The organism is Desulfitobacterium sp. PCE1 (assembly GCF_000384015.1).
Taxonomy (GTDB): Bacteria; Bacillota; Desulfitobacteriia; order Desulfitobacteriales; family Desulfitobacteriaceae; genus Desulfitobacterium; species Desulfitobacterium dehalogenans.
Genome location: NZ_KB913023.1, coordinates 2,799,348 through 2,857,018, shown reverse-complemented (window position 1 = coordinate 2,857,018; position 57,671 = coordinate 2,799,348). Strand labels below are relative to the sequence as shown.

The following is a 57,671-nucleotide window of genomic DNA, read 5'->3' as shown; positions in this document are numbered from 1 at the left end:
TCAAAGGAATCCCTTAAGGGAAAGGAATGAATAGAATGGTTGCAGAAAGTAAGAAAATTGCTATGGCGGCATTGCGCATGGCCATGGCCGAAAGCCGTGAAGAAGAAGCACACTTGAAGGATGGTTTTGGTCGCCACGGAATTCGTACTGTGGCTGTGGATTATGGCGGTGAGTATCTTACAGCTATTAAAAAAATCGTGGAAAGGGCCATAGTTGCCGCCAAGCGGGAAGGGGTCATTAAGGAAACCCATGGAGATGAAGGGGCTGTTGCCGGAGCCACCCGGGAAGCATTGAGTCAGATTATGCCAAAGGCTATGGGATTAAATATCGGTGGGAAAATCGGTATTGCCAGGAGAGATGAACATTTGTCGGTGGCGGTTTTCTTTGGAGTGGGCTTATTGCATCTGGATGAGGTGGCTGTGGGCCTGGGACATAGGGCGTCTCCGAAAGAAAATATGGATTAAAAGGGAGATGAAGTAATGTGACGAGGGTTCGTGGTATACGTGGCGCCATTACGATTCAAGAAAATGATGTAGAACAAATCCGTCAAGCGACACAGGAACTCTTGCAGGAGATGATGATGCGTAATTCCTTAGCGACGGAAGATATTATCAGTGCCATCTTCACCCTGACCAAGGATATCGATGTTGCATTTCCTGCCACTTTCGCACGTCAACTGGGTTGGGATAGGGTGCCTATGATCTGCCTGAATGAAATTCCTGTTTCAGGCTCGCTGCCACTATGTATTCGAGTGCTGCTTCATGTAGAGTCTTCTTTAACTCAAGAAGAAATCCACCCGGTGTACCTAAGAGATGCGGTTAACTTACGCAGAGATCTTGTGGAGTAGAGTTGTATTATGGTAGATTTTGCTCACGCTGCAAGTGAGTAATATAAACAAAAAAGTAGGATGGTAGTTAAGGAGTGGAAAATTATGATTATCGTATTAAAGCGTGGAGCCGGTGAGACAGAAGTTCAGGAAATCAATGAGCGTTTGAGCCAGGAGGGATTTAAGATTCATCTATCCCAAGGGGTAGAAAAGATTATCATTGGTGCCGTAGGAGATCGTTCGCGACTGAAGGCTCTGGACCTGGAAGCCCTGCCTTGGGTAGAAAAAGTGGTTCCCATTCTGGCACCCTATAAGCTTGTAAGTCGTGAGTTTCAGAGTGAGAATACCATCGTTAAGATAGGGGACTATGAGATTGGCGGGGACGAAATTCACGTAATGGCGGGACCCTGCAGCGTTGAAAGCCGGTCCCAGATTTTAGAGACTGCGCACGCTGTTAAAGAAGCAGGGGCTACCTTTTTGAGAGGAGGAGCTTTCAAACCCCGTACTTCTCCCTATGCTTTTCAGGGCTTGGAAGAGGATGGATTAAAACTTCTCGCCGAAGCCAGAGAAGAGACGGGGCTCCTGGTCGTAACTGAAGTAGTGGATGTGCGGGATGTGGAGCTTGTAGCCCATTATACGGATATCCTGCAAATCGGGGCCCGCAATATGCAGAACTTCTTCCTCCTTAAAGAAGTAGCCAAAACCAATAAACCCATCCTCTTGAAGCGGGGACCCTCGGCAACCCTTGAAGAATGGATGATGGCTGCAGAGTACATTATGGATGGAGGCAACTACCAAGTCATGTTCTGTGAGCGGGGGATTCGTACCTTTGAAAGCTACACCAGAAATACTCTGGATTTAAGTATGGTTCCCGCTCTTCAGTCCCTTTCCCATCTTCCGGTTATTGTTGACCCCAGTCACGGAACCGGACGTTGGAATCTGGTGCCTGCCATGACGAAAGCCGCAGTAGCGGCCGGGGCGGATGGTATCCTTGTTGAGGTGCATCCTCAGCCGGAAAAGGCCGTATCTGACGGCAAGCAATCCTTAACCCTGGCTAATTTCGCCGCCATGATGGAGGAATTGGCTGTTCTGTCGCAAGCACTGGGCAGACCGGTGAAAGGGGCTCGTCGGTAATGGAAAAAGGTCGGGAAACTGTTTTGTCCGGAGGATGGACAGGGCAAAGGCAGCCCCGTGCTTGTGTCATCGGCCTCGGCCTGATTGGAGGGTCCTGGGCAGGTGCCTTAGCAGGGCAGGGCTGGACTGTCTGCGCTGTAGAATGCAATGAAGAAAGTCTGAAAGAAGCAGAAGCCCGGGGATGGATCAAAGAGGGCTGGCAGGATATACCGGAGATCCTTGACGTGGATATGGTTATCCTGGCGACACCAATTTCCCTGCTGGCAGAAAGTTTTGCCCAGGTCGTCGGTTGTGTGCCCGCCGGCAGCCTCATCACAGATGTAGGAAGTGTAAAAATAGACATATGCCGAGCAGCCAATCAGATGAATTCGGTCTATTTTATTGGGGGTCACCCGATGACAGGATCAGAGCAGCAGGGGTTTCAAGCGGCTAAACCGAATTTATTCCAGAGTTACCCTTATGTGATTACCCCTCCCCCATCTTGTCCTCAGGAGATGGTGGAAAAGTTTTCCCAATTGGTCCAGGGACTTGGGGCAAGAATCGTCTTGCGGGAAGCTGAGGATCACGATGATGAAGTGGCCTTGATCAGCCACCTGCCTCATGTGCTGTCCCTTGCGCTGGCCTTAACTGCATCAGAAGGGAATTTAAGAGGGAAACCCCTCGAAATAGCCGGTCGGAGCTTCAGAGAAATTACGCGGCTGGTGGATAGTTCACCGGAAATGTGGAGGGATATATTGTTTTCCAACGCCTCGGCAATTCTCCGCTCCCTGGATATCTGGGAAGAAAAGGTTAAGGAGATTCGGGAGATCATTGCAGGCGCTGATGGCGAAGAGATGTTTAAAGTGTTTGAGAGGGCTCAAAGGGCCAGGAGTCAAATGCTGAACCGGAGGGAATCAGATGCAAATAAATAATGAGTCTAAAGGAATACGAATTAATCCTATTCGGCGAATTCAAGGTGAAATAGAGGTCCCTGGAGATAAGTCCATATCCCATCGGGCTGCTTTGTTCGGCGGGATGGCTCAGGGTGAAACCCATATTACGAATTTTTTGCTGGGACAGGATTGCCTAAGTACGCTGGAATGCCTGAAGACACTGGGAGTAGAATGGGAACGGCGGGATGCGGAAGTCTGGATCAGAGGCCGGGGCTTTGAGAATTGGCATGAACCCCAGGATATTTTGGATGTGGGGAATTCCGGAACCACGATGAGGATCATGTTAGGCGTCTTAGCAGGCTGCCCCTTCAGCGCGACCTTGACCGGGGATTCTTCAATCAGGTCACGACCAATGGGCCGGGTTACCCTTCCTTTGCAGGAAATGGGAGCTCGTATTCTCGGTAGGCAAGAAGGAAAATATGCCCCTTTGACCATTCAAGGCGGCCTCTTGCATGGGATTCAATTCAATTCGCCTGTTCCCTCCGCTCAGATAAAGTCCGCCATTCTTCTGGCCGGGCTGAGAGCAGAAGGAGAGACCAGGGTCACAGAACCCTTCCTTTCACGAGATCATACGGAACGAATGCTGAGGGGATTTGGAGTTGATCTAAAGAGCGAGGGCTGCACCGCAAGGGTAAAGGGTGGTGCGATCCTATCCGGACGAGAAGTAGCGGTGCCGGGGGATATTTCCTCTGCTGCATTTTTCCTGGTCCTAGGGACCGTCATTCCCCAGGGAGAGCTCCTTCTCAAGAATGTGGGGATAAATCCAACTCGAACAGGGATTTTGGATGCCCTTTGGCAAATGGGTGCAGATATCCAAGTAGAAGGGGAATGGGAAGAATGCAGTGAACCACGAGCCAATCTTCGCGTACGACCGGCCCAGCTCCATGGCATAGAGATTCAAGGCGAAATGATACCCAAGCTTATCGATGAAATTCCTGTCCTTGCAGTTGCGGCAAGTCTTGCCCAAGGTGAAACGATTATTCGTGATGCCGCTGAGCTTCGGGTCAAAGAGACGGACCGAATCCAGACGGTCGTCCAGGGTCTGCAGGATCTGGGTGCGACCATACAAGAGCTTCCCGATGGGTTGCGGATTCAAGGGGTTAAAAGCTTACGAGGGGGTTCTGCTCAGAGTCATGGAGATCATCGCCTGGCTATGGCTTGGGTGGTGGCAGGTCTGCTTTCTGAAGAAGGGGTAAGTCTGGAAGGTATAGAAGCAGCAGAGGTTTCCTTTCCTAATTTCTTGGACTTGATCCATGAGATAGCTCAATAGTGAGATTCTTAACTTAAGAATGGAATACTCCTAATAGAGTAAGAAGGACCGTTTATCCAACGAACGGTCCTTCTTTTTTTGCATCTTAGGATTATATGGATTTAGGAAACCGAATATTTTGATAATAAGTAAAATAATTAATAATTTAAAAAACTTGCACAAGTAAGAAGGATTTGACAATATAACGTCGAATTCTATCGCTCAGTGTTTTAAAATTATTTTTGGTCTAGTGGTCAGTTCGGCAGATGATATGCGTATTATTATTAAAACTTATGACTACCAGAATAGAATTAATTATTAAAATTTTTAGAAATTATTAATTTCACGAAGAAGGGAAATACACCGGTCCGTCGAATAAAGAAATTAAACAAACGTAATTTTCTGATTATTGGAAGTAGTTGGATACTTCGGAACTTGAAAGGGGGGGTGCTATAGAAAGATTTTAAAGCATAGCATTTTTATATTTATCCTAATCCAAGAACTTTATCCTAATGGACTCTAATCCTGTCCTAATCCTAATTATTCATCGAATGTCCCTTTATATAGCAATAACTTAAAGAGGGGATTAACAAAAGGAGGCGTCAACAAACAATGGCGGAGTATTTTCAAAATTATAACCCCACGGGTAATGTGTGGCTATCGACGTTCTTAGCAGCGCTGCCTATTATTGTATTACTCTATTTGCTCGCTTTACATCCGCACAAGGATAAACAAGGTAATAAGCAGCTTGGAATCTTTGCTCCCTATGCAGCTATTACTGCGGCCATAGTAGCTATTTTAGTGGCTATCTTTATGATGAAGATGCCTGTTCCAACCACTTTAGCTGCCTTTGGTTATGGTGCGTTAAGTGGCCTGTTCCCAATCGGATGGATTATCTTTGCTGCTATTTTCCTTTATAATACTACTTTAATCACAGGTAAATTTGAAATTCTCAAAAACTCTGTAGCATCTCTTTCACCTGACCGTCGTTTGCAAGCATTGCTGATTGCTTTCAGCTTTGGTGCTTTCATTGAAGGTGCTTCCGGTTTCGGTACTCCGGTTGCTGTGTCCGGTGCTATCATGGTGGGCTTGGGCTTCCGTCCGATGACAGCTGCGGTAATCTGCTTGATCGCTAATACTGCTCCTGTTGCTTGGGGAGCTATCGGTACACCAATTCTTACCTTGGGTCAAGTTACAGGAATTCCAGCTGAGCTGATCAGTATGCAAGCTGGACGTCAACTTCCTTTCTTCTCCGTTATCGTTCCTTTCTGGCTCGTTGCTACCCTCGTCTTCATGGATAAAGGATCCTGGAAAGATGTCTGGGAAGTATGGCCCGCAACCTTAGTTTCCGGCCTTTCCTTCGCTATCACCCAGTTCGCTATGTCCCAAGCTGGAAACGTTATGCTTGTCGATATCGGTTCCGGTATCGTAAGTATGGTTGTAACCGCACTCTTCTTAAAAGTATGGTCTCCCAAGAATATCATGGGTCACGAAGATGCCCATGAGAACAAAGGTGCTGCTACCCAGCTGAATAAGAAGAAGCTGGAGGTTCCCAAGCACAGCATGAAGGAACTCATCACCGCTTGGATGCCTTGGGCTTTCCTTGCTATCGCAGTATTCTTCTGGGGTATGGGTGATGTTAAGACCTTCTTGAATGGGATCTTTAATCCAAAATTCCCTGTGCCTTTCCTTGATGGAATGGTTCACCATACCGCACCGGTCGGTTCACCTGATACACCGATGGCTGCAGTCTACAGCTGGAATATCCTAACCATGGCTGGTACAGGAATTATGTTGGCTGCAATTCTTTCCAATATTTTTGTCCTGAGACTCTCTGCAGCTCAATGGGCTCAAGCCTTCAATATGACAGCTAAACGGATGGTTGTTCCCATCACCGTTATCTGCTCCGTATTAGGATTAGGTTACCTGACACGTTATGCAGGAACCGATGCTATCCTCGGTTTGGCCTTTACTAAGACAGGATCAGCCTATCCCTTCTTTGCTTCCATGCTCGGTTGGCTAGGGGTGTTCCTGACGGGTAGTGATACATCCTCCAACGCTATGTTCGGTGGACTCCAAAAAATTACTGCTGAACAGCTTGGCTTGAACCCTGTCCTCATCGTTACCGCAAACAGTACCGGTGGTGTTATGGGTAAAATGATCGATGCTCAAAGTATCGTGGTTGCTACCGTTGCTTGCTATGAGAACCATCAAGAAGGTATGGCTGCCGTTGGACCAATCTTCCGTGCAGTTATCTGGCATAGTATTGCACTAGCCGTTCTGCTCAGCGGACTGGTCTGGGCTCAAGCTTATATCTTCCCATGGATGCAGGTTACTATGTAATCTATCATGATTCATACAGGAGCATTGAGCTTCTAAAATAAAGGGGCTGTTGCATTACGAAAATAATTCGTATGCAGCAGCCCCTTTGATTATAGCAACGCTTGAGATGAGTTCTCTGCAACAGTACCCGAAAGCGGATTCTCCTGGATTTTGCTTATTCTACAGAAGAGAGCGAATTGCACGGAAGAACGGCAAGGCGGGCGATGTTTTCGCAGCGATAGCGGAGCCACTGGTTCACATCAGGTATTACCAGGAGGTTTGGCGCAGCTGCTGCGGAAACCAGGCCGCCAGCTCTGGAGCGCCTGAGCGGCGCGGATGTAGGATAAAGCTACCCGACCCGGACAACGTTTTTCATCCTCTGTTGGCACCCGAGTCTATTGGAAATTCAAAGGGGACTCTGTGGGGTAACGGATGGCTGCATCAAGATAAACATAGTCGGAATCATGTTCTTGCCGGACCATTCCAATGATGCCAGAATCTTCGATTTCATCTAAATAACCCTGAACAAAAAACTGATAAGCTTTTTCATCCCAAGGATCTGTAAATTCCCCTACCTTATTGAGATAAACAGAAAGAGGAATTCTCAATCGCTTATGAAAAACTTGAAGTGTGGTAACAGGGGCAGTATCTACAACAATTGAATCTAGAATACTCATGCTTTGACCTCCTGAGGACTTTGTTTTACAATAAGAATAGTATTGCCGTAAACCCAATTAATTAGAGGTGAGAGGAATCGAAAATCAAGAGCATGAACGGGAACAGGAGTCCCTTTTAACGAAAGAGGATGGAACTGAGATTCTACCTAGGCGCTTGACCTGGGTCGACTTATTTTATGCCCTTCTGGGAATCGTCGTCCTTTATCTTGGAGTAGGCTATGTGATGGCTTGGTTCGCCAGTTGGTGGGAATATGAGCGTATCCTGCTTTACGTCAATGGATTTATAACTCAGGGTATGTTTTTAGTCGTTATTTTAGCCATCATGAGAGTTCGCAAATGGACATGGAGTGACTTGGGATGGAAGGACGTAAAGGGCAGATATGCGGGAAATGTACTGGCTTTTTATGCCCTGACTTGGATTATTAATATTTTTTATGCAGCTTATTTATTCCAAAAAGGTTTTACACCTCCCGAAACGGATATTTATTCTAAATTATTGGGCAATGCCACGGTGGTGACCTTTTGTCTCAATCTTATCCTGGCAGGGGTCCTTGCCCCGATTATTGAAGAGACCATGTTTCGCGGGATTATCTTTGGCAGCTTGCAGACCTATATGGGCAAGTGGACTGCCGCCGGGGTAAGTGCAGCAATTTTTTCAGGTTTACATTTACAGTCTTACGGCTTTATACCGCGTTTTGTCTTGGGGATGGTCCTTGCTTATCTTGTCATGAAGCATAAGTCCATTAAGCCTGCCGTAGCTTTACATGCCGTCAATAATATTGTGGCCTTACTTTTGGTTGCCCTTTCAGAGGGATTGTTGTGATGAAACGATAAGGTACGGATTGTTGGTCAAGGGCCATTATGGTATAATAAAATGTCTTTTTAAAGTTGCCAAATTGAGGGTGTTACTATGAAAAAAAATCTTCAGATAGCTATTGATGGCCCTGCAGGTGCGGGTAAAAGTACAATTGCCAAGGCAATCGCCAAGCGCTTAGAGCTTTTTTATGTTGACACAGGGGCAATGTACAGAGCCATAGCTTACAAGGCTCTGAACCTAAATATACCGTTGAAACAGGAAGAGGACATTACAAGAATGGCCCGGCAAACGGATATCACTCTGGAGCACTCAGAGGCAAGAAGGGTGTTTTGTGATGGCTTGGATGTTACTGAAGCCATACGCAGCCCTGAAGTATCCCGTTCAGTTTCTGTGATTGCTGCCTACCCTGAAGTCAGAGAACGATTAGTAGAACTTCAACGTCAGGAAGCCGGGCGCGGAGGGGTGGTTATGGACGGCAGAGACGTCGGAACCTATGTCTTGCCTGATGCCGACCTCAAAGTATTTTTGACCGCTTCTTCTGAAGAAAGGGCCAAACGGCGCTGGCTGGAACTTCAGCAATCCGGGAAAAGACTGTCCTTAGATGAGGTGCAAAAGGACATGGAAGCCCGGGATCACCATGATCAACAGCGGGCAGTCTCTCCTTTAGTTCCGGCTTCTGATGCGATCATACTGGATACAACCGGTTTGCAGGTCGAGGAGATTGTTGAACGTATTCTTAACTTAATTAAGAATAAACCGGAGATAGGATAAAGTAAGGAGATAGGACCAATGAGCCTCTATCAGTTTTTTAGAAGATTATTTCGCCTTCAGTTTCGAGTGATGGGCTGGAAGGTTCATGGTATTGAGAATTTCCCCAAGAGCGGTCCGGTGATCATGGTCAGCAATCATGTCAGCAACTGGGATCCTGTGGTAGCGGCCTGTAGTGTTGCCCGTGATGTTTCTTTTATGGCTAAGGAGGAATTATTCGCCAACCCACTTTTGGGAGGGGTTTTCCATAGACTAGGGGCATTTCCTGTCAAACGGGGACAAGGAGATACCAGTGCCATTCGTAACTCCTTGAAGGTTCTTAAAGAAGGGAAAGTCCTTGGGCTTTTTCCCGAAGGAACCCGCTCTAAAACCGGTGAAATGCAAAAGGGTTTTCCCGGAATGATTTTATTAATGGAAAAAAGCCAAGCTCCCATAGTGCCTGTACGAGTCAATGGAACCCAAAACCTCCTTACGCGGGGATGGGGACATCTGGAAGTGATTATCGGAAAGCCCATCACTCCTGAACAACTCAAGGCGCCTGAAGGAGTTGAAAACCGCAGGGAGTGGGCCGCCGAACAAATTATGAAGGCTATTGAGGAATTAAAGGTATAATGATTTGTCCGCAAACGGACAATGAATTTTTTTTCTCGGAGAGGGCAATTTAATTCTGATGAAGGAATTTTGGGAATTATATCGAATTTTAAGCGTAATGCGAGTTAAGGAGGGGCAAACTTGAAAATCATCCGGGCGGAAAAAGCCGGATTTTGCTTTGGTGTTAAACGAGCCTTAGATATGGCAGAGCGAACTGTTCAATCTTCAAGCACCGCGTCTTTAGGACCCTTAATTCATAACAAGCAGGTTGTGGAGAAGATGGAGAGGCAAGGGGTTCGTGTGGTAGGGGAAGTGAAGGAGACTCAAGCGGGTGACACCTTGATTATTCGCTCCCACGGGGTGCCTCCGGATATCTATGATGAAGCCCAACGCTGTCAAGTCAAGGTAGTGGATGCCACTTGTCCATTTGTGCAAAAGGCTCAGCAGCTGGCTGCAGAATCCTCTCAATCCAGTCAAGTGGTAGTAGTGGGGGATCGGCAGCACCCTGAAGTCCAAGGAATCTTAGGCTGGGCCGGTGGGAGTGCCATTGCCATTGAGACCTTTGAGGAAGCCATGGAACTCCCCTTTTATGAGAAGCTTTCCGTACTTGCTCAAACAACACAACCGGCAGCTAATTTCCATGGAATTGTGGATGAGTTAAAAAAACATACCCATGAGCTCAAGGTACATAATACGATTTGCAATGCCACCGAAGAGCGACAGACCGTAGCCCGTGAATTGGCGGGTAATGTTGAGGTGATGATTGTGGTCGGAGGCAAAAACAGCGCCAACACCAGAAAATTGGCGGGGATTTGCTCAGAACGAACCCGGACCTATCTCATCGAAACAGCTGACGAATTGGAAAATAACTGGTTTACAGGGGTCGAAACCGTAGGATTAACGGCGGGGGCCTCGACACCAGATTGGATTATTGAGGAGGTTTATAAGAAGATGTCGACAATGGAAAATAACGAAACCCATGAAATGATGAATATGGAGGACTGGGCTGAAGAAATGCAAAATTTGCATCGGGGAGCCTTAGTCACAGGAACCGTAGTGAAAATCAATCACGATGAAGTATTTGTTGACTTAGGTTGGAAATCGGAAGGAGTTATCTCCTTGAAGGAACTCACCGTAGCTTCTGGCCTTCAACCCAGCGATATCGTATCCATCGGCGATAAAATCAGTGCTGTCGTCCTGCGTGTGGAGAATGAAGAAGGAAACCCTGTTCTCTCTAAACGCCGGGCTGATGAAATGGCTGCTGTGGACAAGCTGAAAGAATTGGCGGAGAGTAAAGAAGAGATTCAAGGAAAAGTGGCTGATGTGGTCAAAGGTGGTCTTATTGTTGACGTAGGTATGCGAGGCTTTGTCCCTGCCTCCCAAATTCAGCCAGGTTATGTAGAGGATTTAAATCAATTTAAAGGCCAGACTCTGCGTCTCCGGGTGATTGAGTTTGATCCGGCTAAGCGGCGTGTTGTCCTTTCCCAGAAAGAAATTCTGCAAGAAGAGCAAGCTGCTAAGAAAGAGCACCTCCTTGGGACCCTTCAGGAAGGGGATGTGGTCAGTGGCGTCGTGAAGAGACTGGCTCAGTTCGGTGCGTTTGTGGATATCGGTGGAGTTGACGGATTGCTTCATGTTTCCGATATAGCTTATACCCGGGTTAAGCATCCTTCTGAATATGTTAATGTGGGGGATGAAGTAGAAGTCCAAATCCTCAAAGTGGATAAAGATCAGGGCAAAATTTCCCTGGGTCTAAAACAATTAAAACCCAGCCCATGGGAAAGCGCTCCTGAAAAGTATGCCTTAGGCTCTTTGGTTACAGGAAAAGTGGTGCGCATAGCTCCCTTTGGAGCCTTTGTCCAATTGGAGGATGGCATTGATGCGCTGATTCATATCTCCCAGCTTTCTGAAAAACGGGTCAACAAAGTTGAAGATATAGTGAAAGTCGGTGACATGGTTCAAGCAAAGGTCATTGAATGCAAGCCGGAAGAAAAACGGATTAGCTTAAGTATCCGTGAAGCTACTGCTGAAGCACAGGCTACGGAAGATGCAGAACTTTTAGCCAGTCAGTCAGAAGCGCCTCAGGTTACTATCGGTGATATAATTCAATCTGAATCAGAATCCTAAAGGATAAAACTTGATCATTTGGCATGTATGACTTCTTGCAAGGTTGCAGGAAGTCATTTGCTGTCCATAGAATTATCCTTTGATGGAAGTTAAAGTGAGGGATCAGCAGTGCCGAAAAGACGAAAACGCTCTACTCTCGTAAAAATACCCAAACCTTTGCGTGAGGTGGATTTTTATTTATTGATATCGGTTCTTGCTATTCTGGTTTTTGGGATGGTCATGGTTCTCACGGCAGGTTCGGTTCGGGGCTACAGCGAGAGTGAGAATGTATTCTTCTATGTGGTGAGGCAGGGGAAATGGGCTTTATTGGGTGGCTTTGCAGCACTGATTATGACAAGGATTCCTTATCCTTTGCTCAAGAAATTGTCCGGTATCGGTATGGGAGTTACGTTGATCCTACTGGTCATGGTCCTTGGCTCAGATAGTGGGATTGAAGCCGGTGGCGCTTCCCGCTGGCTGCAAATCGGCCCTATAAGAGTCCAGCCTTCGGAAATTGCCAAAATAGCCATGATTCTATTTTTGACCAATTATATTGACCGATATCCGGTGAGAAGATTAAAGGATCTGATCTGGCCGGCCCTCATTCTTATTCCACTGTTTGCCTTAGTCTATAAACAACCTGATTTAGGAACGACCCTAGTCCTGGTGTTTACAGCTGCCGCTCTTTTCTGGCAGACTGAGCTGTCGACATGGTGGTTTATATTAGCCGTTCCTTGTTTTGGTGCCCCTCTTCTCTACCTGATTTATAATACTACCTACCAATGGAACCGTATTCTCGTTTGGTTGGATCCCTGGAAATATGCCTCCGGACTGGGTTATCAAATCATTAATGCGGAGATTGCTTTTGGGTCTGGGGGGATTTTCGGTGTAGGTTTGGGAAGGAGTATGCAAAAATTCGGCTACTTGCCGGAGACCTATACGGATATGATTTTTGCTTTGATCGGAGAAGAGCTGGGGTTAATTGGTACCTTATTATTAATTAGTTTGTTTGTCCTCTGTTATGGAAGGGGATTCTACATTGCAAGACAATGCCCAGACCGCTTTGGACGTTTGTTAGCTTTTGGGATTACCTTTTCCCTGGCAATTCAAACCGCTATCAATCTTTGCGTCGTCACAGGAGTATTGCCAGTAACGGGAATTACCCTGCCTTTAGTCTCCTATGGAGGGAGTTCCTTGGTGATTACTCTGGTGGAGATTGGCATCTTACTGAATATTTCCCGATATAGTAAAATATCCATGCCTCAGAGGCGCTCTTCAGCCATCTCTCCGATTGAAGGAAAGACTTTGCGGGAATAATAGGGAAAGTCAAGCATGAGGAGGCGATTGGCTTGGTTTTTCCTTTAGGAGAGTGGTTACTCCTTAGTATTGGATTTTTGGCCTGGGCAGAGTGGCCCCTTTTCCGTATCGATAGAAGCTTGAGGATTATCCCTTTGGTTTGGGTTCTCGGATGGATTGTGGAATATAGCTTTACCTTTTTCCCGCCTTGGGATTGGCACTTTCCTCGGATCTTTGTCCTCGTGGCTCTTACCTTAGTGGCCTGGAAGAAGACAGAAGAGCGAAAATACCCAGGTATCCTTTTGGCAAGCTTCTGCATAGTGGCTCAGGATTTGTTTGTGCTTAATGAACCGGGTATTTTAGCCTATGACCAGTGGCTGTTTGCGATAATTTTTGTATCCGTGGCTTTTTTCATTACCCGTGACCTTTGGAGTATGATAGCAGCTCTTTGCGGAGGGATGCTCTTGAGCATAGTCTTTACTATTTTTTTATTTGATGGAGTGGTAAGATATTATACTATCCCCAATGCCTTCCTCTGGCACTTCAGCATTGGGGCTTGCATGATAATCGCTGTTCTCAGAAAAGCCAGGGAATATTATCAAGCCAGGAAAACTTTGATTCCGATTGCTGTCCATCAGGAATCCCAATCTGATGAAGGTATTGCATATAGAAAGGATGACTAACTTGGCACAAGGTTTAGTCGTTGCGGCTGTCCATGGAGGCAGTATCGCCGAGGAGATGGAAATTGAATGTGGTGATCAGATCCTTTCCATTGATGGACAGGAGATCAAGGATATTATTGACTTTCAGTATTTAACCGCTGAAGACGAGTTTACTCTGTTGCTGGAAAAGGCTGATGGGGAGCTTTGGGAGATAGAGATTGAACGGTCCTATGGTGAAGAATTGGGTTTAGAGGTTCAGGCTGTTAGTCCCCATGGTTTAAAACTATGCAAAAACAATTGTGTTTTCTGCTTTGTAGCCCAGATGCCTAAAGGGATGAGAGGCAGCCTCTATGATAAAGATGATGATTATCGTCTTTCCTTGACCCAAGGGAGCTTTATAACTCTCTCTAACTTAGATGATGATGAATTTGAGAGGATTCTCAAGTTCCATCTCAGTCCTTTGTATATTTCGGTTCACGCTTGGGATTCTGAAACCCGGGTCCGTTTAATGAAGAATCCAAAAGCGGGTGATTTATCCTGCCAATTAAAACGGCTTGCCGAGGCGGGGATACATATTCATTCCCAAATAGTTTTGGTACCAGGTTATAATGATGGAGAAATACTTGAGCAGACCGTACGTGAGTTGGGGAACCTCCATCCATCGGTGCAATCCATCGCCGTGGTACCCGTAGGTCTGACAAAGTACCGGGTGAATCTGCCGGACTTACGCCCTTTTACCCCTGAAGAGGCCCGGGATATCTTAACCAAGGGTGAAAGCTGGCAAAGGGAATACCGCCGGCAAACGGGCCGCAGTCTGGTCTATTTTTCCGATGAATTCTATGCTTCAGCCGGGTGGGACTATCCTGCCACGGAGATCTATGATGATTTTGCCCAGTTGGAAAACGGAGTGGGCATGGCCAGCAAATTCCGCCAGGAATTTGATCATGCTCTCAAGCATCTTCCTGCTGCTGTCCCTAAACGGAAGGTACACCTGATTACCGGGGTGTCGGCTGTGCCCTTTTTTGATCATTTGATAAAAAAGTTAAGCCATATTGAAGGTTTGACGATAGAACTTCATACTATTATTAATAACTTTTTTGGACCGACGGTGACTGTGGCAGGTTTGTTGACAGCTCAGGATATTGCCAGGCATATAGGCAATATTAAAGGAGAGATTTTTTTAATTCCACGGGTTATGCTTAAAGCAGATGAAGAGGTATTCCTGGATGATCGAAGTTTGGAATGGTTGGCCGGAGAACTGCAGGGGGTGCCTTTGGTGGTTGAGAACCAGGGGAGAGCCTTTCTGGAAGCGGTGACCGGATTGGATTTGGAGGGTGAAGATTGTGAGTAAACCAGTTGTAGCTATAGTGGGAAGGCCTAATGTAGGAAAGTCTACCTTGTTTAACCGCCTGGCAGGGGGACTTGTGGCCATCGTGGAGAATCGGCCTGGTGTTACGCGGGATCGGCTCTATCGGGATTCTGAGTGGTTAGGGCGTAAGTTTACAATTATTGATACGGGAGGTATCGAATTTGTCAACGAAAATACTCCCATAACATCGCAAATGCGCCGCCAAGCAGAGATTGCTATCGAAGAGTCGGATGTGATCGTTTTTGTTATCGATGCGCAAATTTCACCGACCCCTGATGATGATATGATTGCTCAAACCTTAAGGCGATCAGGAAAACCGGTTATTTTAGCCGCTAACAAAGTGGAGAATTTTTCGAAAACGGAGCTCTATGAGTTTTACAATCTAGGTTTGGGAGAACCTATTCCTATCTCAGCAGTTCATGGAATGAATATCGGTGATTTACTGGACGAAGTGATTTCCCATTTTCCTGAGGAAATTGAGGAAGAGGTGGACCCGGATACGATCCGGATTGCCGTTATAGGCCGTCCTAATGTGGGCAAATCTTCTTTAGTGAACACCTTGCTGGGTGAAGAACGGGTGATTGTCAGCAATATTCCCGGTACCACCCGGGATGCCATCGATTCTGCCTTTGAGCATGATGGCAAGCATTATATCATTATTGATACGGCAGGTATGAGAAGAAAGGGCCGCATTGAGGAATTAACCGAACAATACAGTGTATCCCGTTCTTTGCGTGCGGTGGACCGTTCCGATGTGATTCTGATGTTGATCGATGCCGGTGAAGGAGTTACGGAGCAGGATAAGAAGATTGCCGGATACGCCCATGAGGCTGGAAAAGGGATCGTCCTGGTGGTTAATAAATGGGACCTAATTGAAAAAGATGATAAAACTATGAATCGTTTTGAAAAGGATATTCGAGAGGAATTGGGCTTTATGCAATATGCTCCGACCCTCTTTATCTCAGCCAAAACTGGGCAGCGGGTTGCTAAGCTTTTGGAGTTAGTTGATTTCGTGGCGGAGCAGAATTCTACCCGTGTAGTTACGGCCACCCTGAATACTTTAGTGAGAGAGTGGATCCATCTCAATCCTCCTCCGACGGATAAAGGGCGGCGCTTAAAGATTCTTTATGCCACTCAAGTGGGAGTGAAACCCCCCACCTTTGTCTTCTTTGTCAATGATCATGAGTTAATGCATTTCTCCTACCGCAGGTATTTGGAAAACCAGCTGCGCAGCAGCTTTGGGTTTGAAGGTTCGCCCATTCGGATGATTGTGAGACAAAAGGATGAAGAGAGGGAGTAGGGATGTGGGAATACGCGATATTTATTATCGCTTATCTGCTGGGGGCGATTCCTTTTGCTTATCTGGCAGGCCGCTATAAGGGAATTGATGTTCGAAAACATGGCAGTGGGAACATTGGCACGACCAATGCCTTCCGTTTGTTGGGGGCGAGAATCGGAGTTCTCGTCCTGTTGGGGGATGCTTTAAAAGGGGCTCTGGCTGCCTATTTAGGCTATCGTTTTTTTGGCCCTTGGGGAGGAATTACAGCCGGATTATTGGCTATGGCAGGGCACAGCTGGAATCCCTTATTTGGTTTTAAGCCCAGCGGCAAAGGAGTAGCTTCGGGTTTTGGAATCATACTCATTTTGATGCCTAAGATTACCCTCATTGCCATTGCCCTTTTTGTCTTGATTGTCTTTTTTACACGCTATGTTTCCATGGGTTCCGTGTTGGCCGCCTTAACTGTAGGAATTCTGGTTTTTCTTTTTAAGGAGCCTATTGCTTATAAGGTGTTTGCCGTGGTTGCTGTCAGTGGAGTGGTGATCCGTCATCGGACAAATATCCAAAGAGTCCTTAATGGAACAGAGAATAAGTTCAATCTGAAAAGATAGATTGGTGGGAAGGGGGATTAAATTGGCTAAAATAACCGTTTATGGCGCAGGTAGCTGGGGAACGGCCCTGGCCGTCTCCATGGGTAAAGCAGGTCATGAAGTTGCCTTATTAGGGCGAAATCTCAGTGAGATGGATCTTATGGAGCAGAGACGTGAAAACCGACCTTATTTGCCGGGAGTGGTTCTGCCCCAGACAGTAAAGCCAACAGGTGACAGCGGAGTACTTGAGGAAGCGGAGATGCTTGTGCTCAGTGTACCCTCCCATAGTGTACGGGAGACAGCGCAAAAGATAAGAGGACACCTTAAACAGGGAACCATCGTTGTGAATACAGCCAAAGGGCTGGAGGAAGGAAGTTACAAGCGGCTTTCCCAGGTGTTGACTGAAGAACTTCCCCATAACCCTGTTGTGGTCTTGTCCGGTCCGAGCCATGCTGAAGAAGTGGGAAAAGATATGCCTACCACCGTTGTGGTCGCTTCCCGGGATAGTCAAGCTGCCGAAGCGGTCCAGGATATGTTGATGACTCCTAAATTTCGTGTTTATACGAATCCAGATACCATCGGTGTAGAATTGGGAGGAGCTTTTAAAAATATTATTGCTCTGTGTGCCGGCTTTGCCGATGGCCTAGGCTATGGGGATAATACAAAGGCAGCACTCATGACCCGTGGGATTGCCGAGATTACCCGATTGGGCGTGGTCATGGGAGGGAACCCTCTGACGTTTGCCGGCTTGGCCGGGGTTGGAGATCTTATTGTGACCTGCACCAGTCAGCATAGCCGCAATCATCGGGCCGGGGTTGCTTTGGGGCAGGGTAAACCCCTGGATCAAGTCCTGAAAGAGGTCGGTATGGTGGTAGAGGGCGTTCGCACCACCCGCGTTGCCTATGAGTTAAGCCGCCAGTATGGAATCTCCATGCCTATCACAGAACAGGCTTATGATGTTCTCTTCCAGGGTACCGATCCCAAGGCGGCAGTATCAGCTCTTATGATGAGGGGTAAAAAGCACGAGATTGAAGAAGTGGCTCTCATCGCCATGGAAAATGGCTCCTACCAAGAAAACTGTCAAGATAGCCAGGATAAATAGAATCTGAACTATGGAATGTTTGAGGGAGTATCGCCAAGCTTTTAAAGAAGCAATTGGCGATGCTCCCTTTTTAAGCTTTTCATTCCTATTTTTCATTAAATGGAATATATTGCTTTAAGTTTTCATAGCAATGATAAAGGATTGGGTAGTGGATTTGGATGAATTCAACAAGGAAATTAATTTATCAGGGCAAAAAGAAATTTTGACATAATTGCCCAAGCCGGTCAATATACTTATACTGCGTAACGTGCTAGTCCAGTTATCCGGTATCCATCATCTTGTGTCAGGGAGGTGGGGGGATAAGGTGGGGGCCCTTCCCCGTTTTTGGGACAGCACTCAAAAGGGAGGGAATTTTTGTGGAAAAAGTGGACATTTTTAAAGATATTGCCGAGCGCACAGGGGGCGATATCTACCTCGGAATCGTTGGGCCAGTCCGCACTGGGAAGTCCACCTTTATCAAACGCTTCATGGACCTCCAGGTCCTGCCCAATATCATGGATGTATTTGAGCGGGAGCGGGCGAATGATGAACTTCCTCAAAGTGGTTCAGGAAGACAAATCACCACGACGGAGCCAAAATTTATTCCATCGGATGCAGTAGAAATTCTGATCAAAGACAGCATTCAAATGAAAGTTCGTTTAGTGGATTGTGTCGGCTATGCTGTGGAAGGGGCTATTGGCTACGAGTCAGAAGATGGTGAAGAGCCTCGTCTGGTTCGGACCTCCTGGAGCGATGAACCCATCCCGTTCCAAGAAGCGGCTGAGATTGGCACACGCAAAGTAATTACAGATCATTCGACTATCGGTATTGTCATTACTACAGATGGCTCCATTACCGAAATTCCCAGGGAAGCTTATGTAGAGGCTGAAGAGCGAGTCATTGAAGAGCTGAAACAGCTAGGGAAACCTTATGTGGTTGTCATGAATACTACTCGTCCTTATTCGGAAATGACCATGGAGTTAAGCAGCTCTCTCGAAGAGAAATATAATGTGCCCGTCATTCCGGTTAATTGCTTGGATATGACTCCGGAAGACATTACGCAAATTCTCGAAGAAGTTCTTTATGAGTTCCCAGTAGCGGAAGTTAATATTGAGATTCCCAAGTGGGTTGAAGAGCTGGATTCCAGCCATCCTGTCCGGGCTAGCTTCGAAGAGGCTGTTCGCCAATCCATCGAAGGCATCCGTCGTATTCGTGATATTGATATGGCTCTGGATAAATTAGGAGAATGCTCCAATGCTCAGGATGTTCTGCTTAAGCAGATGAATTTGGGAACAGGTATCGCAGAAATTGAAATGACGGCTATAGAGGGACTCTTTAAGACAGTTCTTGAGGAAATGACCGGGGTTAATGTGGAAGGGGAACATACTCTTATGAGATTGGTTCTGGACTACAGCAGGGCCAAAAAGGAATGGGATAAACTTGCCCCGGCTATTGAGGAGGTTCGTACCAATGGCTATGGTGTGGTGACCCCTCACCTTGACGAAATGTACCTTGAAGAGCCGGAACTGGTGAAATCCGGCGGACATTATGGTATTAAGCTGAAAGCCAGTGCTCCTTCCCTTCATATTCTCCGTGCAGATGTTACCACAGAGATTACTCCCTTGATTGGAACGGAGAAGCAGGCTGAGGATTTAGTTCGTTACATACTCGATGAGTTCGAATCCGATCCTAAGAAGGTATGGGAGTCCAATATCTTCGGCAAATCCTTGCATGATTTAGTCCGGGAAGGGGTTCAGACTAAGCTTTACCGGATGCCGGAGAATGCCCAACATAAGCTCCAAGACACCTTGCAAAGGATTGTCAATGACGGCAATGGTGGTCTAATCTGCATCATCATCTAATCACCAGAGGGTTCCTGCGGGAACCCTTTTTTCATGGAACCAAGGGGAGAGGTGAATGGGCTCCGTATGGTGCAAAAAAACAAATGTTGCTATAGGACGGACATTTGCTTATAATGGTCACTAATAATAATTGTATTTGAATAGTTAAAGGGTAAATGGCACACTTCACATAAAGTGAATAGAGCAAACCCTTTCTTATGTAAGAATCACTAGGGAGCGAAAGACAGTGGCAGGTCAGAACCGGAATAAAGATTTTTTAATCGTCAGTAAAGATATACTCCCTGAGGCCATCCTCAAAACCGCTCAAGCTAAGGAGCTGTTGGTCAAAGGGGATGTAAATACTATTAATGAGGCTGTGGACCGGGTCCAGCTTAGCCGCAGTGCTTTTTATAAATACAAGGATGGGGTTTTCCCATTCTATGAGGCAAGCAGGGAAAAGATCATTACCTTTTCTTTGATTTTGGAAAATACGGCAGGAGTCCTATCCAATGTATTAAATACTATTGCCCGTTTCAGGGGTAATGTACTGACGATTAATCAAGGAATCCCTCTCCAAGGGATCGCTAATGTTACCATTTCTGTAGAAAATATGGGGATGGTGGATATTCCGGAGAATTTATTATCTGCACTGGGTGAGATTCAAGGGGTTCGGAAAATAGAAGTCATCGGACAAAATTAAGGCTTATCTTGCCAACTTATGTCTTGCATTTTTCTTAAACATATGTTATTTTATATAAGTCCCTCAAATACGGGATGCAATCGGGGCGTGGCTCAGCTTGGTAGAGCGCTACCTTGGGGTGGTAGAGGTCGCACGTTCAAATCGTGTCGCTCCGACCATAAAATTCGTTAAAAGAAGTCAATCTTAAATGATTGGCTTTTTTGTGTAGGGGATAATCCTATCGGCTTCGGAGGGGCTAAAAGAAGTTCGTGGTTATGGTGAAGGCAACAGCATTTTGTTTAGAGCAGAGAATGAAGTCTACTAAGGGATGTGGTAATATAGTTATGATGTGATTAGACTAGGGAAGGATGAGTAATGTATTGAAGAGACTGGACTTTAACAAATTTGTGGAGGCAGATTTTACCTATATGCGTTTTGTTCATGTAGCCAAACAGGAGAGTCAGTTGGGAATGAGAGAGCGTATTGATAGGGAACTGGCTGTTATGATCGATGATTTGATGTCCATCAACCTAGAGTATAATAACGTGGGCAAGCAAGTCCTTGCTGTTTGGCAAGGATACTGGATGGCCATAACTGCACTGGATATAGATATAGAGGATTAATTTCTCTGTGAATCAAGCAGGTAAATAAGACATTAAAGGAGCGTGCCCGGGTAGGGCACGCTTCTTTTGGCGATTTATTAGGCTGCATGGTGTTGAGCAGTTTGCAGAGCTTTTTTCTTATTTTTACGGTGACCAAGAAGCAAGACTATGGCTATAAAGATGGCACTAAGGCTCCATTCAATGAGGGTACTTTCACCAATGAGATTCTTTACATTAGGTTCACCCACCAGCATGGTTACAGCTGTATGTGTTATGACTGCAGCGCCGATGGGGATAATGATCGGAAAGCGATTAATGGCCTTGATAACAAGAGTGCTTCCCCAGATCACGATGGGGATGCTGATGCACAGTCCGAAAATAACCAGAAAAGGACTTCCGTGTGAAGCGCCTGCTACGGCTAGAATATTATCCAGCCCCATGACAAAGTCGGCAATGATAATTGTGCGAATCGCTCCCCAGAAATTCGAAGCACTTTTCACATGATCGCCTTCTTTATCATCGGTAAGGAGGTTGTAAGCCATCCAAACCAGGAAAACACCACCGACAAACATTAAACCGGGAATCTTTAAGAGCCAGACTGCCACTAAAGTTGCTAAAGAGCGGATAAGGATAGCACCACCAGTACCAATCAGAATTACTTTCTTCTGGGACTCATGGGGCAGGTTTCGTGCAGCCATGCCGATAACAATAGCGTTATCCCCTCCAAGAACCAGGTCCATAAGTACGATGGATAGTAGAGCTGAGAAAAATTCCGGGCTAAGAAACTCCATTTCTTTACATCTTCTCTCTTATTATTTTTTGCGTTACCAGATGGTATAGGCCCTTTAACAGAGGTGGTAAAGGGGCGGCTGTAACAAAACTGAGCATTAAAAAAACCTTTACCCAAAATGGGCAAAGGTCTCGCTAACAACTGTGTTGCCAACAAAGCCGGGACTTAAGTCCGGGAATGACGACTTTGCTGTACAGCTACTCCCCTTTGAATTTTTACATAATCAGTATATCAAGGTTGAGGACAATCTTCAAGATTTCCCAAAACACTTTTGGGCTTTTTTAGTTGTTTGCCCTTAACCTTCAATCCGCTCAAGGAGATATTCCCATCTCAGGCCCAGCTAATATATCTGGTATGGCGGACTACCGTTTCAAGGAAGCCACCATTTTCCCGTATCAGGAGGAAGCTGGGTGATCCTCCGATTTTCGATTCTTAGTATCCTCAGGTTTTATGGTTTCAGATAGTTCATACTTATAACCGCTGATCATGGATGAGACAGTACCATCATCATCCAGGATATCCTGACGAAAGACCATATAGAGATGGCCAAGGAGAAAGGCGGCATAACCCCAAGCAAAAAGATGATGGATCATTCGGACTTGATTTTCGCTGCCCATGGCTGGGATCAGCCAGGAAAAAAGGCCAAGGACCCCGTCCGGCGGAGTTGCAGTAGCCCTCATGGCAAAACCGGTCAGAATCATGACCAAGCTGGCAATCCAAATGAAGACAAGATACATCAATTGGGCCATAGAGTTATGCCCGACATGGGTCGTATGTTCACGGGTTAAAAAGAGGTAGTATTTTAGGGTAGCTATAGCATCCCGCCAGAACTCTTTGCGCCAAAACCGCAGCTTTGAGTATTCATTGCCGACTATAAACCAGTACAAGCGAAAAAGAAGATTGGCTGTAAAAATATAGGCAGTAACACCATGCCAATAACGACTATTGCCCATGACAAAATTACCGACCGCTTCTCCGGGAGCTACTAGAATGGGATTGCCGATATATAGCCCGGTGACAAATAAAATCACTATGGAGACGGCATTAATCCAGTGAAAGAGTCTGACAGGCAATTGCCACACATAGATGGGAGCGCGAAGTTTTGAGGGACTCCCATAAGGTTGATAGTTTTTGGATTCAGCCATGGGGCACACATCCTTTTGTCTAGAGAACTTTTACTTTTGCTAATTTTTCTCCTGTGGGAGAGATGAGATGAGTTGCGCAAGCTAAACAGGGATCAAAGGAGTGGATGGTTCGAAGCAGTTCCAGAGGCTGATCTTGAACCGCCATAGGAGTATCCAGGAGCGAGGCTTCGTAAGGACCTTTAACTCCCTTTTCATCCCGGGGAGCAGCGTTCCAAGTAGTAGGAACCACTGCCTGATAGCTTTCCACTTTGCCATCATGGATTTTGATCCAGTGAGCCAAGGCACCACGGGGTGCTTCGGCAAAACCAACCCCTTGAGCGGTGGTCGGCCAACGACTGGGATCCCATTTCTCCGGATTGAAAGTCTGACTGTCTCCCGCTTTTATATTAGCAATCAAATCTGAGTAAAATCCGGCTAAATGGTCCACGGAAAGTTTAGCTTCCAGAGCCCTTGCCAAGGTTCTGCCCAGGGTAGAAAACAGGGCATTAACAGGCAGATCTAATCGCCGTAGAGCATCATCGACCAAACCTTTGATGGGCTTATTACCGCGGGCATACCCTACGACAAAACGGGCAAGGGGTCCTACCTCCATGGGATTTCCTTTCCAATGAGGAGTTTTGATCCAGCTGTATTTTTTATTCTCATCGAGATTATGGTAGGGAGGTCTTGGCCCGTCATAGACTGGGGCAGTTTTACCCTGCCAAGGATGCAATCCGGCCTTGGGATCGTCGTATTGGTACCAGGAGTGGCTGACGAACTCTTTGATGTGTTCGGGATCCTTCAGATCCACGTCATAGACTTTGCTCAGATCGCGGTTTAAGACGGCACCATTAGGGAAAAGGAAGGAGTCAGGCTCCCGAATATCTGTCATAGGGACACCCCCGTAACAGAGGAAATTTCCGATCCCGCCCCCCCATAAGTCCCCTTTGTAGAAGCCGGCAATAGCAAAGAGGTCGGGAAGGAGGACTTTATCCACGAAGATTTGGGCCTCATCGATTTTTGATTTGACGAGATTTAAGCGCTCCATATTGATGACATGGACATCGTTCAGGTTAATGGTGGAAGGATGGCCCCCTACACAATAATTGGGATGAGGGTTTTTTCCGCCAAAGATGGTGTGAATTTTGACAATTTCTTTTTGCCAATTAAGGGCCTCGATATAATGAGCTACTGCCAGCAAATTGGCTTCAGGAGGGAGACGATAAGCGGGATGCCCCCAATAGGCATTGGCGAAAATCCCTAACTGTCCGCTTTCAACAAGTCTCTTAACCTTATTTTGTACATCACGGAAGTAACCCTCCGAAGAGTTGGGCCAATCCGATAGGGACATGGCCAGTTCGCTGGTTGCCTTGGGATCGGCCTTCAGAGCGCTTAGAACATCGACCCAGTCAAAACCATGCAAATGGTAGAAATGAACCACATGATCATGAACCATTTGGGTAAGGGTCATGATATTGCGGATAATGTTGGCATTCTTAGGAATTCTATAGTCAAGAGCATCTTCAACAGCACGGACTGAAGCGATGGAATGAATATGGGTACATACTCCGCAGATTCTTTGGACAAAAGACCAGACATCTCTGGGATCTCGATTCTCAACGATTTTTTCAATTCCTCGAAATATGGTTCCCGAACTTAAGGCTTCAGTGATTTTGGTGCCTTCAACTACAGCTTCAATTCTCAAATGCCCTTCCACCCGGGTTAACGGATCAACAACAATTCGTGTAGCCATAGACTTCAAACCTCTCCTTATTTTTCCTGCTTCTGCCTTTTCTCACCGGTTTTTGTGACGATGGTCGCTGCGGCATGAGCCATCACTCCGATCCCCGCAGCTCCTAAGGCAGCCATCCCCACCTCGTCGGGATTTCTACCGATAGCATTATTGGGGATATCGGCCAGATGGGTATAAAAGGGTGTGCTGGTATCGTACCAGTTGTTTTCGGAACAAGCCATGCAAGGATGACCTGATTTGACAGGGAAGCTAACCCCTCCATTCCACTCGATAACAGCGCAGGCGTTGTAAGCTACGGGCCCTTTACAACCTATCTTGTAGAGGCACCAACCCTTTTTAGCTCCTTCATCATCAAACTGCTCGACGAATTGGCCGGCATCAAAGAAAGCGCGCCGGGTACATCCGTCATGAACCCGTTTGGAATAAAAAGCTTTGAGACGGCCCTGGCTGGTTAGTTCAGGAATTTCACCAAAGGTTATATAATGCACGATAGTTCCGGTGATGACTTCAGCGATGGGTGGGCAGCCGGGTACATCGATCACCGGTTTGTTTTTGACAATACGGCGGATGGGGACGGCTTCTGTAGGATTGGGGTAAGCCCCTTGAATACAGGCGTTGGTGGCACAGGAACCATAAGCAATGACTGCGGCTGCTCCATCGGCACATTCCTTGAGAAGGTCATTGGCGGTCATTCCCCCAATGGTACAATAGATTCCACCGTCTCCTAAGGTGGCGCTGCCCTCGACGACCAATACATATTTTCCATAATAGTCCTGCATGGCTTTAAGTCGGGCAGACTCAGCCTGTATTCCTGCAGCAGCTTGGATAACTTCCATATAATCCAGGGATATCATATTGAATATGAGATCGGAAATCAGCGGATGAGCACTGCGCAGAAAGGACTCGCTGCAACAAGTGCATTCCTGTAGATTTAAATAGATTACCGGAACGCGGGGTTTTGTTTCGAGAGCTTTGACTATTTTAGGGACAGATGAAGAGTCAAGTCCCAACATAGCAGCGGTCATCGTACAGAACTTTAAGAAGTCACGACGCGAAATGCCTTTGCGGCGGGCCCAGCTATAATAGGTATCTTTGTCCACGGTTATCCCTCCCTGACTCTGGAATTCAAGATATTGTTTTGCAAAAAGTGGAAAACTATACATGGTTGTATGTCCCTTGGTAAAGACCCTAAGGGAAATGAATGTGTTCAATAATGGTTTTTCCGGTAATACTAAGAAAAAGCTAACACAGTAGGGGTGAAGGGATGAGTCTTTTAATAAAAAACGGTTTGGTCTGGCTTCATGAGCAGGAGGATTTTATTAAGGCTGATATTTTCATCGAGAATAATAAAATTAAAGAGATCGGACAGGTAATCGAAGGGGAAAAGGGGGTCCCGTTTATTGATGTGCAAGAGGGTTATATTCTGCCAGGATTAATTGATTGTCATACACATCTGGGGATCATTGAGGAAGCAACAGGAAAAATCGGTGTGGACAATAATGAAATATCTGATCCCATCACCCCGAATCTTAGAGCAATCGATGCAGTCAATCCCATGGATATTGCCTTTAAGGATGCGGTTCGCAATGGAATTACCACAGTTATGTCCGGACCGGGAAGCGATAATCCGGTAGGGGGCTTAAGTATGGCCTTTAAAACCTCAGGGCGAATCATCGATCATATGATAATCAAGAATCCGGTAGGTTTAAAAGTCGCCCTGGGAGAAAACCCGCTCACCACCTATGGCCAAGATAAAAAATCACCGGTAACCCGGATGGGTACGGCATCTCTGATTCGTGAGTTATTCATGCGAACTCAGGATTATATGATCTTGAAAAAGGCGAATAAAGTGAATCAACGTGACGTCAAGCTGGAGGCTGTGATTCCGGTTTTAATGGGAGAAATCCCCTTGCGAGCCCATGCCCACCGAGCCGATGATATTATAACTGCCGTTCGCATCGCTAAAGAATTTAATATCGAAAAATTGGTTATCGAACATGGAACAGAGGCGGATCTTATTGCCGACTATTTGTTTGAAAAGAAGGTAGCGGTAGCTTTTGGTCCCATGCTGACTCCGCGCATAAAAATGGAACTCCGCAATAGAAATTATGCCTCAGCCCTTAAATTAGTGGGCTCAGGGCTAAAAGTCGCCTTAATCACAGATCATCCCTACAACTCCATCGATCAATTGAGGACCATAGCTATCTTGGCTGTAACAGAAGGACTTTCTCCAAAAGATGCATTAAAATGTCTTACGGTCAGTCCAGCCGAGATTCTGGGATGTGATGATCGCATTGGCAGAATCTCTAAAGGGTATGATGCCGATCTGGTCGTCTATGACCAAGAGCCGTTGAATATTAATGCCAAGGTTCAGCAGACGATCATTAACGGAAAGATTGTCTATTCTAAAAATAAATAAATGGATCCAACAGATAACGCCCCTAATGACCCGTAAGCGTAGCTTTACGCACAAGAGCGAAGGATTTTCACTGTGTATAAGGCAGCTAAGGTTCTGCTTCGCGTCACTCACCATAAGCCAAGCTTTCTTTAAGCGGAAGAGCGGCCGGGTTAACGAAGCTTTCTTAACGTAGCGCAGCCACCGGTTCACATCAGGTACTACCCGAAGGTTTGGCGCAGCTGTTAAGAAAGCGAGTTGACCAGCTCTGGAGCTATTAAGGGAGCGGTGTGCGTAAAGCTACCCGACCCGGACAACAACTTTCCTTCATTAATAATTAAATAACTTTCAGCCGAAAGATTTGGACTCATCCAATCGAGGAAAGCACAGTTCTTAATAATTCTCATAATATAAAAGTGAAATACTGAGGAATGCGGAGCAAACCGGAAGAGAGTTCATCTCATTCCAGATTTGGAGCAGATAAGAGGGTTTTACCGGGATAAAGTTAACTTTTTTATTGACAAGCGGCCACATTGTGCTACAATTGTTTTCGATAGGAATTTGGGTCACCGAACTGCTTTGTTCGGCTCGGATTCCTTCCATTTTGCTTTTGTAAAGGGGGCAAAGATGACAAAATGAGCAATTCTCTGGGACGTCATGTGTTGGCTGAAATCTATGGTTGCAGTTTCGAGATTCTCAATAGCCGCGAAGAAGTCGAAGCAATCATGGTCAACGCAGCCCTGGAAGCAGGCGCAGAAGTACGTGAAGTGGTATTTCATAAGTTCAGTCCGCAAGGTGTGAGTGGTGTGGTAGTCATTTCCGAATCCCATTTAGCCATTCATACATGGCCAGAACTTGGTTATGCAGCAGTAGACGTATTCACATGCGGGGATCAGGTCAATCCCTGGGATGCCTGTAATTATTTGACCGAGCAATTTAAAGCAGGTCATATGACAGCTACGGAAATGAAACGTGGACTCGTAGAAGATCCAAAAGAAGCGGTAAATCTTTAGGAGGGATATTTATTTTATTCCAGACTGAGAGAAGGCTGGCATAATAGACCTTGTGACGGGAGAGTTACAAGGTCTATTGTTTTGAATTATGGAATGTCAATATTTTCTAAGTAATTGTAGGATTATTTATATGAACTTGTAAAAAATAATGTTATTGATCGTAGGAACTGTACTAGGGGCAGGATTTTGATGTAAAGCCTCGAATATTACTTAGATTAGCCTCAAATATTAAGGAGAGATTGCCTTGTTGCTACTGACCGAACACTTCAAGGAGGAGCTTGAAGAAATAAAAAGAACCCTTAGACGTGAAATCAAGCTCAAGGCTGCAGAATTTGACGAACTTGTAGAATTGAATTTTGGTGAACTTGAGAATAACGCCTGCCCTCTTATTGTCCTTTCCGTGAGCCAGACCTTTGGAGGTGCTACACGTTCAGCTATTGGTCTAGCCACAATCTTTCAATACATATTTATGGCTGACCAGGTTCATCGCCTGATGAAGGATGATCCGGATTTAGAAGAAAGCAAACGACAATTTCCGGTACTTGTGGGGGATTTTTTGTATGGGAAATTTTTTCTAAATTTATGTAAGGAAAAAATGCTTCATTTCTTGGCACCTCTGGCTAAAATTATCGAAAGTATGAACCAAGGAGCAATAATTCGTTGGTTATCAAAGGATAAAAGAGTGAGTGAAGGCGAATACATAAAGACAATTGAGATGGAAAGAGCATCGCTAACAGGTCTTGCTGCACGGCTGGGGGCAGAACTGGCCGGCTGTTCGGTGAAGGTGCAGGAGCAATGTGAGACCATAGGATGGAATTTGGGGATTGCCTGGGCCGCATCTCAAGAACGAATTGAGGGTAAGGTGGTTGACTCTGCTCTGACTGAGGCTAGAACTATTCTCCGAGAGCTTCCTAATCTTAAAAACCACTCTTTAAATCAATTAATCGATTATATTGAAAGCAATGTGCAGGTTCAAACGCTGGAGCTGAACTATAGATAACAAAGCAGGGTTGTCTTTGTCATCAAAGTAATTCCATGCTAAAATTGAAGAGAACTTAGAAGTTGCAATCAATATAAAAATGCGCGCTGAATAAAAGTAGAAGGATTATGGGAAGGATGTGTGGGGATGCGCAGGCGGAAACGTGTTGACGAAAATATGCCGCTCATGGAGCATATTAGCGCATTACGCAAAGTTTTCTTATTTGCAGCATACGGAATCATTTTAGGTACGGTTGTCGGATGGATATACAGCGATCAGGTTTACGCATTCCTTGCCAATCCAGTGATTCAACTGGGCATAGAATTAATTACAACAACCCCCATGGAACCCATCATGGTTAAACTGAAAGTATCCATTGTAGTAGGGGTAGTCATTGCTTTGCCAATAATTATCTGGCAGATTTGGAGTTTTATTCTCCCAGCTTTAAAGCAAAATGAAAAGAAATACCTTTATATGATTGTACCTAGCTCGGTTATCTTGATGTTAGGCGGTATAGCTTTTGCTTTTTTCTTTGTAATTCCTATCGGGCTTAAATTCCTGCTTTTCACTGGCCAAGCTGTTGTAGCTTCAACTACCCTAGTGACAAAAGCTTCGTATTTATCCTTTATTATACGTTTTCTTTTAAGCTTTGGTTTGATTTTTCAACTCCCTGTTATCTTGCTGCTTTTGATTCGTATTGGCATCCTCTCCCCAGATAGCCTGGCTAGAAAAAGGAAGTATGCCTTCTTTGGAATTGTAGTGGTGACGATGCTCATTTCGCCAACGCCTGAGCTGGTGACTCAAGGTCTAATGGTTTTGCCTACATATATGCTGTATGAGGCCAGTATTTGGCTCGGTTATATTGTCGCCAGGAAACGAGAGAAGGCGCTGGAAGGATAGGGGGGTAAGAGATGAGTTTTAATGAACTTATTATATTAATGGTTATCGCCTTGGTATTATTCGGCCCAGAAGACCTTCCTGATGTGGCTCGTGCCATTGGAAAAGTCGTTTTTGAGGTTAAGAAAATTGCCGGAGATATGACAAAAGAATTTCAGGATGCTGTCAATACTCCCAGCAATGTCCTGAAGAAGACCTTAGATGATACGCTGAAGACGACCACACCTAAAAAAAGCAGCCAGGAAGAAAAAAAGGCAGCAGCAACGACGTCTTCGACGGTTGCAGCAGCTACACCTGAAGCTGAAAATCCGGCGATAGATGAGAAAGCGACACCCAATCAAGACGATGAAGAACTATTAACCTATGATGATGAGGATCCTCTTGCGGAACTCCCACAAGATATGGTGTCCTACGATAAATAGGGTGTAAGCAGGTGAACCAAGATTGAAACAACTGTGGCTTTTTAACCAAATCAATTCTGATTTGCAGAAGGTTGAAAAAGAACTTCATGCCTATATAAAAACAGATTTCCCCGTACTGGATCAGTCGGCTGTTCAACTATTGGAAGCCGGAGGGAAGCGGTTACGCCCGGCTTTTACCCTTTTAGCAGGAAAATTTTATGGCTATCCCATTAATAAACTCCTTCCTGTGGCTATGGCTTTAGAATTGATTCACATGGCGACTCTGGTTCATGATGATGTGGTGGATGCTTCAATGACACGTCGGGGACGGCCAACAGTTAAGGCAAAATGGGGAAATGTGGTTTCTATCGCTACTGGAGATTATCTATTAGCCAAAGCTTTGGAATTACTTGCTCAGATTAACCATCCTGAAGTATCAAGAATCCTTGCTGAAGTCAGTGTTGAAATGAGCCAGGGGGAAATTCAACAGATTAAAGCCTCCAATGATGTCAACCAGAACTTAAAACAATACTATTATCGTATTAAGCGCAAAACAGCCATGCTTATTTCCGCTAGCTGTAAACTGGGGGCCTTGGTGTCCTCCGCACCACGGAGAGAAGTTTGGGCTCTGGGGGCCTATGGACACGCCTTGGGTATGGCTTTTCAAATTGTCGATGATGTCTTGGATGTTACTGCTGAAGCCTCCGAACTGGGGAAACCCATCGGGGGAGATATTCGTCAAGGAATTATGACCTTACCGTTGATCCTTGCTCTGCATCAATCCAAGGATAGGGATCGGTTGCATGAATTGCTTTCCAAGCCTGAGAAGACTGAAGAAGAAGTCAGAGAGGCCATTAAATTGATTAAGGATTCCGGAGCAATTGATGACTCCATGCATTATGTGGACTTATATATAAGCAAAGCCAATTCTTATCTTCAAGAGCTTCCTAATGTACCTACCCGAAAGGCTCTCGTGGATCTGGCTTATTTTATAAAAGAACGTAAATTTTAGAGTCTAATATAGGCAAAATTTATTGCACTTGCACCTAATTTACTCAAATCATAATTAAGATCGAAAGAAGTTAGTTTGGAGCTAATGAATTTCGGTCTTTTTGTATGTATATTGGAACTTCGGGCATATCTGCTAAGGTCCCGTGCCTGGGGACAGAAGGCTTCTTTATGTAAGATAATGAAATTAATGGGTAGGCAATTATGAATTTTTAGTGAAATAATGATCAGAATGCAGAAATTACCGAAAGCTAATACTTTGCAATAAATAATTTCTATGGTATTCTTTATTACGAAGACAAGAAGCAAGTAGACCTTTATGAACTAATAAATAGATATTATATGTCGAGGCTTCTTGTGTGAAAAAATGGGTAAGTACTAGAGGGAATTAGAGAAAGGGGTTGTTCCATGTGTCAAAGCTCGATGTAAAACTAACACGTCGTACGGCTTTAAAAATCGGGGCTTTAACCGCGGCTGCTGTCGCTGTTGGTGTTCCGATGGGAAGCTTAAAAGAAACGAGTGTTAAAGCCGCAGGGACGGAGTCGGGTGAATCCAAGCAATTAGGGTTTAAGTATGATCAAACGAAATGTATTAATTGTAAGTTGTGTGCCAAAGCATGTAAAGAAACGAACAATTGGGAGCCGGGTGCTGAATGGCGGAAAGTGTATGTAGCTGAGCCGGCAAGCAATAAGGTATATCTCTCGATGAGTTGTAACCACTGTGCCGATCCGGCCTGTATGACGGTATGCCCTGTAAAAGCGTACACAAAACGGGATAAAGACGGTATCGTCGCTCATAATACGAAGAAATGTGTGGGCTGTGCTTATTGCCTCTATGCCTGTCCTTATCATGCACCGCAGTTTGTTAAGTCCGGTACCGGAGCAGTCACGAAATGCGGTTTTTGTGCTGAGATTCAGGACCAAGGGGGTAAACCTGCTTGTGTATCCTCATGTCCGACCGGTGCATTGACCTATGGGGATATTACAGAGCTGAGAAATACTCCCGGTGCTGTAGCTCCGGAAGTCAATGGTCTTCCATCAGCCAGTATCACTAATCCTTCATTAGTGATTATCCCGAAAGCTTAAGGAATAAGGAGGAGGAAAAAACATGGAGCTTCATTGGGGATGGTTAATCGTTATATATCTCTTTTTAGGTGGTTTAGGTGCCGGAGCATACCTCACTTCTTATGCTGCCGGGAGAGGTTGGTTGGGAAATTCACCTGCTTTGAAACGTGCAGGATACTTCATGGCTGCTCCCATCGTAGCCTTTGGTACATTGCTTTTAGTATTTGACTTGGGCCAAGGATTAAAGAAACCCTGGCTGCTCATTGGTCTTTTGAGGAACTTTTCCTCAGTCATGACCTGGGGTGTGTATATTCTTGCTCTCTTCATCTGTGTTGGGTTATTGGTTGCTTTCTTCGTTTGGAAGAAAAAAGAGATTCCCGGCGTTTTAGAACATGTTGGAGCACTCCTGGCTTTCTCAACTTGTGCTTACACAGGTTTGCTTGTTGCAGTGGTTGAGGCGATTCCTTTCTGGAATACCTATGTTATGCCGGTATTATTCGTTGTTTCTGCTTTTTCTACAGGTCTTTCCATTACTGTATTGGTCAGCAATATCATTGATAAAGGCGTACATTCCGATGAGTACAAGGTTTCCAAACTTCACTTCTATCTTGTCAGCATTGAAATTGTTCTTGTAGCCTTTATCTTTAGCATGGCTAATGCCGGTGGCGCAGTGAAAGCTGCTTCTGCCGCCAAAGCAATTTCCGGTGAGCTGGCTCTTTGGTTCTGGCTTTTCCTTGTGGTACTGGGACTGGTCGTGCCCCTTCTTATTTCGGCTTTTGCAGTCAAAAAGCTTGGTAGATCTGCTCATACCGGTCATGCTCTTCATGCGGCAGCGGGAAGCGGAAATACCGTAGCCTTAGAGCAAGGTCAAGGATTAGTCAATGTTCTCCTTCTCAGCGACGCTTTGGTTGTTCTGGGCGGATTTGTTCTTCGCTACGTGGTTATCTTTGCAGCCGTGCCCATTTGGAATGGCATTTTAATGTAGTTTAGAATCCGTAGATTAGGAGATAATAGGGAGGCAAAGCTCGGAGACGGATGTAGAGCTTTGCCTTCTTTTTTATAGGTATTCTTTAATATAATAAAAGGAGTTATTTTTTGTCACCTTTTGTACTTTTTGTAACTTGTTCGGGAATTCTTAATAAATTCTTTTTCAACCCTTAATAAACCCTTACCAAATCCTATGAAAACTCTAAAAGAATCGTGATTTTTCTGTGAAACAGACTTTCAACCTAGGATAACCTCAGAATATATAGTAAAATAATACATAAAATAAACCTTTGAATAATTCCAAAATCAATACTGGAGGGTATTATGAGCAATAGGTCTGATGGATTGATTGAAAAAATTTGGGACATTTTCAGCTCAATGAAAACTGGACTGGTATTACTCGGAGTCGTTGCTCTGGTCTCGGGCATTGGAACCCTTATACCACAGGAATCTCTCGATCCGGAGGGAGCGCGTGCTGTTGCTGAGATTTGGAGAACCTTAGGATTTACCAGGATTTATTCTTCACCTTGGTTTCAATTTTTATTGGGCCTACTCTGTATTAATCTTATTGTGTGTAGTGTACAGCGTTTTGGGGGAATCTATAAGTTAACATTTCATCCCAAGGCTCCCAAAGATAATTCAGGTATACCTCAGAAGATCAGTGCCAAACTATCTGGAGAGAATGAAGATGTTTTAAAGAAAAGAACTCAAGAAGTACTTAAGAAGAAAGGCTTTCGTATTACAGAGTCAGCTAACGAGGGGAAATGGAGCTTTACAGCACAAAAGCATCGTATGGGCAATTGGGGCTCCTTCATTACTCATATTTCTTTTGTGATCTTAATCATTGGAGCGCTAATTGGATCCATCTCCGGCTTTAAAGGCTATATGATGGCCGGTGAGGGAAGTGTGATTCCCATTCAAGAGATTGACATTTATAAAGGTCAAGTGAAAGAGAACTTTATGGTTAAGATTAACTCGGTGGAAGATAGAATACTCGCCAACGGAGAGAGGGATAACTGGTATACTGATCTCAGTATCATTGAATCAGGAACAGAAGTTCACCGCCAATCCATCTCTGTGAATCATCCCTTAACTTATAAAGGCATAACCTTTTATCAAACCAGCTATGCGCCGGGAGCTTTATTTACTGTGGAAATGGATGGAAAGACCTTCCCTGTGGCACTCCAGAATGGGGGCGGGTATTTTAATGCACCAGGAACCAATCTTTACCTTGTTCTTGCAGCCATGAAGGCGGGGCCTCAAGAATCCGTGATCCTTTACCAGGTTTTTGATGAGAACAAGCAGTTGGAAATGGGACAGCTCATTCCAGGAGAATCGGCGAATATCCAGGATGCCTATACGATAACCTTTGACAAAGCCACGGCATTCACAGGATTACAGGTTAAAGCGGATCCCGGAGTATGGGTTGTTTGGCTTGGGTGCGCTCTTTTAATGGTGGGATTGCTCTTATCCTTCTATTGGCGGCCTGTCCGTATAGCAGGCATTTTGGAGCCTGATCTTGATACTCAAAAGCCGTCCTTGGTTTTAGGAGCTTACACCGGAAAGCTTAACATGGGAGTAAAAGAGGAATTCGACCGTATTGCAGCTGAAATAAGGGAATAAATGATAATTTTAGGTAAAGGAGTCGATATCGTTGGGTGGATCCGTGGAAAATTGGGAAGTCATATTATTTTATATTATGGTTGGAGCTTACATAGGAAGTACCATTCTTTATTGGATCGGGATGGCCGCTAAAAAGGACTTTATCAACCATCTGGGTACATTTGCTGCCATCATCGGATTAATTGCTAATACCGGGGCGATCATTTTGCGCTGGGTGGTTACGCAAAGGCCGCCTTTAAGCAATGGTTATGAATTTATCCTTACCTTCTGTTGGGGAATTGTCATCATCTTTTTATTTGCAGAGTTCCGCTATAAGATTAAACCTCTGGGCAGTTTTGTCATGCCGGTACCCTTCTTATTGCTTATGTTTATCATCATGAAAATGGGTCCTTCAGAAAGAGTAGCGGGAGCTATTCCACCGGCCCTGAAAAGTCAGTGGTTAACCTTCCATGTGTTCACTGCTATGCTGGCCTATGGGGCCTTCGCCATATCTTTCGGTCTGGGATTAATGTACTTGCTCAAAACCAATGCCCATTCCAACGAAAAGGAAACCTGGCTCAACCGTTTCCCCCACGAAAATGTTCTGGATGAGCTGGCTTACAAAATGATTGGCTTTGCCTTCCCTATGTTGACCCTATGTATCGTTACCGGTGCTATTTGGGCTAACTATGCCTGGGGCACCTATTGGTCCTGGGACCCCAAAGAAACCTGGTCCCTCATCACTTGGATTATTTATGCAGCTTATCTCCATGCCCGGCTGATGTATGGGTGGAAGGGGAAACGGGCGGCTTGGATGGCCATCATTGGTTTTGCAGCCGTGTTGTTTACCTTCTTTGGAGTGAACTACTTGCTCCCAGGTTTGCATTCTTACGCCTAAAGAAGAGCTTGTTCATAAAAACACTTAATCGTCCCATAAAAAATTGATTCTTTTTTAGTTGGGGTTTTCGTTGTAAGATGTGATTAGAATTATTCGAGTTTTTTATCCTCACAGAGGATAAGGGTTATAAAAGGAAGCGGGGGCTGCAAGTGTCACATTATTACCCCATTTATGTTGAGATGCAGAATAAACCGGTTTTGGTTGTGGGCGGGGGAATGGTTGCTTGGCGAAAAGTGAAAACCCTGCTGGAGCATGGTGCTGTCGTTCGTATCGTATCACCTGAACTTCACCCGGAGCTACTGAAACTGGTGGATGATGTCCGATGTTTATGGAAGAAAAAAGAGTACTCTGCCGATGATTTACAGGATGAGGTGTTGGTATTTTCCTGTACCGAAATCGAGGAGGTTAACAGCGCTGTAGCCAGAAATGCCCGGGAATCTTTTCGCCTGATCAATGTGGTGGATGATCCGGAGAAATGTACTTTTATTGTCCCCTCACTATTAGAGCGTGGAGATTTAAGCATTGCTGTCTCTACGGGAGGGAGCAGCCCCATTGTAGCCCGCCAGATCCGGACCGAGCTGGAAGAGCACTACGGGGAGGCCTATAAAGATTATTTGACCTTACTGAGAAGCTGGCGTAAAGATGTGAAAGCCCAGTTGACAGCGGAGCAGAAGGAAACGTTTTGGAATCAGGTTACGGATGGAGAGGTCTTTGAGCTGATAAAAGACGGTCGGCTAGACGAGGCGAAGGGAGTAATGCAGAAGTGTTTCCAATCACTATTGGGTTGAACCACAAGACGGCTCCAGTAGAGATTCGTGAGAAAGTCAGCTTTCATCCTTCGGAGATTGATAAAGCCTTAATGGAATTGAATACTCTATCCGCCTTAAATGGGGTAGTGCTATTAAGTACCTGTAATCGTTTAGAGATTTATGCAGCCACTCCTGAGGTTGAATTGGGAGTCAGTGCGATTAAGAAATTTCTGGCGGGGCATGGGAAGCTTCAAGAAGAAGATATTAATCAATATCTTTATGTGCATACCCTTTATGATTCCGTACGGCATCTTTTTCGTGTCGTGTCCGGCTTGGATTCCATGGTTATGGGTGAGACCCAAATCTTGGGTCAGGTGGCGGATGCCTACGAAAAATCATCACAGCTTAATTTAAGCAATAAAATTATTCATGCTATTTTTCAAAATGCTTTGGCTGTAGGAAAGCGAGTCCGTTCCGAGACACAAATTGACCAGCATCCTACTTCGGTTTCCTACACAGCGGTGGAACTTGCCAGACAAACCTTTGGGGATGTGCGAGGCAAGAGTATTTTGATTTTAGGGGCAGGAGAGATGAGTGCTCTGACTGCAAAGCATCTGGTGGCCAGCGGAGCGGATGCCGTATTGGTTTCCAATCGTTCCTTGCAGCGTGCCCAAGCTTTAGCACAAGAGTTCTCAGGAAAAGCTATCCCTTATGAAGAATTGGACTCAGCCTTGGCAGAAGCAGATATTGTCATTTCGGCAACGGCCGCCACTCATTTTGTCATCCAACCGGAGCGCATGCGGCGGATTATGAAACAACGCAATAATCAATCCTTATTGCTTATTGATATCGCCGTACCCCGGGATATTCATCCCAATGTTGGAGAATTAGAAGGTGTTACTTTGTTTGACATTGACGATTTGCGAGGAGTAGTGGATGCCCATCAAAAAGCTCGGGAGGGTGCAGCCATACAGGCCGAAAAAACTCTCGAAGAAGAGATGGGGCGCTTCGTGAAGTGGCATAATTCCTTATTTGTGGTTCCCACCATTGTGGCTTTGCAGCGCCGTGGGGAAGAGATCCGCGAGATTATGCTGAAAAATACCTTGAATAAATTGGGTTCGATTGATGAGAAACAGGAGAAAATTATTCGGTCCATGGCTAACTCCATTGTGACTCATCTTTTGCATGCTCCTATTACCAACCTGAAGGAAGCAGCTAATACCAGTCAAGGCCATCTTTATTCGGAAATACTTCAAAATTTGTTTGATTTAGATGTTAATGAAATTTCGCCTCATGCAGGATGGAGTGTCCATCATGCAGCCAGTCATCATTCTAACCAAGGTTAAGGGGGAGCACATGCGAAGCATTAAAATAGGTACACGGGATAGTCAGTTGGCCCTTTGGCAAGCTGAATGGGTAAAAGGGAAACTGGAGGAGCATTACCCTGAAGGTGAGTTTGTCCTTGTCCCCATGAAAACGAAGGGGGATAAGATACTTGACGTTCCTCTTGCGAAAATCGGTGACAAGGGTCTTTTTACTAAAGAGTTAGAAGTGGGCCTTCTCAACGGGGAAATCGATTGTGCTGTTCATAGCCTCAAAGACCTTCCCACAGTCTTGCCTCAAGGATTGGAAATCGCCGCTTTTTGCGAGAGAGAAGAGCCGCGGGATGTTTTTCTAAGTAAAGACGGCACACCTTTAGCGGAATTACCTGCAGGTTCAGTCATCGGTACCAGCAGCTTAAGGCGTAAAGCTCAGTTACAGAATTATCGTTCGGATTTGGTTTTTGCGGACTTGCGCGGCAACCTTCAGACTCGTTGGCGGAAACTGCAGGAGTCCAATATGGCAGGAATTGTTCTGGCGGCGGCAGGGGTGAAACGCTTAGGATGGGAAGAACGGATCACAGAATATATCTCTGAAGAGATTATGCTCTCGGCAGTAGGCCAAGGAGCCATTGCTGTGGAAATTGCTTCTCATCGGGCTGAGGTTCGGGAAATGCTTGACCTGCTGAACCACCAAGATACAGAAAGAGCTGTCAAAGCAGAACGGACTCTCCTCTACCGGCTGGAAGGAGGCTGTCAGATTCCCATAGGGGCATGGGCTGTGACCGAGGGTCAACAGATTGTTCTGAAAGGAATGGTCGCTTCTTTGGACGGTCAACGCATCTTGAAGGTCTCTCTGTCGGGAGATAACCCTGAAGAGTTGGGCAGGAAAGCTGCCGATAAGCTTATTGCTCAAGGAGCGATAGAGATCCTTCAGGAGATTCGCACAACCTTCGATAATACGCAACATCAAGGATAGGAGTGTTCTGATTTGGACAAAGGATATGTATATTTGGTCGGTGCTGGGCCCGGAGATCCGAAACTCATTACTGTGAAGGGGGCGGAGTGCATCGCCAAGGCTGATGTGCTTATCTACGACCGCCTGGCTTCACGCCGGCTTTTGACCTTAGCCCGTCCTGATTGCGAGCTTATTTATGTAGGGAAATCCCCCGATCGACATACACTGCGCCAAGAGGAAATCAATGCTCTCCTGGTCCAGAAGGGTTTGGAAGGAAAAATAGTTACTCGTTTAAAAGGGGGAGACCCTTTTGTTTTTGGGCGCGGTGGAGAGGAAGCAGAGGATCTTCTTAAGGCAGGGATTCCCTTTGAGGTTGTTCCCGGTGTTACTTCGGCGATTTCTGTACCTGCCTATGCTGGTATTCCTGTGACTCATCGGGATTTAACCTCTTCCTTTGCCGTCATAACCGGTCATGAAGACCCCACTAAAAACAGTTCGGCTTTGGCCTGGGAACATTTAGCTACTGCTCACGGGACATTAATCTTTTTGATGGGTATGGAAAACCTGTCCTTGATCTCCTCCAAACTCATAGAAAATGGCCGTTCGCCTTCTACTCCCGTAGGAATTATCCAATGGGGGACCCGGCCGGAACAACGGGTGCTTGTAGGTGAACTACATAATATTGCTCAATTGGTAAAGGAAGAAGGCTTCACCAATCCCTCCATCATTATCGTGGGAGAGGTTGTTCAACTGAGGGAGAAGCTGCAATGGTTCGAAAAGAGACCCCTCTTCGGTCAGAGGGTTATTGTGACCAGAGCAAGGCATCAAGCCAGTGCCTTATCTCAAGGCATTGAGGATCTGGGCGGAGAGCCTTGGGAGTTTCCTGCGATCGAAATCGTTCCTCCCAGTGATCCCAATCGGTTGATTCACGCCATCAAGAATCTGAAACGGTTTGAATGGCTCATCTTTACCAGTGTCAATGGAGTAGAAGAATTCTTCAAAGTTCTCATGGAGCAAGGAAGGGACATTCGTGACTTGGCCGGTATGGACGTCGTCGCTATCGGTCCGGCTACCAGAGATGCTTTGGAAAAGCGATGTCTGAAGGTTTCCTTTGTTCCTGAAGAATATAGAGCGGAAAAAATAATCGAAGGTTTGGCCAGCCGGGTTCTGCCCGGTCAAAGTGTGCTCTTGGCCCGGGCCGAGGAAGCCCGGGATATTCTGCCCGAATCCCTGAAAGCTTTAGGGGCGGACATCTGGGATGTTCCTACCTACCGCACGGTTTTGGGGAACGCCAATAAGGAAGAACTCCTAAAACTTTTAGAAGAGAAGGCAGTAGCGGCTGTTACCTTTACCAGTTCTTCAACAGTGCGCAATTTCTTGCAATTAATTGATGGCAAGCAAAGCCTTTTAGAGGGGGTTAAACTCTATTCTATCGGTCCCATTACCAGCAAAACAGCTCAAGAGTGCGGGCTGAGCATTTACCGGGAAGCGAAGCAGTATACCATTAAGGGGCTTCTTGAGACACTGGCAGGGGGGAACAAGGAATGATCAGTTTAACGAAATTGCTTTTTAATACAGAATACTTTGGAGACTCTCTGCGCTACAGCAAAGGGTCAAAAGGGTCCATGCACGGAACCACTTCCGGGTCAGGGCCGGTGGTGGTATGGAACTCGACACGAACCTGCAATTTGAAATGTGCCCATTGTTATATGGAATCCGATGCCCAGAAATATCAAGGAGAATTGACTACAGAAGAGGCCAAGCGCTTTATTGATGATTTAGCCGATTTTAAAGTGCCGGTACTGCTTTTCTCAGGAGGAGAGCCATTAATTCGTCCAGACTTTTTTGAGCTGGCTGAATACGCCGCCGCCAAGGGGATTCGCCCCACCCTCTCCACCAATGGAACCTTGATCACAAGAGAAGTGGCTCAACGCATAAAAAACATTGGGGTGGGCTATGTAGGAATATCTTTAGATGGTTTACGGGAAGTCAATGATAAATTCCGCGGCAAGGAGGGGGCTTTTCAAGCCGCTATGGAGGGCATTCAGAACTGTGTTGCCGTGGGGCAGCGAGTAGGACTCCGTTTTACTATTAATAGTCATAACTATGCGGAGCTGGATAAGATCTTTGATTTTATTGAAGAAGAAAATATCGATCGGGTTTGCTTCTATCACTTGGTCTATTCCGGACGGGGCAACCAAATGATTGCAGAGGATGTCACACCTGAGCAGTCCAGGCAGGCCATGGAAACCATCATCCGGCGTACCATAGATTTTGAAGAACGGGGACTCCAAAAGGAGATTTTAACGGTGGATAATCACTGTGATGGAGTCTATCTTTACCTGCGTACCTTAAAGGAGGATCCTGAGAAGGCACAAAAGATCAAGGAACTGATCAGCATGAATGGAGGGAATCGCTCCGGGATTGCCTTCGGGGAAGTGGATCCCTTGGGATATGTGCATCCGGATCAATTTACCCAACATATCACTTTCGGCAATGTGCGGGAACGAAAATTTGGGGATATATGGACGGACCAGACCCACCCTATCCTGGCGGGGTTAAAGGATCGTAAGCCTCTTCTCAAAGGCCGTTGTGCCCGGTGTCAATACTTGAATAACTGTAATGGCAATTTCCGCACTCGTGCGGAAGCCGTCACCGGAGATTTCTGGGAATCCGACCCAGCCTGCTACTTAACCGATGAGGAGATCGGAATAGTATAAGGAAATGGAGGAGGAATGTACAATGCAACTCATCAGACGTCCCCGAAGATTAAGAAGCAGTGAAACCATACGCAAGATGGTCCGGGAGCATCATGTCCGGGTTGAGGATCTGATCTATCCCATGTTTGTTATGTTTGGGGAGAAGAAAAAGATCCCCGTTTCCTCTATGCCTGGAGTTTATAACTACTCTTTGGATGAGTATGTCGTGGCCTTAAAGGATGTAGTGGAGGCTGGAATTCCTGCAGTTTTACTCTTTGGACTACCTGAGTCCAAGGATGAAATAGGAACCGGTGCCTATGACCGCCACGGCATTGTCCAGGAAGCGGTACGCTTGACGAAAAAACATTATCCGGATCTTTATGTGATTACCGACGTCTGCCTCTGTGAATACACGGACCATGGACATTGCGGAGTCATTCAGGATGGGCAGGTTCTCAATGATCCTACCCTGAAATTGCTGGCTCAGACGGCGGTTTCCCACGCTGAAGCCGGAGCGGATATGGTGGCACCCTCAGATATGATGGATGGCCGGGTAGGGGCGATCCGGGAAGCTTTGGATGAAGCAGGCTATACTCAACTTCCAATTATGTCCTATGCGGCTAAATTCGCCTCTGCTTTCTATGGACCCTTTCGTGAGGCTGCCGGTTCGACCCCCCAATTCGGGGACCGTCGCACTTATCAGATGGACCCTGCCAATGGCAATGAAGCCATGCTTGAGACCGACCTTGATATCCAGGAGGGGGCTGATATGCTTATCATCAAGCCTGCTCTGGCCTATGGGGATATCACGTATCGGACCAAGGAGCAATTCGGGCTGCCCATAGCCGCTTATAATGTCAGTGGCGAGTACGCCATGGTCAAAGCGGCTGCAGAAAAGGGCTGGATTGATGAAAAACGGGTGGTCATGGAGAGCCTGGTCAGCATGAAACGAGCCGGAGCGGATCTCATTATTACTTACCACGCCTTAGATGCAGCACGCTGGATAAAGGAGGAACAATCATGATTGTATCTTGGAATACCACTAATGCCTGCAATATGTATTGTGATCATTGCTACCGTGATGCCGGCTGCAAGGCTGAAGAAGAGCTGAGCACTGCCGAAGCCAAGACACTCCTTGAACAGATTGCTAAGGCCGGATTTAAAATTATGATTTTTAGCGGCGGAGAGCCTCTCCTGCGCCCGGATATCGTGGAATTGGTAGCTCATGCCACCTCCTTGGGCTTGCGCCCGGTTTTCGGAACCAATGGGACTCTGATTACTGTGGATATGGCTCGCCGCTTGAAAGAAGCAGGGGCCATGGGGATGGGAATTTCCTTGGATTCCCTGCATATTGAAAAGCATAATCAGTTTCGCAAGTATCCCAGAGCCTGGGAAGAGGCAGTGCAGGGCATGCGTAATTGCCGGGAAGTGGGACTTCCTTTTCAGATTCATACCACAGTCATGGATTGGAATCGGGATGAGCTGGAAGCCATTACGGATTTTGCTGTAGCTGAGGGGGCGGTAGCCCATCATTTCTTTTTCCTGGTTCCCACTGGGCGGGCTGTATCCATTGAAGAAGAGTCCCTGCGGGCTGAGGAATATGAAGATGCCCTGACCCGTATCATGAAAAAGCAGCAAGAGGTTGATATAGAGCTTAAGCCGACCTGCGCTCCGCAGTTTATGCGGATTGCCAAGCAGATGGGTGTTAAGACCCGTTTCGGACGGGGATGCCTGGCCGGTACCTCCTACTGCATTATCAGTCCAAAGGGGCAGGTACAGCCTTGTGCCTACCTCAATATCCCCTTAGGGGATGTCCGGGAGACACCCTTTGATGAGCTTTGGAAGACTCACCCAGTTCTGAACGAATTGCGTACTTTGGATTATAAAGGGGGCTGCGGTATCTGCGGTTATAAAACCATCTGCGGCGGCTGCCGGGCCCGGGCTGCTTATTATGAAGAAGGAGATTTTATGGCAGAGGAGCCCTGGTGCCTTTATCACGGGCGTAAGGGGGGAAAATAAATGGATGCTCTTGACCGGGCTCTGCTGAATATTGTTCAAACGGATTTTCCCATTACATCACGTCCCTACGAGACTTTAGCCGGCCTTACCGGAAGCACAGAGGATGAAGCCTGGGAAAGAATACAATCCTTTCGCCAAGAGGGAATTATCCGGCGCTTAGGTGGAGTCTTTGATTCCCATCGTTTGGGATATAAAAGTACCTTGTGCGCGGCTAAAGTGCCCGAGGATAAGATTCAGATTCTAGCCGATCTGCTTATGGATATTCCCGGAGTGACTCATAATTATTTGCGTAATCATGATTATAATATTTGGTTTACCCTTATCGCCACTTCCCAGAAGGAAGTGGAAAAGGTTCTAACCACCATCAAAGGGATCATTGGCACGGAAGAGGTGTATTCTCTGCCGGCTCTCCGTCTATTTAAAATCAGTGTGGATTTTGACTTTAGTCCGGAAGATCAGGAAGAGGATAGCCGCAATTTAGAAGAATATGAGTGTTCATCAGCTAATCCACGGGGTTCTCAAAAGTTAGAACCCTACCCGGTGGATGAAGCTGATAAATTAATCATACGGGAACTGCAGGGGAATATCCCTGAGTCCTTAACTCCCTATGCAGAGATTGCCGAAAAGCTGGCTTGGCAGGAGGAGCGGGTTCTTAAACAGACTCAGCATCTGGTTAACAACCAGGTGATTAGGCGTTTTGGAGCTGTTCTCCGTCATCAAAAAGCCGGATTTACCGCCAATGCCATGGGGGTTTGGCAGGTCCCCGAGGAAAAAGCCGAATCACTCGGCAAAATTATGGCATCCTTCCGAGAAGTGAGTCATTGTTATCAAAGACCTACCCTCAAAGATTGGCCATATAATCTCTTTACCATGATCCATGCCCGTTCCCAGGAGGAATGCGGTGAGGTGATGGCCAAGATCGCTCAAGCAACGGGAATCAAAGACTATGCCATGCTCTTTAGTATTAAAGAGTTAAAAAAGAGCAGTATGCAATACTATATGGAAGAAGACGATTAGGAGGGTTTAATCTTGAGTTTTCAGGATCAACGAAGTAAGGAAGCTTTTGTCCGGGCCAATGGCGTCCTTCCAGGTGGAGTCAACTCTCCGGTAAGGGCTTTTAAATCCGTAGGGCGAGAGCCAATATTTATTGCCAAGGGACAGGGCGCGCGTCTATGGGATATTGATGGCAATTCCTATCTGGACTACGTTCTGTCCTGGGGGCCGCTGATTCTTGGTCATGCTCACCCGGCGGTAGTCGATGCTATTAAGGCTGCCGCAGAGCGAGGAACCAGTTATGGAGCGCCCACTGAGATCGAAACAGAATGTGCTGAAGAAGTGCTTAAAGCCTTCCCTTCTATGGAAATGGTCCGTATGGTTAGCTCCGGAACTGAGGCAACCATGAGTGCGCTGCGTTTAGCACGGGGAGTGACGGGACGTAACAAAATTGTTAAGTTTGAAGGGTGTTATCACGGCCATGGAGATTCCTTGCTGATCAAAGCGGGAAGTGGAGCATTGACCTTTGGGGTCCCTACTTCTCCGGGTGTACCCTCCCCTATCGCTTCAGAAACTATCGTTGCTCAATTTAACGACCTGGAAGGTCTAAAAGAGATTTTTGAGCAATGTGGGGAAGATATTGCCGGAGTAATCGTCGAGCCGGTTACCGGGAATATGGGAGTTGTTTTACCTCAACCGGGTTTTTTGGAGGGCTTGCGCTCACTGACCCGGGAATATGGCAGCTTACTTATCTTTGATGAGGTGATGACCGGCTTCCGGGTTAGTTATGGAGGGGCACAGGGCCGCTTCCAAATCGACCCGGATTTGACCTGCCTAGGTAAAATTATTGGAGGAGGTCTGCCTGTAGCAGCCTATGGCGGAAAAAGAAAGTACATGGAGCAGGTAGCTCCCAGCGGTCCTATTTATCAAGCGGGAACCTTATCCGGCAACCCGTTAGCCATGGCGGCAGGACTCATCACCTTAAGGCTCTTGCAGCAGGACGGGGTCTATGAGGGACTCGAAGAGAAAACCACCCGCTTAGCTGAAGGCTTGAAGTCCATTGCCCAAGAATTAGGGTTCCCCATTTGGGTCAACTCCGTCGGAGCCATGTTCTCTGCGTTCTTTACCAATCAACCTGTCGTGGACTTTAAGAGTGCCTGCTCTTCTGATGTTGAACTTTTTGGGTCATTCTTCAGAGGAATGCTGGAGCGAGGGGTCTACTTAGCTCCCAGTCAATATGAAGCGGTATTCCTTTCTTCCGCTCATACTGATGAAGATATTGACTATACCTTAGAACAAGCCAGGGATGTATTTAAATCCTTGGGCTAAATTGTTGAGAAAGGATTAAACGGATGGAAGGTAAGAAAATTATTCGCATGATCATATCCATAGGTTTATTCGTGGCCTTGATTACCATAATTTTTGTTTCTCAAGGACACGATCCCAATAACCCCCATGCCTCAATTCCTAAAGAAGAGTGGATCAGCGGGGAAAAGGGTCATGGATTTGCGGTTATAAATAATCAAAATCCCCAAAAGCAATGTTATCAATGTCATGAAAAACAAGGTTTGGGCGGAAAGAGCTATTGCCTATCCTGTCATGACCCATCCGGGGTGGACTATAATCTGCCGGATTAATCCAACGCCATCAACCGAATTAAGCCGCCGGTCCTCGGACCGGCGGCTTTTTGATGAGGGTGCTCTGGGATTAGGGCAGATGGGCCTGTTTAATCAGCTAATCAATTTGGATACTGTAAGAAATACAGTCACAGCCCTCTTTGCAATGGAATAATATGGTATATAATTTCGTCTGCATGGGGGTATTCTATGGATAAGGATGAACGACTTCACTATTTAGACAGTCTGGAGAAATTAAGAGGCTCAAAGGTCCTAGTATACTTCGCTTATACGCCCCTCGATGATAGCATTCTTGTCCCCTTATACGAGCAGCTCAAAGCAATCGGGCATACAGAGAAAATTGATTTACTCTTGCACAGTTATGGTGGAGCAGTAGACACCCCCTATAAGGTTGTCATGCTGATTCGTGAGTTCTGCAACGAATTTGGCGTAATCGTCCCCTTTGTAGCCAAATCTGCAGCATCCATGTTAGTCCTTGGAGCAGATGAAGTTGTTATGGGACCCGTCTCGGAGCTGGGGCCCATTGATCCGCTGATTAAGCATCCTCTTTATAAGGACCTATGGGTTCCTGTTCAGGCGATTCGTTATTGCATCGATTATCTTCAGCGCTCCATCGAAGATAATCCCAACCCTGAACTGGTTACCGGCATCATAACTCCTATGATCAATAAACTTGACCCTTGGTTGATCGGAGATTACGAAAAAGCCTTGAAGGCATCTCATCAATACGCCGAAGCCCTGTTATCCCGCTATATGTTAAAGGACAATCCTGAGCTCGTTCCTGTGGTTACCCGGGCTCTGACGGAAGGTTATTTTTCCCATGGCTATCCAATTGGACGGCAGGAGGCGAAAGAGTTGGGGCTGCGGGTGACGGAAGCTGAGGATGAGCTTTGGGATGTAATTTGGAGCTTGTATCGGGGATATGAAGAACTTTTTAGCACTAGCGATAGTGGAGAGAGAGTCTGAATTCAGGCTCTTTTTTGCTGCAAGAAAGTAATTTCACGGTGCACATTAAGAATACCCAATAAAATCATATTGAAAAAGTGGACATAATCCTGTAGGATAAGGAATGTAAAGAGAATGCGATATTATTCACGTTCTATTGAATTTATTAAAACAAATACTTGTGGTATATTAGATTATGGAGGTGTAGGATTATGTTAGTAACATTTGGTATGGTAACCCCAACTGTAATGATCATTGTTTTAATTATTGCATTGGTTCTTTTCGGGCCTGGTAAACTTCCCGAGCTCGGCAAGGCTTTAGGACGAGGAATTTCTGAATTCAAATCAGCAACCAATGGTGAAGAGAAGGAAGAAAAGAAAGAAGTTGAAAGCTAAGAGGTTGAAAGCTAAGAAGTTTAACCCTAAGGCAACTGTAGTACACTTTCTTTTCTAAGTACTGTAAATTGATGGATCAAATATGCAAAAAGCAGGCAAACCAGCTGTGAAGTGGGTGCCTGCTTTTTTTCGCTATGGGACAGGGGTGATCCCCGAAATAGCAGCTCTCGTGAACCTAAACAAAAAGAACGTGTCGCTCTACATCTACAATAAATGATTCGCGATACGTCCTTATACCTACTTTGCAAATAGTTGAGCTAATCCTAGCGCTATTACTAGTCACCATCCATTTTTAACACCTCTTCAAGTATATTCAACTTTATTATATATGCTTTAGTATGGACAAGCAAATTATTTGTTATACATTTTTATACATAATATGTATTTGTATTAAAAAGGTGAGAATCAACTAAATTCCCAACTTATCCTGTAGTAATACAATAGGCTTGGGTTATCAATTACCCATTCATATACATCATTATTGCCAATGATTTTACGATGTATTATTTGTGGTTGCGATAAATTAATTTGAGCAAAACTATCTGCATAAACACATCTCTTGACACTTCTTACCATGTTGTTAGGGACACAAAGTCTTAATATTATTCTTTCCGTTGGATTTCTTACTAAATGTCCTATAATAGGTTGCATTATTTTTGATGAATCACCTAGTTCATATTTTAACTTAAAAGTTGTAGGTTCGTTTTTTTCTAAGGGTACATCAAATATGATTTTAGCCGTAGTCAACGAGCTAGCATCCTTGCATAGTTCTACTTTATGATTATGGGGCGATTCAAGAATTGGTGAACTAATATAATCACCTGTCCAGTTATGAGAACGTTTCATTTCACTTAAGTCTTTTAGAGCAAATATATTATAATTTGAAGAATATGCGATATTTTCCCGCGTTTTAAAGTGTAATTCTGTTTCGATCTCTTTGTAAACATAATCCATTGAGAGAGAAGGGAATCTAGGTTTGAATTTATTGGAGCTATTCTTATAGATCTGAAAGGATCCTACTAACATTGCTCCTATAGAAATCCCAGCAATCAGGTACTGCCAAAACAAAACAACTTCACTATGCCATAATGAAATTATATTTGCCGCAATTAATGACCAAAGACTAATGAGAATAACCCAGATAATAGATGCAGATAAACTAGATACAATGCCAACTTTATACTCCACAGCAAATTTCTTATCTAGTTTCATTATATCCCCTCTCAGTAATACCATTTTTTGCCTAATTGGTAGAATTCGGCATATTGAAGATAATTCCTTCTTGTAATAGGAGAATTATTGATCAAAGTTTAATTGTCTATTTTCGAGCAATAGTTCAATCCCTGGAGGTTGGGCTTTTTTGGTTTTTTTAGAGTAGACCCCCATGTCGCTGCCGTAGCCCCAGCAGAGAACGAAAAAGCTGCTGGGGCGGGGTTAGGGGATGGAGGACTGGTTAAACTAAGACTAGAGTAGAATTTGAAAGCCATTAAGGAAGTGTATTTGTGGATATTGCCAAAGAAGTTTCTAATCCCCAATTGATTTATTCCTTTGTCAGAACCATATTTCCGGAGGTAAAGGCTCAGCTGAGCTTCTGGGAACAGAAAGCAGGTCGATGTCCCGACCGGGTACTTAGAGATCAAGCCCTGGCCAGTATAGCGCACAAAGAATTCCACTGTTTAGGAGGCAGCATTTATTCCCTGTATCCCGGTGTCAGGATTTCTGAGGTTATTGAGTTTGTGGTGGCGTATCAGACCATAAGCGATTATCTGGATAATCTGGTGGATGCTCTGGAGATTCAGGATGAACAAGCTTTTCGACAGCTCCATCTGGCCATGACCGAGGCTCTGGATGCAGGAACTCAGTGTTCCGACTATTATGCTTATTACCCCTATCATGAAGACGGGGGCTATTTAGTTGAATTGGTGCAGACATGTCAGAGAAGGGTTCAAAAATTGCCTTCCTACGGAGTGATTCGTCCTTTCATGATGGAACTGGCAGAGCTTTACTCGATGCTCCAAGTCACCAAACATTTGCATCCTGCTGAGCGTGAAAAGAAGATGTTATCCTGGTTAGATAAAGTAATCACCAAGTATCCGGGACTATCCGCCTGGGAGCTGGCAGCCGCTACGGGATCTACGCTGGGGACCTTTTGCCTTTTTGGCATGGCCTATGATCCCCGGCTTACGGAGAACGAGGCGAAAAAGACCAAAGAGGCCTATTTCCCATGGATTACGGGATTACATATTCTTTTGGATTATTTTATAGATCTTGAAGAAGATAGAAAGACCAACCAATTGAATTTTGTGGAGTATTATGGTTCAAAAGAAGAGCAGCAGGAACGGCTGCTGCTCTTCGTGGAGACTGCTCTTAATCGGGCCAGGTCTTTAAAATACCCTAACTTCCATGAAGCTATTATCAGAGGCTTATTGGCTATGTACCTATCCGACCAAAAAGGGAAATCCGGAGATTGCGGTCAAGTGACTCAGGAGCTAATAAGGGCGGGGGGAAGGCCTGTTAAGGTTCTGTATTGGATATGTCTTCAGCTAAGAAAAAAAGGTAGACTATGAATTACGGTAAAGGATAGTATGGGTGAGCTTTATAAGGAAGGTCTTGGATGGTGAAGGGGGAAGGGAGTTCAAAGCCTGAATGGCAGTTTGGGCGCAATGCAAGGCGGTGGCAAAGGCTTCATCCAGAGCCTCCGAGGAAATAAGAGCCTGAATAATTTTCTGAACATCCGCAGGGGATAAATTTCGGGTTTGCAGGATATCTCTAGCCCAAGGTCCATAGAGGGGCTTGTCTAAAAGATAGATGACGGGTAAAGTAATATAACCATTGGCCAGATCTGCGGCTACGGGTTTACCTGTTACTTGGGGATTTCCAGTGAAGTCCAGTATGTCGTCAATAATCTGATAAGCATAACCGAGATTCATGCCATAATGACCGAGGGCTTCGATGGCATCCTGGGATGCTCCCACACTGGCCGCGCCGGAGCAACAGCAGCTTGCCAGAAGAATTCCTGTCTTTTGGGCAATCCGTTTAAAATATTGGCTGGGTTCAACCGTTAAGTTATAGCGTTGTTCAGCCTGCTCTACTTCACCATCACACATGGATTGGATGGCGTCTACCAGATAGGACATACTCGTAAGGAGATGTTTATTGGATAAGATGCGAAAGGCCTCGGCAAATACATAGTCCCCGGCCAAAACTGCAACCTGATTCCCTTCTTGAGAATTGATCGTCGGGACACCTCGCCGCCGATCCGAGTGATCGATGACGTCATCATGAATCAGAGAAGCCATATGAATTAATTCTGCGGCTACCGCAGCATCAAGTGCTGCCGAATTGAGAGGGCCAAAACACTGGGCACTTTGTAGTGTCAAAAGGGGTCTCAATCGTTTTCCTCCCGAGGCCAGGAGCAGGAGACAGGAGTCCTTGATGGTGTGACCGGCCTTCAGGAAAGATTCCCGAAGCCGATCTTCAACAATGAGCAATTCGGGAAAAGAAATAACGGGGTTCGAAGATTGGACTTCTTCTCCCGTTAATAATTCGAGGTTTGAAGATTTTATCGTGATGGGGGCCATATCCAGAGAAGCCATGAAATCAGTCCTTTGCACTAACCTTTTCTCTAGTATTCCATGTTGACGCAAAAGGATACCTCAAAGGATTGAGATCTTGAACGTGCTCTCCTTCTGGGCTATACTGAAGAAAGAAAACGATGGATGCTTGCGGAAATACATAGTCGTTAAGGAGGAACCGGTGATGCTACAGGGAAAAACAGCTTTAATCACAGGAGGGGCTACAGGAATTGGCCGTGCAATCGCTTTAAAGCTTGCCCAAGAAGGTGTAAATATTGCTATTAATTATTCTCGTTCCCGGGAAGATGCCGAACAGACTTCCGAGGAGATCAAAAAGCTCAATGTAGCCTGCAGGATTTACCAAGCCAATGTGGCAAAGGATCAAGAGATTCGGGAAATGGTCAATGCAGTAGTCCAAGACTTTGGACAGCTGGATATTCTTGTCAATAGCGCAGGGATGACTCATTTTGTTGAACATGCCGATCTTGAAGGCATGAAAGATGAGTATTGGGACGAAATTTTTAGCGTCAATGTTAAAGGACTTTTTAATACCTGCCGTGCCGCTGCAGAAGCTTTAAAGAAGCAAAAAGGCTGTATCGTTAATATTACTTCCATCGCCGGTCTGACAGGATTGGGAAGCTCCATTGCTTACAGTGCTTCCAAAGCAGCTGCAATCAGTGTGAATAAATCCTTGGCTAGGGTCCTTGCTCCCGAAGTTCGGGTTAATTCGGTTGCCCCAGGGGTAGTCTTGACCCGATGGGTGAGCGGCAAAGAGGATCATATAACCCGGATGGCTGAGGGAACGCCCTTACAGAAGGTATGTACTCCGGAAGATGTGGCTGAAGTCGCCTATTCTTTAATCGCCCATGCAGGGTTTGTTACAGGTCAAACCTGGGTTGTGGATGGGGGCAATTTTATCTAATCTTGTTATAAGTTTTGATTATTTTTGCAGGATTAATGAGAGGATAGTATGTTCATCATAAGAGCATATATCCTTTTTTTTCGCAAACAAAAGTCCATCCCTAATCATCAAGGGATAAGGATTCCAACATACCTAAGGCTTTGGAGCAGTATTCCAGGATTTCGCGGCGGCGTACAATGCCGATAAAGATTTTTTGGTCATCCACTACCGGGATGAAGTTCTGTTCAACAGCTCGTGAGATAAGGTCTTCCATACGGGAGTTGATGGAAACCGGATAGTTTTGAATATGTTGTTCAATCTCAGTAAGTCGAATGGTATGGGTGTTTTGAAAGTCAAGACCGGGAGTATTTTTGAGCTTCCACAAGAGATCCCCTTCGGTAATCGTACCGAGGTAGTGACCCTGATCATCAATAAGGGGAATGGCTGAGTAGCGATGGAACTCCATTTTCTCTATGGCCTGACGCATGGTAGAATTGACTTTAAGGTAAATTACATCTTGCTTAGGTATTAAGAAAAAGGCAACATTCATGGTTTTGAACACCCCTCTTTATTTAACAAAAAAGATACATGGAGGATTCGACCGAGTAAGTAAGGAATTGAGATTCATTAGCCTGCCCTAGTATAGAGCAGCCTAAAATAATTTGCAAGATCTTTGTTAAGGAGAATTGATATGAAAGCAGCTTATTTGGATTGTTTTTCTGGTATCAGCGGGGATATGCTTCTAGGTGCCCTCGTTGATGCAGGATTAGATTTTAATCTTTTACAAAGAGATTTAGCAGGTCTGGATTTGGACGAATATGAACTGTATGAGCAGAAAGTAATTAAACAGGGAATCAGCGGTACCCAAGTCCATGTTCACTCCTTAGAAGGCCATGTCCACCGCAATCTGTCGGATATTCGGGAGATCATCGGCAGAAGTGTTTTGCCTGCCCAAGTCAAAGACAGAAGCCTGGAGATATTCACCCGCTTAGGGATAGCTGAAGCTAAAATCCATGGAACCGACATAGAACAGATTCATTTTCATGAAGTCGGAGCAGTCGATGCTATCGTGGATATTGTCGGTGCCGTAATAGGTTTTTGGCGTTTGGGAATTGAAAAGGTGTTCTCTTCGCCAATTCATGTGGGGAAAGGCTTTGTCAAGGCTGCACATGGGCTGTTACCTGTACCTGCCCCCGCGACTTTGGAATTATTGACCGGAGTCCCGATTTATTCGCAAGATGTTGAGGGAGAATTAGCCACCCCCACCGGAGCTGCCATAGTCACAGCTTATTGTCAGGATTTTGGTCCATTTCCGAAGATTAAAGTGGAGAGAATCGGTTACGGGGCGGGAACGAAAGATTTAATCATCCCTAACCTATTAAGGCTGACTGTGGGAGAGCTGGCCAATGAGGATAGTCAACATGAAGGGATTCGGGTAGGGGAGGCTTTAACCCTGGAAGTAAATATCGACGATATGAATCCTGAGCTTTACGATTATCTCTTTGAAAAGCTTTTCCAAGGGGGAGCCATGGATGTCTATATCCAGGATATCCAAATGAAGAAAAACCGTCCAGCCGTACTTTTGACTGTGCAAACTCCTTATCATAAACTGGAGGAAATTCGCAGGATTCTTTTTGAAGAGACGACCACTATTGGATTACGGATTTATCCTATAAAGAAATACATGCTTCCTTATGAGCTTCTTACAATTGAAACGAAGTACGGCTCAGCGCAAGTAAAGGTGGCTTTTTGGGAGGGGAGGGCCTGCACTGTGAGTCCGGAGTACGAGGATTGTCGCCGGCTTGCTCAACTAACAGGGAAACCCTTAAAGCATATCTACGAGGAGATAAAAGAGAAGGCAAAACAGGATATAATTATTACTAGATAGTAATGAGGTGGGAGTAGTCTCGATATTTTTCTTTATTCGACGAAATGTCTTATGGATTAATCGGGATAGATTCAGTAAAATAGATTTGTTAGTCTGTTTTAGTCTGTTATCAATAGAAAGGGAGTCAAATCTATGTGGAACCATCAATTGCTTAAGCTCATTGAGGATATGAGAAAAGAGCTTAATCAATTAGGTAAGAGAAAGCCTCTTACTGACCCTGAGGTTGTCGATTTAAGTCAAAAACTGGATAAGCTTCTCAATGAATATTACCTTACAGCAAAGTAATTAATAATTGATATTTTAGCCCTATCAGCGGATAGGGTTTTTTTGTACCTATCAGATCCCCAATATAGTTTTTAACAGTAACCATAGCTTCTCTATATCCTTTGCTCCATATCCTGGACTCATAGCTGTGATCTTCCAGTGGCTTTTCGGCCTCAATGTCAACAAAAATCGAGCAATATTTTTATTTTTGCGTAGAACCCATCGACCATCATTTTACTCACACTCCCTGCCTGCCCTCTATTTAATGTGTGCATATGGGGGAAGAGAAGTGTAAAAGCTCTTAGTGTAAAAGTTAATTTTGTATATATAATTTCGTAGTAAGGAAAACTTTTATAAATAGATTCAAAATTATTCTATTGACAAGTAGGTTCAGCTTTCATATAATATACATTGTTACGCGGTCGTGGCGGAACTGGCAGACGCGCTAGATTCAGGTTCTAGTGAGTGTACGCTCATGGAGGTTCAAGTCCTCTCGACCGCACCATAATGAAAATGTCGAAACCCTTGAGGAATCAAGGGTTTTTTGTTTTTATGCTTTGATTTCATTTTGCTAAATTGCGTGTCACAATTTAATGACTTCCTGAGGAGAAGATATTTCGGGACAGATTACAATTTTTAATTATTATAAATATAAATTTTTTATTAATCCTTTTATTTAGTAGTTCATTTTTTTAAAAAGCAAAAGTATAATGGTTTTAAAGCAGACGATAAAAAACTGAATGAATTGTTTTGATTCTTTGATTATGAGGCGATAGGACTAGTTAAAGGCTCATAGGACTAAAGGGAAAATATTTCGCAGTTAAAAAATAGAAGAGGATTAGAAATAATTTTGGCGAAATTGTATATACGTTTTGTTTAAATTGAGGCAAAATGGGTGTAATTGTAATACGGAAGCAGGAGTGTTGTATGCGATTAGTGAATATTGCCTATGTGGACGAAGGTGAAGTGCTTGCCCGGCCGCTGGTTAGTCCTAATGGAAAGGTCCTATTGCAGGCGGGAGTTAAACTCACCCGTAATTATATAGATAAGTTATCCCGTTTAGGGTTTGATACCATGTTTATTGAAGATGACACATTTCAGGATGTGGAGATCTATTCTGCCGTATCCACCAAGACACGTGAAATTGCATACGCATCCTTAGAAAATTTAGGCAAAAATCTTAATGAATCGCAGCTTCATGCCGTGAATCTGGATGAAGTTAAAAAGGCAGTACAAAACATCATCGCCGACCTTCTCTATAGCAAGGATATGTTGGGAAATGTTATGGAGATTCAGGGTTATGATGATTATACTTTTCATCATTCGGTGAATACCACAATTATCGCATTAATTATGGGGATATCCATGGGCTGGAATAATGGGAAACTGCTGGATCTTGGTATGGGTGTGCTCATGCATGATGTGGGTAAGATAAAAATTTCACCGGAGATTCTTAACAAGAAGGGACCTCTTACCCCTGAAGAGTTCGAAGAGATTAAGAAGCATGCTGAATATGGATTTGAGATCCTCCGCAAAAATCAGGATATTAATTTATTATCTGCACACGTCGCTCTTCAGCATCAAGAGCGTTGGGATGGCAGCGGTTATCCGAGGGGATTAAAGGGGACCCAGATTCATGAATATGGCCGCTTGGCAGCTGTCGCGGATGTTTATGAGGCGTTAACCAGCAAAAGGGTATATCGGAATGCTCTGCAGCCTTATGAGGCTTATGAATACGTTATCGCCAATTCAGATAAACTTTTTGAACCTAAAGTAGTACAAAACACCTTTTCCAAATGCATTACACCCTATCCTACAGGTTCAGGGATCCGCCTCACCAACGGCCTTCGTGGGAATGTAGTAAAGCAAAATTCCTCTTTTCCCACGCGGCCTTATGTCCGAATGACCCATGAAGGCGAGGTTCGACTCATTGCTCCAATTGATTATAACTTAGTGGAACACCCTTCCTTGCTCATCGTCGGCATAGAGAATAAGTAAAGATGAAACATAATCCAGTATAATATATTTTAAGATTTCTTGCTGAGCTTGTTCAGGGGTCTCATTTGCAACCTGAATAAGCTTTCTTTTTAAAAGAGTTTATCATATATGATGCAGTAGAAAAGTTAAGGAAGATGATTATATGAAGTTTATCTTGACTAGCAACATTAAGGACAATGACACATTGAGGCATAGTTATAACAGTTTAGCTGAGAAAACCTTTGGCCTATCCTTTGAGGAATTTTATCAGAACGGATATTGGACAGATAAATATATTCCATATTCCTTAGTTGATAATGGAAAAGTAATAGCTAATGCCTCTGTGAGTATTATAAAATTTCTGCACTATGGACAAGAAAAGCTATGCCTTCAAATCGGTACTGTAATGACAGATATTGATTATAGAAATCAGGGTTTGTCGCGCTATTTAATAGAAACCATCCTGAAGGAATGGAAAGACAAGTGCAATAGTATTTAACTTTTTGCTAATGATAGCGTTCTTGACTTTTATCCTAAATTTGGATTTGAAAAAGTCATTGAATACCAATGTAGTAGTCCAATTACTCCAACAAAAGGACATGTAAGGAAACTTGACATGGGGAGTGCAGATGATCGCGCTTTATTGAAACGATATTACGCCAAATCCAATCCATACTCCGCGCTTTCAATGGAAGACAACTATGGATTACTCATGTTTTATTGTACGTCCTTTATGAAAGACTGCATATACTTCTTGGAAGATTTCGATACTGTAATAATTGCTTCCAATGAAAATTCGGTTATAACCTGTTACGATGTTTTTGGCAGCGGTGACCACGCTCTCCTTGATGTAGTATCTAGAGTGGCAGAACATCAAATAAGCACAGTAGTTTTTGGTTTTACACCTATAGCGAATACTACTTTTAATTCTCTAGTTCTTATGGAAGAGGATACAACACTTTTTGTTTTAAAAGGAAAAGATAATTTATTTGTAAACAATCAGATGATGTTCCCTCTTTTGTCCCATGCATAATCGATGATTAATCATGCTGAACATTTTGAGGATAAATCAATACAGCCTAAAAACATCTTCCAAAGTTAAGAAAAATTTGTTATGATAGCTTTGATTATATAAAGGGTGGTGGCTTGATGTCGTCTATTCGCTAAGATAATGAACAATAAAAATTTTAGCTCTCATATCACGAGGGGTTTTTGTTGTGCTTATTTTGCGGATAGATAAAGCTTAGGCTACCTGTAATTGATTGAAAAAATTATAGGTTATTTACGCAGGGGAGCCAAGTGAACATGAATACATGTTAACTTGGTGACTGTCGCAATAATGTGAGAAACTCGCAAAGCGTTTTTCTTTATGTTAGTGTGCTATAAGCAAGCAGATAGCTCTAAGTGATAGAGTTATCTGCTTTTTTGTTGTTCAGAATGTTACTTTATTGAAATAATTTATTTTAATCAAAAGGAGAAAGATATTTAATTATGATCAGAGATTTTAAAGAAACCGATATCGAACAAATTATGAAGATATGGCTTAATACGAATATTAGGGTGCATCATTTTATCGACAGCAGCTATTGGATAAACAGCTATCCCACAGTTGAAAAAATG

At 45.0% G+C, this 57,671-nt stretch carries 57 protein-coding genes and 2 tRNA genes (1 of these 59 only partly in view); 51 read left to right on the top strand and 8 right to left on the bottom strand.

The features are described 5' to 3' along the window. Positions 1 to 35: 35 nt before the first annotated feature. The 6 genes from DESPCE1_RS0114220 (at position 36) to DESPCE1_RS0114195 (ending at position 6,484) form a co-directional block, all read left to right on the top strand. Positions 36 to 464, top strand: coding sequence for a HutP family protein (locus tag DESPCE1_RS0114220; protein WP_014794625.1), 429 nt, complete (start codon positions 36 to 38; stop codon positions 462 to 464). A 17-nt stretch (positions 465 to 481) separates the two neighbouring features. Continuing rightward, on the top strand, positions 482 to 847 hold the full coding sequence (gene aroH, locus DESPCE1_RS0114215; RefSeq protein WP_019850876.1) for a chorismate mutase: 366 nt from the start codon (positions 482 to 484) through the stop codon (positions 845 to 847). 84 nt (positions 848 to 931) lie between these two features. Next, positions 932 to 1,960, top strand: a complete 1,029-nt coding sequence (aroF, locus tag DESPCE1_RS0114210; RefSeq protein WP_014794623.1) for a 3-deoxy-7-phosphoheptulonate synthase — start codon at positions 932 to 934, stop codon at positions 1,958 to 1,960. Next, on the top strand, positions 1,960 to 2,871 hold the full coding sequence (locus DESPCE1_RS0114205; protein ID WP_014794622.1) for a prephenate dehydrogenase: 912 nt from the start codon (positions 1,960 to 1,962) through the stop codon (positions 2,869 to 2,871). The genes aroF and DESPCE1_RS0114205 overlap by 1 nt, the downstream gene beginning before the upstream one ends. Next, positions 2,858 to 4,162 carry a 3-phosphoshikimate 1-carboxyvinyltransferase gene (gene aroA / locus DESPCE1_RS0114200; RefSeq protein ID WP_019850875.1) on the top strand — a complete coding sequence of 435 codons (1,305 nt, stop codon included), beginning with the start codon at positions 2,858 to 2,860 and terminating at the stop codon, positions 4,160 to 4,162. The genes DESPCE1_RS0114205 and aroA overlap by 14 nt, the downstream gene beginning before the upstream one ends. Before the next feature lie 591 nt (positions 4,163 to 4,753). Further along, on the top strand, positions 4,754 to 6,484 hold the full coding sequence (locus DESPCE1_RS0114195) for an L-lactate permease (RefSeq protein WP_014794620.1): 1,731 nt from the start codon (positions 4,754 to 4,756) through the stop codon (positions 6,482 to 6,484). A 374-nt stretch (positions 6,485 to 6,858) separates the two neighbouring features. Here the strand turns inward: DESPCE1_RS0114195 and DESPCE1_RS0114190 are convergent, their stop codons facing one another. Next, positions 6,859 to 7,140 carry a hypothetical protein gene (locus DESPCE1_RS0114190; protein WP_014794619.1) on the bottom strand — a complete coding sequence of 94 codons (282 nt, stop codon included), beginning with the start codon at positions 7,138 to 7,140 and terminating at the stop codon, positions 6,859 to 6,861. 67 nt (positions 7,141 to 7,207) lie between these two features. Between DESPCE1_RS0114190 and DESPCE1_RS0114185 the strand changes: the two genes are divergently transcribed. The 14 genes from DESPCE1_RS0114185 to DESPCE1_RS0114120 all read left to right on the top strand — a co-directional run bounded on the left by DESPCE1_RS0114185 (position 7,208) and on the right by DESPCE1_RS0114120 (position 20,842). Beyond that, the gene (locus DESPCE1_RS0114185; RefSeq protein WP_019850874.1) at positions 7,208 to 7,963 is read left to right on the top strand and encodes a CPBP family intramembrane glutamic endopeptidase; all 756 of its coding nucleotides are present in this window, start codon (positions 7,208 to 7,210) and stop codon (positions 7,961 to 7,963) included. A gap of 87 nt (positions 7,964 to 8,050) precedes the next feature. Continuing rightward, entirely contained in the window at positions 8,051 to 8,728 is a 678-nt protein-coding gene (cmk, locus tag DESPCE1_RS0114180; protein WP_019850873.1) for a (d)CMP kinase, read from the top strand. An 18-nt stretch (positions 8,729 to 8,746) separates the two neighbouring features. Continuing rightward, positions 8,747 to 9,337 carry a 1-acyl-sn-glycerol-3-phosphate acyltransferase gene (locus DESPCE1_RS0114175; RefSeq protein WP_014794616.1) on the top strand — a complete coding sequence of 197 codons (591 nt, stop codon included), beginning with the start codon at positions 8,747 to 8,749 and terminating at the stop codon, positions 9,335 to 9,337. A gap of 120 nt (positions 9,338 to 9,457) precedes the next feature. Next, positions 9,458 to 11,443 carry a bifunctional 4-hydroxy-3-methylbut-2-enyl diphosphate reductase/30S ribosomal protein S1 gene (locus tag DESPCE1_RS0114170; RefSeq protein ID WP_019850872.1) on the top strand — a complete coding sequence of 662 codons (1,986 nt, stop codon included), beginning with the start codon at positions 9,458 to 9,460 and terminating at the stop codon, positions 11,441 to 11,443. 108 nt (positions 11,444 to 11,551) lie between these two features. Next, complete coding sequence (gene ftsW / locus DESPCE1_RS0114165; protein ID WP_028305582.1) at positions 11,552 to 12,739, top strand: putative lipid II flippase FtsW; 1,188 nt, start codon at positions 11,552 to 11,554, stop codon at positions 12,737 to 12,739. A gap of 32 nt (positions 12,740 to 12,771) precedes the next feature. Then, positions 12,772 to 13,401, top strand: a complete 630-nt coding sequence (locus DESPCE1_RS0114160) for a hypothetical protein (protein WP_014794613.1) — start codon at positions 12,772 to 12,774, stop codon at positions 13,399 to 13,401. After that, entirely contained in the window at positions 13,370 to 14,731 is a 1,362-nt protein-coding gene (locus DESPCE1_RS0114155; protein WP_019850870.1) for a radical SAM protein, read from the top strand. The genes DESPCE1_RS0114160 and DESPCE1_RS0114155 overlap by 32 nt, the downstream gene beginning before the upstream one ends. Beyond that, on the top strand, positions 14,724 to 16,049 hold the full coding sequence (der, locus tag DESPCE1_RS0114150) for a ribosome biogenesis GTPase Der (protein ID WP_014794611.1): 1,326 nt from the start codon (positions 14,724 to 14,726) through the stop codon (positions 16,047 to 16,049). The genes DESPCE1_RS0114155 and der overlap by 8 nt, the downstream gene beginning before the upstream one ends. A 2-nt stretch (positions 16,050 to 16,051) precedes the next feature. Beyond that, a complete protein-coding gene (plsY, locus tag DESPCE1_RS0114145) occupies positions 16,052 to 16,639 on the top strand; it encodes a glycerol-3-phosphate 1-O-acyltransferase PlsY (RefSeq protein ID WP_014794610.1) in 588 nt (195 codons plus the stop codon). Positions 16,640 to 16,661: 22 nt separating this feature from the next. Then, the gene (locus DESPCE1_RS0114140) at positions 16,662 to 17,720 is read left to right on the top strand and encodes an NAD(P)H-dependent glycerol-3-phosphate dehydrogenase (protein ID WP_014794609.1); all 1,059 of its coding nucleotides are present in this window, start codon (positions 16,662 to 16,664) and stop codon (positions 17,718 to 17,720) included. A 356-nt stretch (positions 17,721 to 18,076) separates the two neighbouring features. Then, complete coding sequence (gene spoIVA / locus DESPCE1_RS0114135; RefSeq protein ID WP_014794608.1) at positions 18,077 to 19,561, top strand: stage IV sporulation protein A; 1,485 nt, start codon at positions 18,077 to 18,079, stop codon at positions 19,559 to 19,561. Positions 19,562 to 19,787: 226 nt separating this feature from the next. After that, positions 19,788 to 20,240, top strand: coding sequence for an ACT domain-containing protein (locus tag DESPCE1_RS0114130; protein ID WP_019850869.1), 453 nt, complete (start codon positions 19,788 to 19,790; stop codon positions 20,238 to 20,240). Between the two features lie 81 nt (positions 20,241 to 20,321). Beyond that, positions 20,322 to 20,398 (top strand) — tRNA-Pro (locus DESPCE1_RS0114125). A 201-nt stretch (positions 20,399 to 20,599) separates the two neighbouring features. After that, positions 20,600 to 20,842 (top strand): hypothetical protein, encoded by a 243-nt coding sequence (locus tag DESPCE1_RS0114120; protein ID WP_019850868.1) that lies wholly within the window; start codon positions 20,600 to 20,602, stop codon positions 20,840 to 20,842. A 77-nt stretch (positions 20,843 to 20,919) separates the two neighbouring features. Here DESPCE1_RS0114120 and DESPCE1_RS0114115 read toward each other — a convergent pair whose 3' ends face one another. From DESPCE1_RS0114115 to DESPCE1_RS0114100, 4 genes are all read right to left on the bottom strand, one after another. Next, positions 20,920 to 21,612: a TerC family protein gene (locus DESPCE1_RS0114115; protein ID WP_019850867.1), complete on the bottom strand. Its 693-nt coding sequence runs from the start codon at positions 21,610 to 21,612 to the stop codon at positions 20,920 to 20,922. 394 nt (positions 21,613 to 22,006) lie between these two features. Continuing rightward, a complete protein-coding gene (gene cybH, locus DESPCE1_RS0114110) occupies positions 22,007 to 22,756 on the bottom strand; it encodes a Ni/Fe-hydrogenase, b-type cytochrome subunit (protein WP_014794601.1) in 750 nt (249 codons plus the stop codon). 19 nt (positions 22,757 to 22,775) lie between these two features. Then, a complete protein-coding gene (locus DESPCE1_RS0114105) occupies positions 22,776 to 24,488 on the bottom strand; it encodes a nickel-dependent hydrogenase large subunit (RefSeq protein WP_019850866.1) in 1,713 nt (570 codons plus the stop codon). A 17-nt stretch (positions 24,489 to 24,505) separates the two neighbouring features. Further along, positions 24,506 to 25,588 carry a hydrogenase small subunit gene (locus tag DESPCE1_RS0114100; RefSeq protein ID WP_019850865.1) on the bottom strand — a complete coding sequence of 361 codons (1,083 nt, stop codon included), beginning with the start codon at positions 25,586 to 25,588 and terminating at the stop codon, positions 24,506 to 24,508. A 164-nt stretch (positions 25,589 to 25,752) separates the two neighbouring features. Here DESPCE1_RS0114100 and DESPCE1_RS0114095 point away from each other — a divergent pair, with 164 nt between their 5' ends. The 22 genes from DESPCE1_RS0114095 (at position 25,753) to tatA (ending at position 47,446) form a co-directional block, all read left to right on the top strand. Further along, complete coding sequence (locus DESPCE1_RS0114095; RefSeq protein ID WP_019850864.1) at positions 25,753 to 26,907, top strand: amidohydrolase; 1,155 nt, start codon at positions 25,753 to 25,755, stop codon at positions 26,905 to 26,907. 611 nt (positions 26,908 to 27,518) lie between these two features. Next, complete coding sequence (speD, locus tag DESPCE1_RS0114090) at positions 27,519 to 27,896, top strand: adenosylmethionine decarboxylase (protein ID WP_014794597.1); 378 nt, start codon at positions 27,519 to 27,521, stop codon at positions 27,894 to 27,896. A gap of 244 nt (positions 27,897 to 28,140) precedes the next feature. Beyond that, positions 28,141 to 28,896: a polyprenyl synthetase family protein gene (locus DESPCE1_RS0114085; RefSeq protein WP_014794596.1), complete on the top strand. Its 756-nt coding sequence runs from the start codon at positions 28,141 to 28,143 to the stop codon at positions 28,894 to 28,896. Positions 28,897 to 29,022: 126 nt separating this feature from the next. Then, the gene (gene tatC / locus DESPCE1_RS0114080; RefSeq protein WP_014794595.1) at positions 29,023 to 29,775 is read left to right on the top strand and encodes a twin-arginine translocase subunit TatC; all 753 of its coding nucleotides are present in this window, start codon (positions 29,023 to 29,025) and stop codon (positions 29,773 to 29,775) included. An 11-nt stretch (positions 29,776 to 29,786) separates the two neighbouring features. Continuing rightward, entirely contained in the window at positions 29,787 to 30,194 is a 408-nt protein-coding gene (locus DESPCE1_RS0114075; protein ID WP_014794594.1) for a twin-arginine translocase TatA/TatE family subunit, read from the top strand. A gap of 22 nt (positions 30,195 to 30,216) precedes the next feature. Then, positions 30,217 to 31,185, top strand: a complete 969-nt coding sequence (locus DESPCE1_RS0114070; protein WP_014794593.1) for a polyprenyl synthetase family protein — start codon at positions 30,217 to 30,219, stop codon at positions 31,183 to 31,185. A gap of 406 nt (positions 31,186 to 31,591) precedes the next feature. Further along, a complete protein-coding gene (locus DESPCE1_RS0114065) occupies positions 31,592 to 32,266 on the top strand; it encodes a 4Fe-4S dicluster domain-containing protein (protein WP_019850863.1) in 675 nt (224 codons plus the stop codon). A 22-nt stretch (positions 32,267 to 32,288) separates the two neighbouring features. Continuing rightward, positions 32,289 to 33,230 carry an NrfD/PsrC family molybdoenzyme membrane anchor subunit gene (nrfD, locus tag DESPCE1_RS0114060; protein ID WP_014794591.1) on the top strand — a complete coding sequence of 314 codons (942 nt, stop codon included), beginning with the start codon at positions 32,289 to 32,291 and terminating at the stop codon, positions 33,228 to 33,230. A gap of 326 nt (positions 33,231 to 33,556) precedes the next feature. Next, positions 33,557 to 34,855, top strand: a complete 1,299-nt coding sequence (locus DESPCE1_RS0114055; RefSeq protein ID WP_014794590.1) for a cytochrome c biogenesis protein ResB — start codon at positions 33,557 to 33,559, stop codon at positions 34,853 to 34,855. Between the two features lie 31 nt (positions 34,856 to 34,886). After that, positions 34,887 to 35,732: a c-type cytochrome biogenesis protein CcsB gene (gene ccsB, locus DESPCE1_RS0114050; protein ID WP_014794589.1), complete on the top strand. Its 846-nt coding sequence runs from the start codon at positions 34,887 to 34,889 to the stop codon at positions 35,730 to 35,732. A gap of 149 nt (positions 35,733 to 35,881) precedes the next feature. Then, positions 35,882 to 36,520, top strand: coding sequence for a bifunctional precorrin-2 dehydrogenase/sirohydrochlorin ferrochelatase (locus DESPCE1_RS0114045; RefSeq protein WP_014794588.1), 639 nt, complete (start codon positions 35,882 to 35,884; stop codon positions 36,518 to 36,520). Beyond that, complete coding sequence (gene hemA, locus DESPCE1_RS0114040) at positions 36,496 to 37,827, top strand: glutamyl-tRNA reductase (RefSeq protein ID WP_019850862.1); 1,332 nt, start codon at positions 36,496 to 36,498, stop codon at positions 37,825 to 37,827. Before DESPCE1_RS0114045 ends, hemA begins: the two co-directional genes overlap by 25 nt. A 10-nt stretch (positions 37,828 to 37,837) precedes the next feature. Continuing rightward, a complete protein-coding gene (hemC, locus tag DESPCE1_RS0114035; protein WP_028305581.1) occupies positions 37,838 to 38,779 on the top strand; it encodes a hydroxymethylbilane synthase in 942 nt (313 codons plus the stop codon). A gap of 12 nt (positions 38,780 to 38,791) precedes the next feature. Beyond that, entirely contained in the window at positions 38,792 to 40,306 is a 1,515-nt protein-coding gene (gene cobA, locus DESPCE1_RS0114030; RefSeq protein WP_019850860.1) for a uroporphyrinogen-III C-methyltransferase, read from the top strand. Further along, entirely contained in the window at positions 40,303 to 41,478 is a 1,176-nt protein-coding gene (gene nirJ1, locus DESPCE1_RS0114025) for a putative heme d1 biosynthesis radical SAM protein NirJ1 (protein ID WP_014794584.1), read from the top strand. The genes cobA and nirJ1 overlap by 4 nt, the downstream gene beginning before the upstream one ends. Positions 41,479 to 41,500: 22 nt before the next feature. Further along, positions 41,501 to 42,481, top strand: a complete 981-nt coding sequence (gene hemB / locus DESPCE1_RS0114020; protein ID WP_014794583.1) for a porphobilinogen synthase — start codon at positions 41,501 to 41,503, stop codon at positions 42,479 to 42,481. After that, entirely contained in the window at positions 42,478 to 43,476 is a 999-nt protein-coding gene (gene nirJ2, locus DESPCE1_RS0114015) for a putative heme d1 biosynthesis radical SAM protein NirJ2 (RefSeq protein WP_014794582.1), read from the top strand. The genes hemB and nirJ2 overlap by 4 nt, the downstream gene beginning before the upstream one ends. Continuing rightward, positions 43,477 to 44,493 (top strand): AsnC family transcriptional regulator, encoded by a 1,017-nt coding sequence (locus tag DESPCE1_RS0114010; protein WP_014794581.1) that lies wholly within the window; start codon positions 43,477 to 43,479, stop codon positions 44,491 to 44,493. A 12-nt stretch (positions 44,494 to 44,505) separates the two neighbouring features. Beyond that, a complete protein-coding gene (hemL, locus tag DESPCE1_RS0114005) occupies positions 44,506 to 45,798 on the top strand; it encodes a glutamate-1-semialdehyde 2,1-aminomutase (protein ID WP_014794580.1) in 1,293 nt (430 codons plus the stop codon). 23 nt (positions 45,799 to 45,821) lie between these two features. After that, positions 45,822 to 46,106 (top strand): hypothetical protein, encoded by a 285-nt coding sequence (locus DESPCE1_RS0114000; protein ID WP_019850859.1) that lies wholly within the window; start codon positions 45,822 to 45,824, stop codon positions 46,104 to 46,106. Positions 46,107 to 46,295: 189 nt separating this feature from the next. After that, positions 46,296 to 47,072: a peptidase gene (locus DESPCE1_RS0113995; protein ID WP_014794578.1), complete on the top strand. Its 777-nt coding sequence runs from the start codon at positions 46,296 to 46,298 to the stop codon at positions 47,070 to 47,072. A gap of 191 nt (positions 47,073 to 47,263) precedes the next feature. Continuing rightward, positions 47,264 to 47,446 carry a twin-arginine translocase TatA/TatE family subunit gene (gene tatA / locus DESPCE1_RS0113990; RefSeq protein WP_014794577.1) on the top strand — a complete coding sequence of 61 codons (183 nt, stop codon included), beginning with the start codon at positions 47,264 to 47,266 and terminating at the stop codon, positions 47,444 to 47,446. 405 nt (positions 47,447 to 47,851) lie between these two features. Here the strand turns inward: tatA and DESPCE1_RS0113980 are convergent, their stop codons facing one another. Then, the gene (locus DESPCE1_RS0113980) at positions 47,852 to 48,658 is read right to left on the bottom strand and encodes a hypothetical protein (protein ID WP_014794576.1); all 807 of its coding nucleotides are present in this window, start codon (positions 48,656 to 48,658) and stop codon (positions 47,852 to 47,854) included. Between the two features lie 290 nt (positions 48,659 to 48,948). On the opposite strand from DESPCE1_RS0113980, the gene DESPCE1_RS0113970 reads away from it, so the two are divergent. After that, positions 48,949 to 50,013: a tetraprenyl-beta-curcumene synthase family protein gene (locus DESPCE1_RS0113970; RefSeq protein WP_019850856.1), complete on the top strand. Its 1,065-nt coding sequence runs from the start codon at positions 48,949 to 48,951 to the stop codon at positions 50,011 to 50,013. On the opposite strand, the gene DESPCE1_RS0113965 is transcribed toward DESPCE1_RS0113970, so the two are convergent. After that, positions 50,008 to 51,042: a polyprenyl synthetase family protein gene (locus DESPCE1_RS0113965; protein ID WP_014794574.1), complete on the bottom strand. Its 1,035-nt coding sequence runs from the start codon at positions 51,040 to 51,042 to the stop codon at positions 50,008 to 50,010. The two genes, DESPCE1_RS0113970 and DESPCE1_RS0113965, sit on opposite strands and share 6 nt — an antisense overlap. A gap of 163 nt (positions 51,043 to 51,205) precedes the next feature. Here DESPCE1_RS0113965 and DESPCE1_RS0113960 point away from each other — a divergent pair, with 163 nt between their 5' ends. Next, on the top strand, positions 51,206 to 51,943 hold the full coding sequence (locus tag DESPCE1_RS0113960) for an SDR family NAD(P)-dependent oxidoreductase (protein WP_019850854.1): 738 nt from the start codon (positions 51,206 to 51,208) through the stop codon (positions 51,941 to 51,943). 100 nt (positions 51,944 to 52,043) lie between these two features. Here DESPCE1_RS0113960 and DESPCE1_RS0113955 read toward each other — a convergent pair whose 3' ends face one another. Continuing rightward, on the bottom strand, positions 52,044 to 52,472 hold the full coding sequence (locus tag DESPCE1_RS0113955; RefSeq protein WP_014794572.1) for a CBS domain-containing protein: 429 nt from the start codon (positions 52,470 to 52,472) through the stop codon (positions 52,044 to 52,046). Positions 52,473 to 52,613: 141 nt separating this feature from the next. Here DESPCE1_RS0113955 and larC point away from each other — a divergent pair, with 141 nt between their 5' ends. The 7 genes from larC to DESPCE1_RS0113925 all read left to right on the top strand — a co-directional run. Continuing rightward, the gene (gene larC / locus DESPCE1_RS0113950; RefSeq protein WP_019850853.1) at positions 52,614 to 53,810 is read left to right on the top strand and encodes a nickel pincer cofactor biosynthesis protein LarC; all 1,197 of its coding nucleotides are present in this window, start codon (positions 52,614 to 52,616) and stop codon (positions 53,808 to 53,810) included. Positions 53,811 to 53,942: 132 nt separating this feature from the next. After that, positions 53,943 to 54,095, top strand: a complete 153-nt coding sequence (locus tag DESPCE1_RS0113945) for an aspartyl-phosphate phosphatase Spo0E family protein (protein WP_014794570.1) — start codon at positions 53,943 to 53,945, stop codon at positions 54,093 to 54,095. A gap of 397 nt (positions 54,096 to 54,492) precedes the next feature. Then, a tRNA-Leu gene (locus tag DESPCE1_RS0113940) sits at positions 54,493 to 54,579 on the top strand. Between the two features lie 422 nt (positions 54,580 to 55,001). Next, the gene (locus DESPCE1_RS0113935; RefSeq protein ID WP_014794569.1) at positions 55,002 to 56,072 is read left to right on the top strand and encodes an HD-GYP domain-containing protein; all 1,071 of its coding nucleotides are present in this window, start codon (positions 55,002 to 55,004) and stop codon (positions 56,070 to 56,072) included. Between the two features lie 142 nt (positions 56,073 to 56,214). Then, entirely contained in the window at positions 56,215 to 56,550 is a 336-nt protein-coding gene (locus tag DESPCE1_RS22125) for a GNAT family N-acetyltransferase (RefSeq protein ID WP_019850852.1), read from the top strand. Positions 56,551 to 56,667: 117 nt separating this feature from the next. Then, positions 56,668 to 57,084, top strand: coding sequence for a hypothetical protein (locus DESPCE1_RS22120; protein ID WP_019850851.1), 417 nt, complete (start codon positions 56,668 to 56,670; stop codon positions 57,082 to 57,084). A 458-nt stretch (positions 57,085 to 57,542) separates the two neighbouring features. After that, a protein-coding gene (locus DESPCE1_RS0113925; protein WP_019850850.1) for an N-acetyltransferase crosses the window boundary here: on the top strand, positions 57,543 to 57,671 show its 5' portion. Its footprint extends 321 nt past the window's final position; 129 of the gene's 450 nt are visible here — the first part of the coding sequence; the start codon lies at positions 57,543 to 57,545; the stop codon falls past the right edge of the window.

Coding starts and splice junctions, on each gene's coding strand:
- nirJ1 (WP_014794584.1), top strand. CDS start 40,303: ATGATCAGTTTAACGAAATTGCTTTTTAATACAGAATACTTTGGAGAC.
- DESPCE1_RS0114205 (WP_014794622.1), top strand. CDS start 1,960: ATGGAAAAAGGTCGGGAAACTGTTTTGTCCGGAGGATGGACAGGGCAA.
- hemB (WP_014794583.1), top strand. CDS start 41,501: ATGCAACTCATCAGACGTCCCCGAAGATTAAGAAGCAGTGAAACCATA.
- DESPCE1_RS0114175 (WP_014794616.1), top strand. CDS start 8,747: ATGAGCCTCTATCAGTTTTTTAGAAGATTATTTCGCCTTCAGTTTCGA.
- hemC (WP_028305581.1), top strand. CDS start 37,838: ATGCGAAGCATTAAAATAGGTACACGGGATAGTCAGTTGGCCCTTTGG.
- DESPCE1_RS0113965 (WP_014794574.1), bottom strand. CDS start 51,042: ATGGCTTCTCTGGATATGGCCCCCATCACGATAAAATCTTCAAACCTC.
- DESPCE1_RS0114190 (WP_014794619.1), bottom strand. CDS start 7,140: ATGAGTATTCTAGATTCAATTGTTGTAGATACTGCCCCTGTTACCACA.
- DESPCE1_RS0114155 (WP_019850870.1), top strand. CDS start 13,370: ATGAAGGTATTGCATATAGAAAGGATGACTAACTTGGCACAAGGTTTA.
- nrfD (WP_014794591.1), top strand. CDS start 32,289: ATGGAGCTTCATTGGGGATGGTTAATCGTTATATATCTCTTTTTAGGT.
- speD (WP_014794597.1), top strand. CDS start 27,519: ATGAGCAATTCTCTGGGACGTCATGTGTTGGCTGAAATCTATGGTTGC.
- larC (WP_019850853.1), top strand. CDS start 52,614: ATGAAAGCAGCTTATTTGGATTGTTTTTCTGGTATCAGCGGGGATATG.
- DESPCE1_RS0113980 (WP_014794576.1), bottom strand. CDS start 48,658: ATGAAACTAGATAAGAAATTTGCTGTGGAGTATAAAGTTGGCATTGTA.
- DESPCE1_RS0113935 (WP_014794569.1), top strand. CDS start 55,002: ATGCGATTAGTGAATATTGCCTATGTGGACGAAGGTGAAGTGCTTGCC.
- DESPCE1_RS0113945 (WP_014794570.1), top strand. CDS start 53,943: ATGTGGAACCATCAATTGCTTAAGCTCATTGAGGATATGAGAAAAGAG.
- DESPCE1_RS0113995 (WP_014794578.1), top strand. CDS start 46,296: ATGGATAAGGATGAACGACTTCACTATTTAGACAGTCTGGAGAAATTA.
- DESPCE1_RS0113960 (WP_019850854.1), top strand. CDS start 51,206: ATGCTACAGGGAAAAACAGCTTTAATCACAGGAGGGGCTACAGGAATT.
- cmk (WP_019850873.1), top strand. CDS start 8,051: ATGAAAAAAAATCTTCAGATAGCTATTGATGGCCCTGCAGGTGCGGGT.
- DESPCE1_RS0114075 (WP_014794594.1), top strand. CDS start 29,787: ATGAGTTTTAATGAACTTATTATATTAATGGTTATCGCCTTGGTATTA.
- DESPCE1_RS0114095 (WP_019850864.1), top strand. CDS start 25,753: ATGAGTCTTTTAATAAAAAACGGTTTGGTCTGGCTTCATGAGCAGGAG.
- nirJ2 (WP_014794582.1), top strand. CDS start 42,478: ATGATTGTATCTTGGAATACCACTAATGCCTGCAATATGTATTGTGAT.
- plsY (WP_014794610.1), top strand. CDS start 16,052: ATGTGGGAATACGCGATATTTATTATCGCTTATCTGCTGGGGGCGATT.
- tatA (WP_014794577.1), top strand. CDS start 47,264: ATGTTAGTAACATTTGGTATGGTAACCCCAACTGTAATGATCATTGTT.
- DESPCE1_RS0114000 (WP_019850859.1), top strand. CDS start 45,822: ATGGAAGGTAAGAAAATTATTCGCATGATCATATCCATAGGTTTATTC.
- tatC (WP_014794595.1), top strand. CDS start 29,023: ATGCGCAGGCGGAAACGTGTTGACGAAAATATGCCGCTCATGGAGCAT.
- DESPCE1_RS0114055 (WP_014794590.1), top strand. CDS start 33,557: ATGAGCAATAGGTCTGATGGATTGATTGAAAAAATTTGGGACATTTTC.
- DESPCE1_RS0114115 (WP_019850867.1), bottom strand. CDS start 21,612: ATGGAGTTTCTTAGCCCGGAATTTTTCTCAGCTCTACTATCCATCGTA.
- DESPCE1_RS0114105 (WP_019850866.1), bottom strand. CDS start 24,488: ATGGCTACACGAATTGTTGTTGATCCGTTAACCCGGGTGGAAGGGCAT.
- cybH (WP_014794601.1), bottom strand. CDS start 22,756: ATGGCTGAATCCAAAAACTATCAACCTTATGGGAGTCCCTCAAAACTT.
- DESPCE1_RS0113955 (WP_014794572.1), bottom strand. CDS start 52,472: ATGAATGTTGCCTTTTTCTTAATACCTAAGCAAGATGTAATTTACCTT.
- aroA (WP_019850875.1), top strand. CDS start 2,858: ATGCAAATAAATAATGAGTCTAAAGGAATACGAATTAATCCTATTCGG.
- DESPCE1_RS0114220 (WP_014794625.1), top strand. CDS start 36: ATGGTTGCAGAAAGTAAGAAAATTGCTATGGCGGCATTGCGCATGGCC.
- DESPCE1_RS22125 (WP_019850852.1), top strand. CDS start 56,215: ATGAAGTTTATCTTGACTAGCAACATTAAGGACAATGACACATTGAGG.
- aroF (WP_014794623.1), top strand. CDS start 932: ATGATTATCGTATTAAAGCGTGGAGCCGGTGAGACAGAAGTTCAGGAA.
- DESPCE1_RS22120 (WP_019850851.1), top strand. CDS start 56,668: ATGGGGAGTGCAGATGATCGCGCTTTATTGAAACGATATTACGCCAAA.
- DESPCE1_RS0114010 (WP_014794581.1), top strand. CDS start 43,477: ATGGATGCTCTTGACCGGGCTCTGCTGAATATTGTTCAAACGGATTTT.
- DESPCE1_RS0114195 (WP_014794620.1), top strand. CDS start 4,754: ATGGCGGAGTATTTTCAAAATTATAACCCCACGGGTAATGTGTGGCTA.